The organism is Paenarthrobacter sp. PPS72, assembly GCF_048537125.1.
Lineage (GTDB): Bacteria > Actinomycetota > Actinomycetes > Actinomycetales > Micrococcaceae > Arthrobacter > Arthrobacter nitroguajacolicus_E.
The window spans coordinates 1-57,671 of record NZ_JBLYIE010000006.1 but is presented as its reverse complement, the minus strand read 5'-3'; the positions used below and the strand labels follow the sequence as shown (position 1 = coordinate 57,671).

Genomic DNA, 57,671 nt, shown 5'->3' with positions numbered 1-57,671 from the left:
ACCCATCCGGCTCATGGATGCCGTACGCCGCGCATGGACCGAGCGTGAGCTCGATCCCACGAACCTGCGCTACGAAACCTTCGGCAACAGCGGCTGGTACGAGGCAGAACCGTTCACCGTCCGCATCCCTCGACTGGGGGTTGAGACAATTGTCGGCTCCGACGAGTCCGTGCTCGAGGCCCTCCAGCGCGAGGGCGTGGACATGATGTCAGATTGCCGCAAGGGCGAGTGCGGCCTGTGCCAGGTCAAGATCCTTGAACTCGCCGGGCATGTCGACCACCGCGACGTCTTTTACTCGGATCGGCAGAAGGAACCCAACACCAAGATGTGCTGCTGCGTCTCGCGCGTGGTCGCTGCAGAGCCGGGCACAGTCCCGGCACCTCGTCCCGCCGTCCTCACCATCGACGTTCCCTGAGAGGCATCACTCCAATGGATATCCGACACCAGATCGACGCGTCCAAGATGTCGTCGTACCAGTGGCTCATCATCGCGGTGACCACCTTCCTCAACGCCCTTGACGGCTACGATGTCCTGGCTATGGCCTTCACTGCGACGTCCGTGTCCAAGGAGTTCGAACTCTCCGGCGCCCAGCTAGGCTGGCTGCTCAGCGCGGGCCTGATCGGCATGGCCGTGGGCTCGCTCGTCCTCGGACCCTTCGCGGACCGCTACGGCCGACGCAAGATCCTCATCGTGGCACTGGCGATCAACGCCGTCGGCCTGTTCCTGTCCACAACAGCGAACTCGGCCTTCGAGCTTGGGCTGTGGCGGGTCGTCACCGGGCTGGGCGTAGGGGGGATTCTTGCCTCCGCTACCGTGATCACGAGCGAGTACGCCAGCGCCGGCCGCCGCGGTATGGCCGTCAGCATCTTCACCGCGGGCTACGGTGTGGGCGCCACACTCGGCGGCATGGGCGCGACCCAGCTCATCCCCGCCTTCGGGTGGCGCTCCGTATTCCTCACCGGCGGCCTGTTGACCCTCGTGGCGATCGCCCTCGTCGTCGCCCTCATGCCCGAGTCCGTCGACTACCTCCGCACCCGACGGCCAGAGAAGGCAGCCGAGAAGCTCCAGCGCATAGCCCAGCGCCTGCGCCTCGAAGGCGATGTCGACCTCGGTCCCGCCCACCTCAGCACCGGCAAGCAGCAGGGCAGCGTGGCCACGCTCCTGAGCCCCCGGTACCGCACAGCCAGCATCCTGCTGTGGATCTCTTTCTTCGTCATCATGTTCGGCTTCTACTTCGCCAACTCCTGGACTCCCCGCCTGCTCGTGGAATCAGGGATGACCGAGCAGCAGGGCATCATCGGCGGGCTCATGCTCACCATGGGCGGCACCTTTGGCTCGCTGCTCTACGGCGGGCTCACCACCCGGTGGGACGAGCGGCGGACCTTGATGGCCTTCACTGTGCTCTCCGCCGTGACCCTCGTCCTGTTCATTACCACCACTTCGTTGCCGCTGCTGGCGTTCTCCTCCGGCGTAGTCGTCGGGATGCTCGTCAACGGTTGCATCGCCGGTCTTTACACCGTGGCTCCCATGATCTATGAGCCCGGTGTCCGCACCACGGGTGTGGGTTGGGGCATCGGCGTCGGCCGGGCCGGTGCGATCCTCGCTCCCATCGTGGTCGGCGCCCTGCTCGACAACGGGTGGAACCCCACGCAACTCTACTTCGGCGTAGCTGCGGTGGTTCTGCTCGCGGCCGTGGCCTTGCTCCGGCTGCCCCCCTACGAAGAGGCTGAGTCCGCTGCAAACCAGGACACTGCGTCTACAGCGACCACTGCATGAAGTCACCGCCGGGTCTCTTTCCTAGGCGGAACGGGCAAGGAAGACACCAGAGGTGGCGAGCCGCAAGCTGCCTGACTAAGGCCAAGGTCGGAACGCCATCCGCGTCTCAACAGTTTTTCGATCTAACTGATCTTCAAGCCATGCCCGTCAGACCATCATCCGGCCTTGTTGCAACGACGGCACTGTCTCGTAACTCCGACAAAAGCCATGCATACGCAATCATCACCGAGACATAGCGGTAAGACAGAAGATGAGCCGAGGAGCGCTTTAGGACGCCCCCTCAACCCTCGGCTTACGCGACCTGCACCAGACGGGAAACAGGCCAAGTGCGCGGGCTCCGCGTATCAGACTCAAGCACACCCCAGCCTGATGTCAGACAGGTGGCCAAGAGTCGTCAGAATAGAGTCCGAATTCTCATTCACGGGCAGTTGCTCAAGGAACTCTTTGAACACAACCTGACACCCTGCCTGCTCCTGACGGCAGCGTGACATACGGGTGCTTATCGGCGTACAGCTGTTCGGGAAACGCCTGTCAAACTGTGGCGAGCTGCGGCTACTGGAGGAGTTCGGGAGGGCTCACAAGACTCACAAGGACTCACAAGCCTACTGCCGATGAGTTCTAGTCGTTGACCATCGCTGTCGGCGTCGTTCAGTCTTCGGATTCTGTGGTTGCTTCTGCCCATTCGAGTGCGGCGACAACGTGTCCTTCGTTAGGCAGGGCGATTTTTTCGTCTGCGGGCAGTTTGTCGTAGGTGTAGGCGGCGACTGCCATGGGTGAGGTCGAGCGGCCGAGGCTGTACCGGACGCTGCGGTCGTTCTTGGTGCCACAGATAAGGATGCCGATGGTTTCGTTGTGGTGCTCGCGGCGGAGCATGTCATCGACCAGGGCGACGTAGAAGTTCAACTTGCCGGCATACTCTGGCTGGAACTTTCCTGTCTTGAGCTCGATGACCACATACCGGTTCTGGTCCATGTGGAAGAACAGCATGTCGACGTAGTAGTCATCGCCGTCAACATCGAAGTGCACCTGCCGGCCAACGAACGAGAACCCCGGGCCGAGCTCTCGGAGGGTTTCGGCGATGCGGCTGGTCAGCGCATTTTCCAGGTCCCGTTCGGCGACTTCGCCCGACAGCCCGAGGAATTCGAAGTTGTAGGGGTCCTTGGACATCTGCTGGGCCAGTTCAGAAGATTGCGCAGCAAGCTGCTGCGCAAAGTTCGATGGGGCGTTCCCTGTGCGTTCCAGAGTCTTATTCATGATCATGTTCAGCAGGACGTTGCGTGACCACCCGTACTCCACGGCTGCTGCAGCGTAGGCGTCGGTGAGTTGTGGCTCGAGCTTCTTGTCGAGCAGGACCATGATGTGTCCCCACGGCAATTGCGCAGCAGCTTGCTGCGCAATTGCCCCCTCGGGCCACATTGCGGCGAAAGTTGTCATGTACTGGATGTTGCGGGGTGAGAGGCCCTTCATGTCAGGGAACTCCCGGCGTAGATCCTCCGAGAGGCGTTTGATCACCCCGCTCCCCCAGCCCTGCTGTTCCTGCTGCTGCCGGACCCCTTGGCCGATAGCCCAATACAACTCGATGAGCTGGGTATTAATCGTACGTAGTGCCTTGGTCCTGGCCGCTTTGACAGTTTCCTTCAGATCATCGAGAAGGGCCAGATAACCGAGGGGCAGGTCCAAGTCACGCGAGTCCGTCATGCCTCAACCCTATCGGGGGCCGCTGACAGCCCCGCTCCAAATTGTCCAGACACTGTCTGGACAATTAACGCCACGGACTGTGGCACTATTGGGCGTTTCATATCACTTGCCCTTTCGGGGGCCGACCGCAGCCTTCTGTCAGGAAGTAACCAAATTCTGAGTAGCAGCGCCCCTGCCCGCTGGTTCTATCTGTCATGGTGCCCAGCCGTTGGGTACCGCTTCCGTGACCAAACGTGGCGTGTACGTGTCATGGCGGTTGAAGAAGCGGTGCCCTTCCCTGCACAGCTCGAACGGGCCGGTGGCTGAGAACAGCGTTCTGGCGTGGGCGTCCCAGTGGTAGACGAACCAGCCGGAGAGGGTGTTTTCGTCCTCGGCCCGGACGTACTCCTCGTACAGGGCGCGGAGCCTTGTGACGGCTTCGGGGTGGTTCCACCACTGCGGGCACCAGTACCGGGTGTTCTCATCGTCCGTAACGGCCTCCACATGGTGAATGAAGGCTTCAACCCAGTCCACGAAGTTATCGATGAGTTCCTGTTCGCTCAGCTCAGGGGTTTCGCCAGTTGTGTCGCTCATGCTGCGACCTGCTTTTCAGGAACGGGATCCGTGGCCGGTTGGGGTTCGCCTTTGGCTATGCCGGCCGCGGCCGCCATGCCGGCCTCGATGGTCTTGCTCAGTTCCTTGTTCTTGTGCCAGGGGGTGAGCCGGAGCAAGGTGGCCGGGGCGGCGCTGCTGCTGAGGATTCCGGAGAACTTTGGTAGGTCGGCGAAATCCTGCACACTGACCTTGGGCAGGCGTTCCTTCCTGTCGGAGCCTGGCTCCTTGCGTTGGTAGGTGCCGATGGCCTTGGACAGGCCTTCAGTCCAATCGGTTTCCTCGTTGCTGCCCACGAAGCGGGTACCGGACATTTGCCATAGCGTCTGCATGCCTTTGGTGCCCCATTCGCCGCAGCCTTGGGACCAGCCCTGCAGGTAAAGGGTGAAGCAGAGGCCGCGGGAGCCGTAGTGGCTGAAGTCCTGCGGCAGCGTTGGCCAGGGAACGATGTTGGCTACTTCGTCCAGCTCGCCGACCAGGGGGATGGTCAACCGTGCTTCGCCGGGGGTTTCGCGGACGGCGGCGTTACAGATGGCTTTGATCATCGCTGTGAGTACGGCACCGGCACCGCCGGGGCCACGTTCGGACAGCAGGATCATGGTCTGCCGGCCCTCCATGAACTTGGCTGGGTCGAAGTTCCTGATGCCCGGTGTGGGAGTGGTCCACGCCAGAATGGCGTCGTGCACCAGGTCGCGGCACATGCGTTGCGTGGTGGCCACCAAGGATCCGCGTGTACGGTCGGGCCACTTGTCGAAGCCCCTCATTTCCGCAGCGGGGCGGGGGTATTGGTCGGCGAGGATGTTGCTGACTTTCTCGAACGATCCTTTGGAGATCCATTCATGGACATCTCCCAGGGCTTTCCCGGCCAGGGCTGCTGCCAGCAGCGTCCAGGCCAGGCAGGATTCACCGGCGGGGCCGAACTGGGTGTCCTCGGCCGCTTCGCTCTCGGTACGTGGGTTGTTCTTCACAGAAGCTGTGATGATCCACGATGCCAGACGCATGGCATCCTCGGTGCCTTTCACTTCCCACAGAGGGTTGAAGACGAAGTCCGGTGTGTCGGATTGCCGGTAAATCTTGCCGGTATCCCAGCACCAGACCGTTCCCAGCTGGTGGCGGGCAGCGATGACCTGTGCAACGCCGTCAACCTTATTCGAGGTCATCAGTGCAGCGCCGGGAGCTGCTGCCAGACGAGGAACCACGAAGCAGGAGGTCTTACCGGATCCAGGGCCCATGATGCAAACACCCAGATCCCGCCAGCCCTGATAGAGGACGGCAGCTTTCCCGGCAGCAGTCCGGCCCAACACTTGTCCAGGAGGCAGAGCCACGGCTTTCGGGTGCAACTGTGCGGCATCCTCCTTCCGCTCTTTCTCCATCAGGGGGGCGAGCTTGGCGCCGGTTGCGAGTCGGCTACCCAGCTCACGTTGCGCTGCACTGCCGGTGCCACCGCGGCCGGCGGACAGGAGCGCTACACCGAAGAGAGCCATGAGCGCCAGGACGATCGCAATCCATGTCGCAGCTCCGGGCCAGGCGAAGGTTCCTTCCTTGAACCGGGCCACCAACTCCGTGAAGTTCGTCCACGGCATCCCTGTCGGGGTCAGGAACTCACCAAGGTAAGCGGCGACCCAGGCGATGGCCACCAGGCCGACAAGGACGCCGGCGAGGCCGAGCTTCATCAGGGTGTCTGTTGAGGTTTGCTTGCTCATGCCGGGATGACCTCCATGACTTTGTCGGTGCTGGATTCTTCGGTGAACGCGATGGTGGAGGTGGACTTCATGGCCCCGTCCGTGTCGGTCAGTTCGACTTCGAGGGGGCTGCGGACGTGGATGGCTTCGAAGGGATCGTATTGGTCGATTTTGAACAGGCAGGTGCCCTTGACCAGTTTCGTGATGACCTCGGCCGTCCCGAGAGGGAGGGTGAACATCTCTTCGCAGGCCAGCGCGTCCGCGCTCTTTTGCTGCTTGTACAAAAGCACTGTGCCGCATTCCTTGAGCATGGAGATCGCAGGACTGTCTGGCGGGATGTCGGAGATGTGGTGGAACGCGAACTGGCAGGACAGGGACAGGGCGCGGGAGAGCTTGGTGTTGCGGCGGGTCACCGTGGCCACCGAGCCTTGGACGGTGTGCCAGGCCTCTTCAATCAGCAGAATCGTGGGGACTGCTTCTTCCTGACGGTAGAGGGTGTTCGCCAACCAGGTGTTGATGATCGTCATGACGATCGGCAGCGCCGGACCGTCCTCGGGCAGCAGCGACACGTCAAAGACCGTCAAACCGGCGTTGAGCTGGATATCAGCGCTGGTCTCCCCGTCGATCAGGCCGGCCAGGTCGTCCTCGATCATGCGTTCAAGCTCGAAGGCCGGGTCCTGGCCCCATTCGCGCAGCTCTTCCAAGGTCAGGTTCGTAGCCTTCGCGGCGGCCTCATTGGGCGCATAAAGGGCTCTGAGGACATGGCCGATGTGCGCGACTTCCCCAGCCTTCTTCGCATCCGTCAACGCCTGCCGGTGTGCCATGCGCACGGCTTTGCCTTCCTTGGGCGTCATCGGCCGGCGGAGTGCTTCTTCCATGACCGCGCGGACCAGCATGGACTGTCCGGCCGGGGTGCGGAACGCTTCGGCGCTGTCGTGGGTTTCCTCGTTCAGGCGGGCAGCAATACGAGGATCGAGAATGTTGATCCGGGATCCGCCCCCACCGATGCTGAACCGGACCGGAGCCACGCCGAGCTTCCGTGCAAGCGGTGTGTACTCGCCGCCGCCAACGTCCTTCTGGTACTTCTTATCGATCACCACGACGCGGCGGCCGAGGATCAGCTGACGGAGCACGCCCCAGGTCTTCATGGCCGAGGACTTTCCCTGCCCGAGGTCACCGATGTAACAGACGTTCGGGGATTCGAGGGTGTCACCGTAAGCGGTGAACGGGTCGTGGACGATCATCCACCCGGACCCGGCGTCGACGCCGAACACCAGGCCACGGTGCGACGTCGGCGGGGACGCAATCGCCATATGCGAGAACTCCATCTGCCGCGTGGAAGACGCCACACCCGGGGCGGCCGGGTCGTAGAACCCCAGCTTCGACGCGAACGCCCACTTACGTTCGTGGTGCCACCGTGTCTGGGCGTTCGCTTTGGCCTCAACCAGCTCACGCTCCCTGGCTTCCTTCTTCTCAGCCCTCTTCACAACCTTCTTCGTCAGCGGCTTCCTGCGGCTCAAACCTTCGGCGGGCGTATCTGCCGCAGCTGCTTCCAGCTCAAGTTTCCCGGCGCGGGCCTGGGCCCTGATGGTCCGCTTGGATTTGCTGGCGGCAGCCCACGGCAGGCTCAAACGCTTGGTCTCGTTCGTGGTGCTCATCGGATTCCCCTCGTGAACGGCATGGTGGTGATCAGGGCAAGGTCGTTGCGGTGGTCCAGCCAGTCAATGAACTCGATACCGGCATCGGAGGCTGCGGCCTCAACAATGTCGGTGGTGGACAGGATCTCGTTCGCGTCTTCCACGGCGAAGGAGATGTACAGCCCGTAGGCCGCGCCGTGGTGGCCGGAACCGGGCTTCAGATCCAGGAGGCGCTGGGTGGAGGCACCCATCAACACTTCTTCGGTGCCGTCGGTGACGACACCGGACTTGGCCACCTCGTTCCCCTTTGCCCGGTCCATCGCGGCATCCGAGCGGGCCTTGGACCGGGCACTGCGCGCATCTTCAAGCTCCATGACCATTGACACTGAGTGCACGACGGCGGGTTGGATGCCGCTGATGATGGCCTCGAGTGCTTCAACCGGGATCGGTGCGGGACTGAACGCCGAGGCTGGCACGTAGCCGGTACGGATGTGCCAGTGATCATTGACCACCAGAGAGATGGGAGAGGCTGCGCCGTCCAGGTGCTGCCAGCAGTCCATCAAGTCCGCGCCGTCGTAGTCGTCAATGTCGAAGTCCGGGTCCTGCAGGTGACGCAGCAGCGCGGCCATGGCCTGGGGACCCAGGGGCCGGGAGTTCGTGATCGAACCCATCATCGAGGCCTGGGCCATGGCGGAGCGGATTTCCTGATAGATCGCCTGACCAATCCCTTCGTCCCCTGACCCGTGGGCTTCCGCTCGGCGGTACAGGGCAGCGGAGCCGGGGATCCGGAACGTCTCATAGGTGCGGTGCTGTTCGGAGCGTGAACGTGTCGTCTCGCACAGGTCACCGTAGGACTCCAACAGGATCAGCGGAACGTTCTGCGCGACCCGCCTTTTGACCCACAACAGGTGGTCTGCCGAATCCATCGGCACTGCCCGGGCCAACGTCTGGACATGGGTGACGAGGGATTGACGGCGTGCCAACCGGGCGAGGTACTGGCCACGGGCGACATGGCCGGATTCCTTCCGGTACTCCTCCCGGATACCGGAGGACGACCCCATGACCTCCATCGTGGCCGTGTAGTAGGACTTCTTGACCTTGCCCTGATGCCGGAAGATGACCAGCGGCCCTTCCGGGGTGTCGATGGCGAAGTGCCGGACGGTGCCCACCATGAGAGGTGCGTTGTCCTCGTGCCGGATGGGCACTTCGATCATGCCGTTCTCGTCGGCGCGGTCACGGTCCTTCTTCCCGGCCTTGATCATCCGCGTCTGCGGGCGGTCCTTGACCGGAACGTAGACCAGGGACTTGTTTTTGGCGCGGACCTTCTTGTGCCGGACCTCCACGAAGAGAGCGCCCAGGGAGCGGTGGCCGGAGAACTTGTTGGGTGTGGTCAGGATGACCCCTGCCAGGACCAATACTGCTGCGAGAATCAGGGCGAGGATCTGGCTGCCGCCGACCAGGACGATCAGCAGTGCCGCACCGATGGATGCGGACAGGCCGATCCATTCCGGTGCCGTGCGGTTTCCTCCGAACAGCCCACGGCTCTGGACCTCACCGCCGACAACAACCATTCTTCCCATGACTACCTACTCCTTGTACTTCTCTTACCGGCCACTGATGTGGTCGGTATCCGGTGCCATCGAACGGGCAGAGCGCTGGCCGCGCATGGAGGCCTGGCGTGCAGCTTCCCGGCCCGCGAGCAGGAACGCCGTCGCGCCGCCGGCTGCGACCTTCACCGATCCCCTCCCCACTGCCCCGGCCCCGGCCTTCAAAGCCTGTGCTGCCTTCGCGCCGCCGGTTCCGGCGCGATCGGCTTTCTGCAGCTCACCGATCGTGCGGGTTTCCGGCTGGCCCTGCGTCTGGCCGCCTTGGCGGTCCTGTACGGAGAGAGAATCCTGCTCGTTGGGAACCCTGGAAGCTGCACTGCGGCGGCCGGAGATACCGGGACCGTTCGATCCCAGTCCTGAGCTGCCCTGGCCCTCTGATTGCGCTGTCATCGAAGAGGGGCCGTTCGTGGCAGGCGCACCGCCGTTAGGGCGCCCGCTCCGCCCGCCGGTGGTGCCGGCCTGTACCTGCGCGGTCCGTTTCTGTCGGATGGCCGAGGAGATTGCCGCGCCTGCACCGGCGACCAGGGCTGGTCCGGCGATGGACTGACGGCCCTCACCAAGGCTGCTTGAGGATGAGGGCAGGATCGGGACGTACTTGTAAAGCATCGGCAGAGCGAAAGCCAGAACACACATCGCGGCCGCGGCCAGGAACACTGACGTCGCGTTCACCATGCCATCGTCTACGCCCTCGCCGACGAACGCAGGACGCGAGGCGATGTAGCTGAACACTGCACCCATGAGCAGGAGCAGCAATGGCTTCGACAGGGAGATCCCGAGCCACAGCGCGCCGACCTTGCCCACGCGTTCGCGGTACTTGGGGTGGATCAAGAAGCCGATCATGATCGCAATGGCCAACCCAAGCAGGTACAGGGCGAGCGGCTGCAAAGCGAGCAACCCGAGCATGGCCCAGGCAGCAATGAACAGCAGCCCGAACAGCAGGACCGCAGCCAAAGGCCCGAACGCGCCGCTGGATTCATAGGAAGCGAACCGGGAAATAGCGACCCCGAAGTCCGTGACCCGGCTGGAAGTCCAGAACGTGATCCCTTCAGTGACACCGCTCATCCACCCGTTGATCACATAACCGATCGGAGGACCGAACAGCACCAAGACCATGGACAACGGCCCGTACCAGAGCAGCGACGTCCGGGCGGAATCCATATCGATCTCTTCGTTCGCGACGTCTTTCCAGAGCTTGAAATACACAAACCCCATAACCAAGATCCCGATCCCGGCGAACACTGCCCACGTGGCACGAAAGCCGTCATCAATCTCGAACACCGAGACCTTCAACAGGTTGTTCAGTACCTCGTTGGTGGACTTCACACCCTCGGCCTTGACCGAGTTCGCGAACTTCTCAAACCCGTCCTTCGCGTTAGCGATGAACGCCACGGTATCGACCGTGCCCAGGACGACCTGGCCGCCCGGCATCGCCGAGATGGCCGTCCGCATCACCACGCCAGCAATCGGAGCGAACTTATTGAATACAGCCCCTTGGGCGCACCAGGTGGTACCCGAGGCAGGCGCACCAGCAGTTGGAAGCGCGGCGCAGAAGGGGACGGTGTTCTTGCCGTCGTAGTCCAGCACCTTTTCGGGCGTAGTCAGGAAAGAGCCGAACGCTTTGGCCGCAACGTTTTCACAGTTGCTGCCACCCATGGCTCCGAAGAACAACGGATCACCACAGACTGACTTACCCAGTTCCTGGTTTAACCGGTTCGTAATTTTGACCCGTTGGTCCTCCGGCAGACCAGCTAGGCGCTTGAGTTGGTCTGCGTTCAATCTCTCGGACTTGCTCACGTCATCCGCCGCCTGTGCAGGACCGGCGTCGATTACCCCAAAGCTGAGGAACAACGACAAAAACACTGCGGCCAGTCGGATCGTCCTGCTAACGCTTAGCGTTTGCATACTCGACCCACCCCTCGCGGCTGATGTCCTTGAAGAAGGCGTTGACCAGATTGTCCCGAAGAACCGGTGTGGCCTCGTCCTCCATGTTGGTCCCCACGCTCATCGGGCCGCCGTCCTTGACTCGCCCCCCGAAATCTTGTCCGTCAGCGACAATTGCAGCATCCGAAATTTTCCAGTCGCCGTCCCAGACGAGCTCAAAAGTGGCCGTTTGGAAGAAGGCACTTGGGGCAGTCTTTACATTTGCGCCGACAGCCCCGAAGAAAACCTGAACTACTGCCTTCTTTTTCGCTGCGCAGCTAGCAGACCGGTACAGGCCACCGGATGCTACGTCCGTCCGATAAAACCAGCCACCGTCAAAAGGCGCGCTGGGAAGTTCTCTCGAGGTGGTCAGCAGATCGCCCTGGAAGGTGACTTTCTCCGTCCAAGCGCCGGCCTTGCCAACTTCAGCCAGAATTTTCTTTTGCTGCGCCCAGGTTGCAACGTTTACGTCCTCAATGAGGTGGGTGTAGTTGGCGGCTGCTTGGGCGGCTGAGTCGCAGCTGCCGTTGTAGCCGGTGATGGTTTTGCCGTCGCTGGCGGTCTTAGTTCCGCCTTCGTTGATCTTGATCCCGGAGACAGGGAACCCGAACTTCCCGGACGCCTGCAGGGAGCTGGGATCATCCTGTTTGGCCGCCGGTGCCGGTGGATTCAGCAAGACGACGGCAACAGCGATAACCAGGATCACCGCTCCCAAGGCAGTGAGGAGTCTCCAGTGTTTCCGCATGGGTTAGGCTCCTGCTGCGGTGGCAAGTGCCAGGATGCCCCCGAGGATCACACTGGCGCCAGCTGCGGCACCGAAGGCCATGCCGGTCTTCTTGGCCCCTGCTGCGCCTTCTTCGATGTCGTCCGAGTGGCCGCGGTTGCGGGCGATGCCCCACTTCATGAGGTTCCAGATGAAGTATCCAGCCAGGATGAGCAGGGCAAGAGCCCAGAGGCCGCCGAGGATCAGTTGGACAGCTCCTTCGAACTTCACGCCGAAAACGCTGATGCTGGGTGTTACGCCGTCAAGGGGATTGTCGATGGTGGGCGCGGCGGTCTGGATAATGATTCCGTTGCTGATGGTGCTGAACATGATTCTTGATTCCTTATCGGTTGGTGGTTTTGGTGGACGTGGCGCGGTCAACGGCCAGGAGGCCTTCAGCGATTTCCGCTGACGCCCGTTCGAAGGCGCGGCGGGCCGGGTCACCGACGAGCTGCCAGTCGATGATGGAGCCGGTATCCAGCGCACCGTCGTACGGGATGTCGATCAGGACCCGCACCGCGGAGGCAAGGTTCTCGCGTAGCTCTGCCTGCTCGGCTGCGGAGACTTTCGCTCCGCCGCCCTGGGTGACCAGGACGACGGCGTTGCTCACCAGGTCCTTGTAGTGAGGGTTGCCGGTGCGCTCGGACATGGATTCGAGCTGTTCGATCATCCGCAGGGCCGAGACGACGGCGTTGCGCTTCAACGTCGTGGGGATCACCAGCTGGTCGGTGACCTCGATCGAGGCGAGCCAGTTCGCCGAGCGGGTGTTGTTCCCGGTGTCCACGATGATGGTGTCGTAGAAACGGCTCACAACCGTGTGGATGCGGTTGAACTCATCGGCACCAATGGACTTCATCCGGTCCGCGTCCTCGTCCGCGACCAGGACGGAGAACTGGTTATTGCCCTGATGGCGCGTGTAGTAGGACAGCTCACCCTTGCGGGCGGTGACAGTCTCGAAGGACTCCAGGACGTTCAACAGATCCCAGACAGTGCGGGTGGAGTCGTTCGCGTTGGTCCGCACGCCGGCGGTGCCCATCATCTCGTTGTTGTCCCATACCAGCGTCTGCTGGCCTGAGTGGATCCCGAACGTGGAGCCCAAGCCGACGCTGCACATCGTCTTGCCCACCCCGCCCAGGGGCTGGGCGACCATGAGCTGCATCGGACGGGAGTACACCCGCTGGATCGCGGACAGATCCGCCCGGCGCGCAAGCTCGGCCGCGCCCACTTTGGGGCTGATCAGACCGAAGCTGACCGCCCGCAGGAAGGCCTGCCAACCGGTGGCCGGCGGCAGCTGGTCGTTCACGTTCTCCTTACGGAGCACAGTGGCGCTGCGGCGGCCACTGACCAAAGGTGCTTCGCGGTGATCCACCACCGTCTCAGGCTTCGTTTCCTCTGCGGCCGGTTCGGCATCTGGTACGGCGTGGATGATCGCGGCCGGGTCCGTTGCGATTGCTTCGGGTTCGGCATCGGTCAGGCTGATGGGTGCGCGGCTCTTCCGTTCGCTCCCTTGCCAGTTCGTGCTCATCGGATGATTCCTCTCGCTCGTTACAGGTTCTGTCTAAAGGTTCATGACGTCGGGTCTTGCGGGGAGATAGCTGTTACCAGCCAGGGCTGCTGCTGTCCGGAACGGTGGAGCAGCATCTTCCAGCGGCCCGCATCGGTGGAGAACATCGCGGTGACAGTCAGCGGGTTGCCGGCTTCCCTGCTGATAGCAGGTCCGTCCGTGACTTTCCGGATTGGCACCCGGGCCGGGTCGATGTACTTCGCGTCCTCGGCGTATTCCGGTGCAAGATGCGGGGCGAGGTCAGCGAACCAGGTTGTTTCCGGGACATCGGGCCGGGCGAACAGGCCCATGACCTTGGCCGCGGTCTCCTTGACCGAGTTCCCCGCAGCTGCATCCCACGTAACTTCAGGGACGCCATAGTGCTCATCGGCCCCGTGATCGTGGCCGTCTTCGGCATGCTGGCTCTCCTGGCCGGCCTGTCCGGTGTTCACCATGGGGGTGGAATCTGGTGCTGGTTCGGTGCCCGCGTTTCCGGCGCAGGCACTCAGGGAGAGCGCAGCGGCGACAAGTATGGCTGTGAGTGCGAGTGGCTTGCGCATCAGAGCATGCCTTTCTCTTTCAGGATCGGAGTCGGGTCGATGGTGGGATTGATCGGGACCATGGGGTTGGGCAGGGCACCGGCGAAAAACTCCATGTGCAGGTGGCGGCCGGTGACGTTGCCCGTCGCGCCCTCTGTGCCGATAGGTGTCCCGGCGGCCACGGTGTCACCTGCTTTGACCTTCACCGACCCGGCTTCCATGTGGTACATGCCAATGGTGAGCCTCCCGTCCACGGTCTGGCCGGTCACCCCGGTGCCGAACAGGCCGTCGAGGTTGCGGACCTTGACGATCTTCATGTCCGTGATGGCCACGATCGTTCCCGGCCCTCCGGGGTGAACAAAGTCGATGCCGTAGTGGAAGTTGGCCAGCACTCCCCCGGCAGTACCCGGCGGGGCAGGACGGGGACCGTAGCCGCTGCTGTTGATCGCCCCGTCCATGGGAGCGACCCACTTACCGGCCAACTCCCCCACAACCTGGTTGCCCTCTGCCGGGCACACGCCGGACGGGTCCACAGTTGCGGCGGAATCCCCACCCAAGGCTTTGAAGACTTCCGTGGCTTGGGCGCGGAACTTTGTGTAGTGGTTCGGGTCCGCGTTCCGCTGCGTCCGGTGGATGGCGATTGTCGGTTCGAGGGTTTCCCAACCCTCCACTTTCTCGAGTGCCTTGAAGAAGTTCGTCGCCGAAATGGTGGGGTCCATCCGGTCCCCGTACGATCCCCATGCGCCATTGGCGCGCTGCTGGAACAACCCACGCGAATCCGGACCGGCCCCGTCGCCATAGCCAACGACGCGGAGCGTGGACTCACCAATGGCCGCCTGAATGCCGATCAGCTGCGCCGCGACCGGCAACTTCAGTGGCTTGGCCGCGTTCATAATCGCCTGGGCGTTCTTCATCTGCTCGGCGTCAAACCCGGGCACTCCCCCGGCAGGGGCAAGACCAGCGGCTGCACCGGCACGTGAGGCGCACGATGACGCCGCCTGCGCCGGATCACTGTCGTCCAGGACAACAGTGACAAGGCCAACGGTCAGTAGCGCCACGATAGAGGCGCCCGTAATGACTTTGCGGGCGGTCATCGATTCACCACCGAAGGGTGCCTGCGGCGGGTAGGCAGTGACGTGTTCACTGGCCGTTGTTTGCCGAACGGCAGCATATTCTTCAAAACCTGTCCCTCCCCCATGGGCATCGCTTCTTGTCTACTGCCACCTACTGACCATCAAGTTGCTGGTCGACGGGCCATTCTTCTCTGGCTGTAACCAAGCTGCTTGTCGCATCGTCAGCATTAGACGCATCTAGTCCTTCGACAGGATCCCCTCCCGAAGGACGCCGCGCGTCCATTTTTCGAATAAGGCCTACAATTTGACTGTAGCTCAAAGTGCATCATTTAGCGATACACTTTGGTCTGCGAGTCAGAGCCATCCAAAAAATCGGGCAAGATAGACGCATGCCGCGCCTCATCCAGCCCAATCATCCGCAGGAGGTTGAGGCAGCTATCGAAGTTCTCGGAAACCGAGCCCACGCGGCCATCCTGCGTTACCTGCATCAGAACGGCCCCTGCACCACCGGCGAAATCCTCAAGGGACTTGTCCTGGACGATAACAAGAAGCTGACCCGCCCCAGCCTTCAACACCATCTGGAAGCCCTCGAAGCTGCCGGCGCCGTCACGGCCGACTTCCCTGCGGGTCAGCGGCATGGCAAACGCGTAAAATACGAGGCCAACATTGACGCCGTGGAGTTCAAGATGCTTCCGGCCTATCTCAACTACCTCCGCGGTAGATGAGTTTCCACAGTTCATAACAAGCCTTGTCAAAGAGCGTTACCATTTTTGTTTCACTAAGCACGTTACATCCCTGTAGTGAACATGTGCAACGTGTGTAGGGAGCATGATCTACGTCTCATCAGCCAGTAAGGGACGTTACGATGTCTGGGTTCCACTTCCCTTGATCGGCCCTGGAGGACGAAGACCTAATGCTGACGACACGGCGCATCCTGACCTGGACGGCGTTCCTTTTGCCGGCTGCAGGGCTATCCGGGTTCGCTGTCGTCATGGCTCGCAAAATCGTAAAGCGAGGGCCAAAGGACTACCGCCGCGCCGAGGTGCTGGACGGCGGCCGCCGCATTCGAATTGATCTGGACGACTACACCAAGGCACCAGGCGACTTCGGCGTCTTCGACCCCGCGACAGCCAAATACACGCGCGTCGGTGAGGTCACCCTGATCGACGAGGATCAAAAATTCGTAGAAAGGCTGCTTGATCCGTCGGGCTCTACGCCGCTAGATCTGGGTCCAATCGTCGATTGGACCCCGGATGTGTTCTTCGAACCCGCTGCTGTCCGCGGAAACTATCAAGAGGTGCACGTGCCCACCGATTACGGTGCTGCGCCGGCATGGCTATTTGAGGCCGCAAATACGGACGTATGGGTGATCCATATCCATGGCAGCTGGACCGACCGCGCAATTATGTTCCGAGATGTCCATGCGTTCAGCTCCTTAGGATTTACCTCCCTAGTACCCACATTTCGCAGTGACGCCGAGGTCAGTCCACCACAGGCGGAATCGAGTCACCTTGGGCAAACGGAATGGCGTGACGTGGAAAGCGCTGTTTCCTATGCGGTCGCTCATGGAGCCAAGCGCATCGTTCTCTCCGGCTGGTCAATGGGTGGGACCATGGCCCTGCTCACGGCAGAGCGCAGTGCCCACCGGGACAAGATCGTAGGGCTCGTTCTGGTAGGTCCCGTCACCAGCTGGCGAAAGGCAATCACAGCGGGGGCGGTTCGGGCGAGGGTGCCGGCGGTTGGTGCAGCCCTTGTTATACGCCTGTTGGAGGCCCCCTTGTTTGCGAGGATGCTCGGGCTGGAGGAGCCGATCGATTTCGATGCGCTGGATTGGGTGGACGTAGCCAACAGAGTGGAAGTACCGACGCTGGTCTTGCACTCGACCGCGGACCAAGAGGTTCCTTGGGAGATCTCGGACGCCTTCCAACGCGCGAATCCGGTCGCCGTCACCTTGATATCACTACCTGAGTCTCACCACACGCAGGAGTGGAACGCTTCGCCTTCTGCTTTTAGCAGCGCACTGACCAGGTGGGTCAGCAACACGATCTTGACCAAACAGAGCTAGGTCCGCACGTCCAGCTTGGCTTCGATCTGGCTGATCCTGCCTTGAACAGAGTCCGGGAAGTCCATCAAGTTCACCCGCTCGTAGTTGTGCAGGATGATGAGGCTTTTATAGACGCCGTTTTCGAGCGTTTCATTGAAGAGATCCCAGGCCGGACTGACTCGTGACCGATCGGCACGGACGCGCGTCCTCAACGCGGTCAGCCACAGAGCATCGATCATCCAGAGACGCAATCTGGGCAGCTGCTTCGACAGGAAGAGAATCAACCATCCCGCGGCGGTCACTGAAAGGCCTACGTAGAAAAGGCGGTCAAACCAGGCGCCGATATCGCGGGCGAGGGCGTCCCAGGGCGTGAAATGGAACAGCACCACGTATGTGATGTGGCATGAAACGGAGATCGCCACCACAAGCAGGCCCGCTGAGAATGTGGCATACAAGCCTCTGGCTTTGTGCCGGAGCATGTAGATGATCCTGAGCACGGTGAACAACAGCGCGACCATGTAGATGCCGCTATACACGGCGGTAGCGAGCTGGTCCATGCGGGTATCGATGAAGTCTGCGGCCGTTGGAGCTTTGTCTTGGATCAGGGCGAAGCTGGAAATCATGATGGGAATGCTCAGCAGTGGCGCGTAGTAGGTCCATCTGACTATGGGTACGTTCGCCAAACGCCGCACGCTGTCGTTGAAGAAGAAAATCGCCAGGAGCGCGAAGATGGCTTGAAGAAGGTTCGTTACATTGATGCCACCGAGGTAGCGGTCAATGTCCTCCAACGGTGTGACCGTTCCCAAAACATAGAGTGCCGCGAGCCCGAAGATCGACGCCACCCATGAGGCCCGGGATTCTGCGATCTTGACCACCGAGGGGATCCGAAGCAGGCAAAGTGCGGCCAGCAGCGCAAAGAGCAACAGTTTCATGGTCTGTTAGATGAACGGATCAGGATCGGAGGAGCTGCGTGAACGCGTCTTCTTCGACATCTCGAAAGCGAAATCCTCCACCCATCGCTCGACAGGGTGATTCGGAACCGACCGGCAGGTGATACTAATCGCGTCCGCGGTTTCCCTCAGCATCTCTCCGGAGAGATCCGGCAGGGCAAGGGCAACCTGAAGGCTCTCCAGGTAAATGTGTCCGAGCTCGTGATAGATGCAGTGAAGCTTGTATTGCTGGGACTTCTGCGGGGGGAAATAAACGTTGATGCGATCTTCAAATTCGGCCTTGAATGCAGTCAGTGAACCCCAGGACTCGTTGTACTCGATCAGGTTGATTGGCTTCTCGCAGATCATGGTCAAGCGCTCGACGACTTCCTTCATCGACGTTGTGCCGTCACCGCACAACTCCCGAACCTTGTCCTGTACGGGTGGGAGAGTCATTCATCCTCACCGTTCATCGACGAGTCGATAATTCTCGTGATCATCCTCAGTGTTTCCGGCGACGTCGCGCCCAGGTTTCTCGCGGCGAAGTTCTTCACCTTGAGCTTGCGCATCTGCACAAGGAACTCCATCCGTGCTTCCACCTCGGGAGGAGTTTCACTGTTGAGATCAACGAGATAGCTGGCCGGCACACCAAAAACGAACTCTGCTATGCCCTTCAGAAGGTCCTGGTCGGTCACCAGGCTGCCAGTGCCATTGATCAAATATGACCACCGTGTCCGCGACAGATGGATCCCGTTGGCAGAAAGTGCTTCCTCAACGTGATTGTAAGTGAGTGCCGCGTTGTTGTCGGATTCCCAGATATCTACCAGGATGCCCATACGATCCGCTAGGCGCTCCTTTTTCTGCTGTTGCGTAAGAAACACGCTGCGGCCCCCATTTGCCATCGTTCAAGCTCCTTCAGCCAAGGTCAACTGCTCAGATATCACCGCTACACAGAGCAGGCTGACAGCCGTCACTTGATTTTACCTGATGACATTCATAGCGTATAGGCCATGGGTTGTACATGTGCGGAGCATGTCTGTAGGCTGTGGCGTACTTGATTTCTTGGGGGGATCAAGTACGCCACATCAGCAGGGGCACGTATTCCTGCTACTCATCTAGGCCAGGTTGAGGTGATGCGAACGGGGTGATTATGGGCTTCGCAACCAACCCCACTACCGGGAAATCTCAACGCACTCTCAGTGCAGGGGTAGGGCTGAATGCCAAGGGAGCGTGGATTCGCTACTGTGCGCACGGCGTCGGAATGCCCAATGTGGGCCCACATTACATGTTGGCCCACATGAGGCACCGACGCTGGGCGTCATGGCAAGCACGCGCAGATGGTCACGCCATCAGGCCCTGTTTCTGTTTCAACACGCCGAAAGGTGTTTCTGTTTCAATGCCACTGCCGGAAGACGCACGGTGGTAGTTTCAGTTTCAGAGAAGGCCGGTTGTATAGCAGCCGCCGACTTAGGGCCGGGTGGCACTTGGTTCGACCAATCTATTGAAGTAGCGGCGGCTTCCGCAGCCGAGTTCAAAGGACAGGGATGATGGCTCCAGTTACACGTACAGGCAGACGCTCCAAAGGCGACCGCAAATTCGTCGGATTCCGCATCGCAACACCTAAAGCGGATGCAATGGACCAAATTGCAAAGGCAGAGGGCTACCAGTACGTAAGCGACTGGCTGTCGGATTTGGTTGAGGAACGCCTGGCCAAAACTAAGCTGCACGCAGTTCCCCAGCAGGAGGAGTTCCCGCTTGGGCGCCTAGCCTCATAACGAGGAAGGCCCGCACTAGGCGGGCCTTCGAAGCTAGTGATTTACATTCTGGATTGCTTCCCGGCGCTCAGACTGTAAATCGTGAAGGTTGATCTTTTCAGATTCACCTTTGTCTTGCTATAAAACCGGTCTTGGCGGGCCGGCCCTTTGTTGTCCCTCTGACAGGACCTCCTCGAAAGGATTGTTCTCATCGTACAACAGCACGCGCGCGTGCTGCCAGCAGTCGTACCCGCTGGCGTGTCCCGCGACGATTTCCCGGCTTCCGACGCCGCGCAGGCGTGGGCCGCGCTTGCGCCTCTTCTCGCAGGTCAACCCCGAATCCGCCTGTCCCGTGACGGCGGTAAGACCTACCCCCAAAAGTACGAACGCGCTCTGACTGAGACGCTACCCACTTTTCCTGCGGCGGTTCGGATCTTTGGGAAAGACGGTAGCTGCTCGGCCATCTTCCTTGACTTCGACTCCTCCATTGCAGGTATCGACTGGGTGGAAGCTGACGTGAAGTCTCTCCAATCGTGGCTGCACAGCTGTGGCGCTCGGTGGATTGAAGATCACTCGCCCAATGGTGGCCGGCACGTTTACATACCTCTGGAGAAAAGGGTTTCCTTTTCAGAGGCACGCGACGTTGTCGAGGCACTCGGCATTCGATACCGGACATTGGATAAATCGCCACACCAGAACCTTCTTCACGGTTGCATGCGCACACCAGGATCACCCCACAAGCGTGGCGGCCACCAGGAACTCTCCATGAGCCTCGGCATGGCGTACGACGTTGCAAGACGGCCAAACAAAGGTCGGGTCTGGGAAGCAATACGCCAGGACTTGAGCGATGAAATCGCCAGCGTACGAGCGCTGAGGCTGGAACTGCCGCTTTCCCTAGAAAGCAGTAACCCGGAAGCACCGCAGGTGATCGGGCGGATGTCCAGGCCAATGCAGCAGATGGCGCTGTCCGGCCTGTACGACGCCAATCGGTACGCCTCGGACTCAGAAGCCCGTCAGGCTGTCCTGACAGCGGCGGCTGCCGCCGGAATAAAACTTGTCGAGGTACAACGACGGGTCCTCCAGGGTGTCTGGCCCGGACTTGCATCGTTCTACGCCCGCTACGCCCCTCATCACAGGCTCCGCTCCCTGAAACGGGACTGGAACAACGCGGTCGACTACCTACGAAAAAACCAAGGCACAAGGACCGGGAATAACAATGCCCGTAAGTCCCCCACAAGCCAGCCAAATACACAGCCCCCACTAGGAATACCCTCAAACCCAGATTCGAGCAGCGAGCACCGCTACCTGCGATCCTGGAGAAACGCCCTGTCGTTGAGGGAGCCTGCATACGCCAGCTCCCGAAATGGTCTAGCACGTCGGATGGTTCTACGAGCGTTGGGCGCGGCTGCCCATATGACAGCATCCCGATTTGTTGAGTTTGGTGATCGATCAATCGCCGTGGCGACAGGGCTGGATCACACAACTGTGGGCGCTCACCTGCGGGCTTTGCGTGCTGAGCATGATCCGTTGGTGACGTTGGTAGAACGTGGCCGGGGAACCAAAGGTGACCTCTACATGCTGACGGTACCGGAAGGACTCCGCGCAGTAGCTGAGGATCTGACTTGGCGAAAGGGAAAGATTCACGCGCTCAGGCCGGTTTTCAGGGAGTTGGGTTTGCCGGCAGCGTTTGTTTACGAAGCTTTGGAGAGCACACCAGGGCTCACAACGGCGGAATTAGTCGCTCAGACGAAGCTGTCGAGAACCGCCGTGAGCGAAAGCCTTGAGGTCCTGGCAGCCTGGAACATGGTCTCAAGGAATGGCGCACGATCTTGGATGATCGTTGCTACGACGTCTCTCCAAGAGCTTGCAGAATGCTTTGGTGTACTGGAGGCTGTAGCAGCTCAGCTCCAGAGATATCGCGTCGAACGGATTGTGTGGCGGGAGTGGCTTTCAAAGAACGTGAACACAGTAGCGGAGCTCCTGTCCCCCACAGATGATTACCCATGGGAATCCTTTGAAGGACCACCTGACGAGTGGACCCTAGCTGACGTGGCCTTTGCCAGAGTGATATGAGTCGGGCATGGGATTCTGGTTTTCAGGAAAACGAGACTTCCTAGGCGCTCGATGTCGTTAGTTCCATGCCATAAGTGGTGCCATAAATCCCATTGGAATGCATGCCATTAGTCGAGCTGGATACAAGGGAGGGCCGGCGGATGGGAGTGTTGCATGGTCCCTGCCCGACCGGCCCAAAAGCTAGTCGTTGAGATGGAGCCTGTAGACCGTGGAAACGAGTGCACTCCTGGACGGTGCATTGAACTCGACGACTTTCTCATCAAGCCACGCAGTCTGATGCCCGTCGAGTCGCACTTGAATCTGAATGCCGGCCTCCCCGCGTCGGCGCGGCACTCGCCGGGGCATGCCCGACAGTGACGGAGTAGATTCAGGTCTGAACTCTTTAGCGATGCTCGCCTCTGATACAGAGTCGAAGGCGTCCAAAAGAAGATCTGCGTAGGTTGTTCGCTGTGAGTGCAGAGCTTCTTTCACAGTGGCTAAGAGATCCGGGGCCAGATAAACGCCCACATTGCGCAGGGCGCCCAGAACGGTTTCAGAGGCCTTTGTATCTGAACTTGACGAGACCTTCTTGCGTTCTCTGGCCTGGGCTTTGTTCACCTTGTTCGCCCTGGAGACTGGTTCTTGGAGCTGGTTCAATCCCCCAGCCGCACCGATAGGATCCGTTGGCGTCGAATCGGAGGGAGGAGCGGTTGACTCGGACTCCTGCGCTAGTTCAGGAACGACCGATATGCGCGTCGATTCCGAAGAACGGTCAAGAATTTCTGGCGCATCTGGTGCTTTCCTCCGCTTTGGAGCGAGCATTCCTTCGAGCTTTGCGCCACGAGGTGCTGAGGGCGCGAATGCGTTTGCGAGGTTTGGCCGGTTGCTGCTCATGCGAGCTCCTCACTTTCGATCGTGTTCAATCGTGCCAGGATTTCGCCTGTCAACTGCTCGAACTCTTCAGCCAGTCCCCCAGCATTGCGGGAAAAGAAACCATCTGTGGGCTTCTCCCCCGCACGAAGTGCCTTTAAGCGCTTCTTTTGAGCATCTGTAACTGCTCCTTCAAGTTCGTGGAAGAGCAACCCTTTGCGCCGTGCGTCTGCACTTGCACTCTCAAGACTCCGGATCCTTGTTTCGAACACCGGGGCTACTTCTCCGAGCATCTCAGTGAGGGTGTCTCTTACACTGCGCTCAAGTCTCATCGACCGTGGCCCGACCCCAAAGAGCACAATGCCGGCTAGCTGGAGCGAGGGATTCCGGTCCCGCACGGCCATAAATCTCCGCGCGATCCGCTCTACCCCGTCAATGCTGGCGTCATCAGACTTCGTTGGAATCACGACAGCACTTGAGATGGCGAATGCTCCCTCGACCAACACCCTCTCCCCCGGTGGCGTATCGATCAGGATAAGGTCGTAGTCGTCGGCCAACGGCGCCAACACTGCGTAGAGCATGTCACCGAAGTCGGCTGCGTCTGAGCGGCTGGAACGGGAAACCATCAGCCCCTGGATGTCTTCCAGTTCTTGTCCACCGGGTATAACGTCGAGGTTCTCTCGCACGTTGTGAAGGATGAGCGGAGCGGTTCCTGCGATCAGCGCTTGGAACAGCTCGCGCCCGTTTTGTCTCTCATATCCAAGATCTCGGGCCAGATCCCCCTGAGGGTCTAAGTCCACCATTAGGACTCTTGAGCCTGCAAGTGCCACGTAGCCACCGACGTTGGCAGCAGTAGTTGTTTTGCCCACTCCCCCCTTTCCGTTGGCGAAAGAGATTACACGTTCGATTGCACGTGCTCGATTCTGTGTGAGGTTTGCCGGTGCTTGCAGCGACGCTCGTGGCATTTGTTCCAACTCTCCTACTGGTCTGGCACTCTACCTTCCACTCTATGGGTGCCGTCCTGTTGAGCATCGCAGTGACACACGCGTGTTTCATTATCTTTCGTCATATAGCCCGTCATGCGATACCTCCTGCATGTGTTCGTACGGCAGGGTAAGTGGGAGACAGGATTGTGTGACACATGGTCCGGTTTATTGATGCGCCAATGCGTTTTTACACTGATGCACCGACAAGGCAAATCACTGGTTTCTTTGCTGTTTATACCGTTGGTTGACACGCTTTGCTCCTCATGTTGGGGTTAGTGAGGGCAAAAGTTGTTCCTAAGGTTGACGGTGTTACTAGAGGTCCTCTTTGGACAACCATAAAGATTGAGGTTGGGGACAAGGCTAGTGTTCTCATAGTAGTTATGGCGTTAGTTATGGCATGAAGTGCCGTTTTCACCCGAATGGCCAATCAAGCAACGCCTGGGGAGTGCGTCATGGTTGGTTGTCCGGGAGAGTTCCGACTGGGACTGGCGGGCAAGATCTGTGCCATCTGGAATCAGCGACTTGACAGAACGGGCCCATGCGAAGCTAGCCATCTCATTAGGCGACAGGCATGCATTCCCATAGTTGTTATGGCAAGTGCTATGGCACCGTCAGGTCGTCGGCAGTGCTTCCTTAACTCATAGGTGTGAAACAAGCACTTCTTTGCCGTGGGCGGAATCCCGTTGGGATCAGGGGTCTATCTTTCTCCATCTGGCGTGAGCGGACTGCCGCGTGATCCCCAGAGTGGAAGCAATTGTTGACCAAGGAAGTCCTAGCATGCGGCTCCTGCTCACGGCGTTGTCCAGCCTTGCTTTGGCAGCCCGAAGGGTCTTTTGGGCAGCCAGCAATTCATCGATCGCCGATGACGCTTCAGCGTGAGTCCGCCACTCGACTTTCATGGCATCTTCGGCCGAGACCGGGGGAGTGGCGAATCCCAAAAAGGGGACGTATGCACTGTGGTCATCGTGATTAGCTTCCAACCTGGTCGCAACCCTCGTCCAGAACCTGCCCTTCCACCCACAACTACATGAAGCGCGCCATCCAACGACCTCGTCGTCATTGACAACTTCATGGTCGCGCTTCTGGGTATCTCTTGGAAACGTTCCCGTTATGCCTGGAACGAGAACGCCAAGCCCTCCCACTTCATTGGACAGACGTCCGTCTGGAATGACCATACAGGCCTTACCCTCGTGGCGGCCATCGCCTAAGTCCCACTGCACTGCTAGTTCCCTACTGTTGTTTGCCGTCAGAATATCCTGACAGCGACCCTAGACTTCCCGTCCAGATTCCAGTAGAAAAAGATCCCAGCAGGGATTCTTTGACGAGAAATAACGCCCGCGGCTGGTGACGATCAGGGTTCGAATGCTTCCGGTCTCTTTCCCATGGTTGATGTCCGTAGATCGGCGTGGACCACTGCTCCTCCTAGCTAGGCTTCACCCGATGCCAGAAGATGGCTCTGAGAACATCTGGCAGAATCCCTGGCTTGCCGTGTCTTTCGCCGGCGAGACGGGGCTAGGTCAAGCCCTCTGGCCTATGCTGTGGCATGTAGAGGCCATTCCTATGGTCTATTTTCAGGACCGGATGACTCTGATGGTGCCGCTTCAGCGGTGGCTGTATCAAGAGACTGACAGGCTATTCAAGTACCTCACTTCTGGAACGTGGCCTGAAGCAGGGACTTTTGTGGAACCCGAATGGATTGTGCCGCCTTCGGCTGCTTAAGGACCCCGGAGCGTCCAGATGGGAGCACGTTAGTCGCGCAGCAATTATGGTGAAGTGTGACCATTGATCTACGCGGTGTTTTAGACCCCGCGCCCACTAAGCACATTGGCACTTCCGGATATATCGAGGTTGCGCTCACCGAAATGACACATGAAGTGGATGTAGGCGGACACGCCGTCCATCTATCTATCGCCAGTGGCAATACGGCCATGTCATCTACCGAAGGTGGAACGTTTGTCGGACTCATCACCGTCCTGGCGACAGCCGATGACGATACACAAATAGACGAAGTGGCCCAAGCGATGATGACGGCGGCAACACGTCTGTCCGATGCGATCAGATCAAGACAACCAAATGTCGGACTGGTAGGTCAACCGCCCGAATTTGTCTCGTTCGCGGTTCGAAAAGAGGGCGGCACATGGGGCTCGTACAACTACTGGCCGCCCACCCGGCCTTGGTATGTCAACGATGTACTAGAGACCGACTACGTAGTCTCGGCGCTCAAGGATGATCTGGGCCTAACTGATCGGCTTCTGGCTCAGGCTGCTTTCTGGTCGTTTCACGCCGAAGGCAGTGATCCCCAAACCGCCGTCCTCCTTGCCGCAATTGCATGCGAATCTCATGCAAAATCGACGTTTCATGCGATATTCGAAAGTCGGAACGACGGGCTCTTGGGAGATGTCCTTTTTGGAAAGATTCCGCCATCCACATTCTCGTCTTCAGACCTTTACCATCGAGTAGCCATAGCAATTGTTGGTCACAGTCTGAAGGACATTGAGCCAGCCACGTACAAGGGCTTGGTAAGACTTTTCGAACTTCGCAACAAGGTTGCGCACACTGGCCGACTCGAGCCAGGGCTGGACGCCGCAGAATCACTGAGGCTCGCGCAAGCATCCGTGAGGGACGCATACGCGGCCGTGGCGTGGTTGCGCGCAATTACCGTCTAGGGCGGTGCCCCTCAGCCGCTGCTGGACAAGGTTGGAGCCGCCGATGGCCCGTCCACCGGTGGGCCGCACGTACCATCGGCGAGCATAACGGGGATTGAAGCATTGGAGTATCGCTGTTCAAGAAGCCCGGCCAAACTAGGTTTCCCAGTTCCTTGAAACTGCCGTGCCCTGAGGTGGGTACCAATCAAGCCGTCCTGGCGGGCTCCAATCAAGTTGACACAATCACATGAATATTCGCGCTTTTGGGGTCCATCTGTCGTGTGTTTGGGGGCCGGCGGGCACAGCGTGCGGTAGCGGTCTTGGGCGCCGGTAGTGGCGTGTTTGGGGGCCACCCCGGCTTAGGCTCCTTCCGTCGTGTGTATAGGGCGCACGGCGGAAGGAGTAATCATCAATGGTACGGAAGATCAGAGCGAAGCTCGTGTTGCAGTTGCGCGCCGAGGGCCTGTCCGGGCGGGCAATCGCGGCATCGCAGGGAATGTCCCGGAAGAGCATCACGGCGGTGCTGGAGGCTGCTGATGCGGCCGGTGTGGTGTGGGATGATATCGCCGACAGCACGGACCGCGAGGTGTATGCCCGGTTGTTCCCCGGCCGCGGTGAGCATCAAAGCGTGTTCGCGCAGCCTGACTGGGACCAGGTCCACCGGGAGATGGCCCGGGTCGGTGTGACGCTGAAGTTGCTGCATGGCGAGTACGCCGATTCATGCGCCGCTGCCGGGGAGCCGTTGATGGGTTATGACCGGTTCTGCAGGACGTACCAGCGGCATGTGTTGGTAACGGGTGCGGCGTCGCGGGTCGGGCACAAGGCCGGTCAGACGGTGGAGGTCGACTGGTCGGGGCCGACGATGCAATTGGCAGATCCGGTCATGGGCAAGCCCAGGACCGGATCTGTTTGTGGGATGCCTGCCTTTCAGCCGGTATGCGTTCGTTGAACCTGCCCTGGACATGAAGCAGGACACTTGGTTGCGGGCACATGTGGCGATGTTCGAGGCCTTCACCGGTTCGGTGCCGCGGATCGTGCCGGACAATCTGAAGACCGGTGTCATCAAGCATCCCCGCGAGGGCGAGGTCGTGCTCAATGATGCTTACCGTGAGATGGCGGCGCACTATTCGGCGGCGGTGCTGCCAGGGCGTGTCAGGGCACCGAAGGATAAGGCGAGCGTGGAAAACACAGTCGCCCACGTCGCTACGTGGGTCATCGCCGGGCTGCGCCAGCGACAATTCACCTCATTGCCGGAGCTGCGGGCCGCCATCATCGAGCGGGTCGCGGCCTACAATGCGGAGCCGTTCCAGAAGCGGCCCGGCTCCAGGGCCAGCGTGTTCGCGGCCGAGGAGCAGCCGCTGCTGACGGGGTTGCCGGCGGCGGCCTACGAGATCAGCAGGTGGGCATACGGGCGCCGGGTGGGCCGGAACGGGCACGTGGTCTGGGAGAGGAATTACTACTCGGTGCCCTTTGCCAATATCGGCACCACGGTGGACCTGCGGATCACCGATCGGGTGATTCAGGCCTACCGGGGCACCGAACGGCTGACCAGCCACCTGCTGCTGCCCGAGGGCGCGGCCAACGAGTACCGCACCAACGACGCTGACCTGCCCGCCGGCGAGAAATACCGGCAGTGGGATGCGCCCCGGGTGCTGGAGTGGGCCGAACGGGTCGGCCCGGCGGCAGTGACCGTGGTCAACCGGATCTTCGAGTCAGTTCCGGTCGACGAGCAGGGCCTGGACGCAGCACTGTCCGTGTTGCGGCTCTCCCGGCGCTACTCGGCCGAACGCCTCGAGGCGGCCTGCCGGCTTGCGTTGGCGGGCCGGGTGCGGTCCCCGCGGTATGCGCATCTGCAGCCGATCCTGGCCACAGGGCAGGACAAAGCCGCCGGGCTCAGGCCACCACGGGATGAACCGGTCGAACACGGCGGATACGTGCGCGGCGCCGAATACTACGCAGGTGGTGCCAAGTGAGCGGGATCGATATCGAAACCAAACGCAAGCTCCGTGAGATGGGCGCCGCCCCGATGTTAGAGGCGCTCGAGGCCCAGGACGAGACGCTCGTGCTCGGCATGGCCTTCGAGGAACGGCTCCGGCTGGTCGTCGATGAGGCCCACGCCGGGTTCAACCACGCCAAGGTCGAGGGGTTGATCCGGCGCGCCGGGCTACGCTACCCGGGCGCGGATCTGCGCCGGCTCGACCTCGTGGACGAGCGTGGTCTGGACCGGAACGTAATCGCCCAACTCGGCACCTGTTCGTTCATCGAACGGCAGCAGAACGTCGTGTTTCAGGGATTCACTGGATCCGGGAAATCCTACCTGGGGTGCGCCCTGGCCAAGCAGGCCTGCCAGCACCGGATCCGGGCTCACTACGTCCGTATGCCCGACCTTGAGGAATCCTGGGCGCTGGCGAAGGACAAACCACAGGGACAAACCAAATTCCTGAACAAGTACGCGGCCTTCACACTGCTCGTGATCGACGAATGGCTTCTCGACCACCCCGACGAGGGCATGCGCAGCATGCTCTTGGAACTGCTGGAACGCCGGTATGACACAGCCTCAACCGTGTTCTGCACCCAGTATGGCAGATAGCGTGAGTTGGTACGGGCGTTCCGGGTTGTTGGTACTGATGTTCCGGTGAGTTGGTACTGTCGTGGCTTGTGGGTGCTGCTGGTCCGGCGCCGTTCACAGATTGCCGCCGGAAGGGGCGGCGGGCACGCTTCCTGCCTTGAATGCGAAGGCTGACTCTTGAGAAAATGCCCGGAACCAGCGGTATCTTGGTCGTTTGGGGCCGGCACTGATGCGCTGGCCGCGATACACGCGGATCCAGTTACCTCTCAAGGCGTCCCTGGGCCATACTTGCGAGGTATACGTTGTAGGTGTCGAGCGCTGCATCATCGACGCGTTGTCGTTGCTTCGAGGTGCGCATCTCCCGAGTGCGCCAGCGGGAAAGGCAGACGATGAGTACCACGAATAGCGGCAGTTCTGCATAGGTCCATACCAGGGCCCCGGCGATCGCCTGGTCGAGGATCGGATCATGGTCGCCGGTGGGGTTGGCGTATGCACTGAAAAGCGGTGTCCCGGTTCGGAGCAGGATCAGGCCGAAGACGGCATGGATTTGGAGCTCGACGACGATGTCCACGAACCGCACAGCGAAGGATGGGACACGTGGCAAGGGGTCGGACGACCAAAGCGGTATCGCCGAGATGACGCCGAGGACGAGGAAGATGAACAACAGGGCGTCATGGCTCGACGGGATGCGCATGATGATGCTGATGACGTTTGTGAGATAGAGAGCCGGGTACAGCAGGATCGCGGCGACGATGGCTACCACGGGGTGTAGTGCGGCGCGGCAGAATCGTGATCGGAGTCCGGCGTGCGCGGCGCGGAGCACGAGTCGTCCGAGGCCGGTGTGCGGTGTACTGCGCAGGAGAAGACGCCCCGGCGAGCCAGCGATGAGAAGCGGCGGGACGACGGTCAGCAGGGTGATCTGTTGGAACACCAGGCCCGAGACGAACTCCTCGGCCAGGCGGTTCACGCCGAAAGTCGTGACGGCAAAGATCAGGGCGCATCCAATCAAGAACGATGCCGTACGGGCGATTGCCCAGCGACGGCGATGCCGCCACATCCAGATCGCCCCCCTCAGGTACAGCGCCGCAAGCAGCAGCGCGGCGACGGCGATTGGCGAGCCCGCGAGGGGTTCGAACGCGACCCACTGGTCAATCGGTGGCATGGCAGGTTCCCTTCACCGAAGCGATGATACATGGTTATTCGGCCGCCGCGGTGTGGGGAATGGGACAGGTGCCTCTGGAGCAGGAGTGCAGAACCCATCAGCGCGGCGCGGCTTGAGCTCTCCAACGGCCCGTTCTTGGTGGGGAAGGTCCATGACGTTGTGGGACTCTACCTGAACCCGCAGACCCCCGCAGGGAATCTCCACTCGGAGGTCTTCTCTTTGTCACCCAACCACGCCGAGCGTTCCTAACGTTCGTGGTCATTACACCTAGGACGCCGCCGCGGTGAAATCGGAGGCCACTGTTTCCTGGGCTTCCCGTCCCGGGCTGGTGCGCAGCCGCTGCGTAGGGGATGATTTCGGCGCTGGTCCTGGTGGGGGCGTGGAAGTCCGATTCGCCGTGCCGGGAGAGCGGGATCACCGGTCTTGCCGCCGTTGCTGGTTTTGATCAGATCAATTGTTCGTGCACCGGCGGTGAAGCCCATCAGCACGTGGCTGGTGGCCACCGAGTCCGTGGATGAGGATGGCGGGCAGCCCGCTTGCAGCCCAAGATGCCTCGGTCGAAGGGTGTCGGCGGGGTAAAGGCGTAAAGGCCGCCAAGGCCAAGACACCGGCCGCCAGGCTGTAGAGGATGAATGATTGGGGATTGGGAAGGGAGGGAAACTCCGGATGACTTAGATTCACCCAGCCTTGAAGGTCGAATCGTCGTAGATAACGGAATCATTACGGTTAGGTTTATCCGCTATAGTTGATCCGCAGCATCGATACCAAAGCGTTACCCGATCCGGAGCCGAACTCTGCCAACGGGTCGGTGCACGAGTCACCATCTGGCAGAGGTGGAGGAACCACAACCGACGGTCACAGGACTGTCTTGGGGTGAAGTCCGTCAGCAGCAAGCCCTGTCCTAGCTATAGATCCTTCCGTGGAAGGTCGCTGGGCAAAGTGCTGGTTAGGACGTGCCGGGTCTTTGAACTCTCTGATCCGAATCCGACAGCTAACTTCGCAGGCGCTTCAGAGAGGAAAAAGTCTTGGCCATGCACTCCTCCAGGGGTCGCAGACGTGCGACAGTCCCGGCTTCACCGCCCCAGTCGGCCGGGGCCTATCTGGAGGAAAGGCCCCGTGCTGGCCGCGGCCACAGACGTCGTCGCCGGGGAGCGTTCCGCCAGATCACAGATTTCGCTGCGGCCAGTGGCGTTGGCCAGAAGGCTGCCATAGCGTTGGCAGCCTCGGGTCTTGTACTCACGCTGAGTGTTCCGGTGACCGGGCCGACGATGGCAGCGCAGGAACAGGGTCAGCCCTTGTCTGCCATTGCCGCCGCCGCGCAGCCTGAAATTTCCGCCGCGGCCGGAGCCCGGATTGAGTTCAGCCGGTCCGCCGTTGGCACCCGGGCGGACCCGGACGGCAAGCTGAAACAGCTACTCGGCACCCAGTCGGCCGGTACCATAGCCCGCGCAGCTTCCGCTGGAACTCTTGGCGCTCCGCTCGCTGCAATGACCATGGTTTCGCCGTTCGGGTACCGGGTCAGTCCCCTTACTGGCGGTTCAGGGGATTTCCACCGGGGACAGGACCTCGTGGCCCAGTGCGGCACCTCCGTCCGGGGCGCTGCCGCAGGCACCGTTACCTTCGCAAGTTGGGACCCGTACGGCGGAGGGAACCGCGTTGTCGTGGATCACGGCAATGGCCTGAAAACCACATACAACCACCTGTCTTCCTTCAACGTGCTCAAAGGGCAGAAACTGTCCAGGGGGGACGTTGTCGCCCTCAGCGGAACCACTGGTGCCTCCACCGGCTGCCACCTCCACTTCGAAGTTGAAGTCAACGGTCAAGTCGTTGACCCCAGCGGGTGGCTCTAAATCAACTAATGCCAAGCTCCTAAAGCGGTAGTGACTTCTGTTTGGACCCCTCTACTTCAGGCTGGTTGTGAGTCAGGTAGTGAGTGAAGAGAGCCGGAGCAGCCACGAAGCCGTAATCGAGGTCTCCGTAGGCCCGGCCCTGCTTCCGTCCAACAGCGACAGCTACCATTTGGCGCTCCGCGACTACGGCCTTGACATGTCCGTATGACCGGCATGTGCGAGATAATGGGCCAATGGCCAAGACTCCAGCTCAGCGCATCAAAAAACACGGCGCGAAGGCCGTAGTCCCGGAGCACCAACTGCCCCCGGCAATCAATCCGACCACTTCGGGGAAGCCGCAGAGGGCCCGGAGCAACAGCAATGCCATTGTGATCGCCAGTGTCGTGGCCAGCGCCTTCCTGTTCTGGTACTTGCATCTGCTGACGCTGAACCAGATGACGCAATTGTCCAATGGGATGGCTATGCCTGACTCGTTGATCGGCGGGTTCTCTGCTGACTATGTCGCCCAGTTGCGCGCCGTCATGGACGACGACGCCCGTGGTCAGTTGAACTACGTCCACAAGACTGCCGGCACCTTGTTCCCCCTGATCTTCGGCCTCAGCTGGCTCCTGCTGATCGGCGCCAATGTGGCGAAGAAAGGACTCCGCTGCGCCTTGTGGGTGTTGCCGCTGCTGTTTGCCGCGGTGCGGTTGTGGGGCAACGTGGCCATCGATGCGGCGCTGGACTCCGCGGTCCCCGTCGCCGGCGCCGTTGCCCTTGCCTCGGCGCTCACGATTGCGGGGTGGATGCTGCTCCTGCTGAGCCTGCTGGCCGGCGGGGCCGCCTTTTTACTGAGCCGCGTGGCCCGTGCGTCGAGGTAGCCTGCGACCAGCCAACCCGCATCACGAGGTCCAAACTTCCATGATTTTCAGCCCCGGGAGCGGCCCCAGGCTTCCTTTTCCTCAAGGCCTACGATGTCAAGACCGCCCCGATCGACGCTGAGGCCAAGAAGATCGTCCAAGGTCCGTGAGCTATCACGTGTCGTTTGGGCGCGAGGGAGTGAGCGAACTTCGCGACGGCATTGAGTACTAACTGGAAATGCTAGGGAACCGGACTCTTTCCTTGGCCAGAGATCTTGGAGCGGTATCCTCTGTTGCTGGTCCCTGATCAGTGAAGCGAATTCAGGCGCGGGAGACTAGCTGCGGTGGACTTTGTAGCTGACGACGTCTCTTAGTGGAGGGCCCCGTGCTGGGGAGCCTATTTTCTGTGGGGCCGGGTCTCCAGCGGGAATTGTCGCTGACGGTCCATGTAGTCAGCGGACACCCACGGCCGGGCCGGATTCCACTCTGCCTGCCGGTGCTCGGCCCGCCCGCAACCATTCGAGATTTCACCTTTTCTCAGGTCCCTACGTTGTCCCGGTGCTGCTCGAAGGCATGTCGGTTGCGATTCGGGGCACGGAGATCGCGAGGCCCATGCCTACCCGGAAGGCCGCGCGACCGTCGGGCGATGAGGGGTACCAGCCGGGTGGCCTGACGGGCCGTGTTTATGCGCTGGTGGCGTCCTGCACTTCACCTACGAGCTCTTCGATGATGTCCTCGAGGAACAGGACGCCGGTGGTGTTCCCTTCCGCGTCGAAGACCCGGGCCACGTGGGCCCCGGTTCGGCGCATGGTGGCCAGTGCGTCCTCGAGTTCGCTGCCGCTGTAGGCAGATGCAAGTTTGCGGATCCGCTTGGCCGGAACCGGTTGGGCAAACCTTTCCTGGGTGGTCAGGTCTATGACGTCCTTCAGGTGCAGGTAACCGGACGGCACACCGTCGTCGTTGGTGAGGATGTAACGGGAGTAGCCGTGTTTCGCCACCGCTCTCTGGATGTCTCCCGGGGTCGAGGAGGCCGGGAGGAGTACCATCTGGCCGATGGGTACCTCCACGTCCGCGACGGTCTTGGACGTGAATTCGAACGCTGCCGTCAGGGTGCCGCTGGCGTCGGTCAGCGTCCCGTCCCGGGTGGACTGCTCCACGATGTTCGCCACCTCATCCAGAGTGTAGGCGCTGGTGGCCTCGTCCTTGGGTTCGACCTTAAACAGGCGCAGGATGGAGTTGGCGATCCCATTGAGGGTCCGGATCACCGGCTTCAGGATCCGGGCGACCATCACCAGGGGCGGGGCGAGGAGCAGCGCGGCACGGGTCGGCAAGGAGAATGCAATGTTCTTCGGGACCATCTCGCCAAGGACCACGTGTAGGAAGGTCACAAGCAGCAGGGCGGTGACAAAGGCGATGATTCCGATCGCTTCGCCGGACAGCGACATGAGACCGAGGGGTATCTCGAGCAGGTGTTTAATCGCCGGTTCGGAGACGTTCAGGATCACCAGCGAACTCACGGTGATGCCCAGCTGGCTGGTGGCCAGCATCAACGTCGCATGTTCCATCGCCCACAGCGTGGTCTTCGCGGCTTTGCTGCCGGCCTCGGCCCTGGGCTCGATCTGCGAACGCCGGGCGGAGATGACAGCGAACTCGGCCCCCACGAAGAAGGCGTTGACCACCAGGAGCACCACCAGCCAGATGATGCCGGGAAGATACTCATTCATGGGTCAGCTCCGCGGTGAAATTGTCGATGATCCGGTCATGGGCACTTGTGGGGGGTTCCTGCGAGTCGTCGGGGGTGTAGCGGAGCCGCTCCACGTGGGTGCCCACCACGCGCTCCACGCGCAGGAGTCCACCGTTCAGCGCGACTTCGTCCCCGAGCTCGGGGATGCGGTCCAGTTCGTCCGTGACGAAACCTGCGATGGTGTCGTACTCCTCACCGTCCGGGACTTCTATGCCTGTCCGGTCCAACAGCTCGTCGGGGCGCAGGGAGGCGTCGAAGGTTACGGAGCGGCCGGTCCTGACAACACCTACACGGGCACGGTCGTGCTCGTCTTCAAGTTCGCCAACGAGCTCTTCGACGAGGTCTTCGAGGGTGACGATGCCGGCCGTACCGCCGTGCTCATCGGAAACGATGGCCACCTGCAGGCCTTGTTTGCGGAGCAGGCCCAGCAACGAATCAACGCCCATGGATTCGGGAACCCTCAGGGGCTCGATCATCAACTCGGAGGCATGCATCTGGTCGCGTTGGTCCAGGGCAACGGCGAAGGCCTGCTTGACGTGCAGGACTCCCAGGACGTCGTCCCGGTCCCGGCCGATGACCGGAAAACGCGAGTAGCCGGTCGAGGCAGCGAGGGCGAGGATATGTTCCGCTGCGTCACCGGCGCTGACCGCCGTCATCCGCACGCGGGGCGTCATGACGTCCGCGGCGGAGTGCTCCGAGAAGCGCAGTGTCCGGCGCAGCAGGACGGCGTGGTCCGGGTCCAGGACGCCCTCCAAGGCAGAGCGGCGCACCAGCGAGCTCAGTTCTTCCGCGCTACGGGCACCGGAAAGTTCTTCCTTCGGCTCGATGCCGAAGGACCTGATGATGGCATTGGCGGTGTTGTTGAACAGCAGGATCACGGGTTTGAACACAGTTGTGAACAGGGCCTGGAAGGGGACCGCCACCTTGGCGGTGGCGAGCGGCAGCGCCAGTGCGAAGTTCTTGGGGACAAGCTCGCCAATCACCATCGAGAAGATGGTGGCGATGAAAATGCCGATGACGGCGCCGATCCCGGGCACCACAGCCTCGGGCAGGCCAGCCGAGAGCAACGGCCCGCCGAGCATCCTGCTGATGGCCGGTTCAAACGTGTAACCGGTGAGGAGCGTCGTCAGCGTGATGCCGAGCTGCGCCCCGGAAAGATGCGTCGAGGTGATCTTGAGGGCCTTGATCGTCGGGCCGAGCCGCTTCTCGCCGCGGGCCTGGCGGGCTTCAAGATCGTTGCGGTCAAGGTTGACCAGCGCGAACTCGGAGGCAACAAAGAATCCAGTACCGACTGTGAGGAGAAGGCCGATACCGAGCATGATCCATTCATACATTCGGGCGCCCCTCTCCCGTGACGGCCGGCGAACCGGTCAGGAGGTCGAGGGGCTTGGGCATACCTGAAGGAGGGTCATCCATAATGCCTGCAATTCTACGCTGTACGGACTCGCCCGCAGCGCGATGCACCGCAGGCCAAAAGCGGGCAGCGTGCGGTGGCGCCATCCGCGAAAGCTGCGGAACCTCCGTTGTGTGAGAACAGGCAGCTACAGCACTTCCGCGCCCCCTCCTTTCCAGGTGTTGAAGTTCAACGGCAGTCCCCGGCTGAAGCTCGCCATGATCGCTGGCGAACTTGTCAGTGGATACGCAGCCTGTTTCCGGAACCGGAACGGCGGGAGCAACAGAATCATTGTTGGCGGGTACGCGAATGAGCCGTGCTACTACATTTCTGATAGCACTGCCAGGCGAGGATGACTTCGTGGTCGGGAGCCCCGAGGTGCGTTTCTCGTCCAGCCGGGCCATGTGTTTGTCGTTGCGGTGGTCGGGAACCGATCTGCGGTGCAGCGGGAAATCCGGGTGTGCCTGCCGGCGTCACAGTCCTGAGTATGAGTGTAAACCGTTGAAGAACTGGTTCACGATGGTGAAGTTGAAGACTACGCAGAGGTAACCCGTGATTGACAGCCACGCGGCACGGGTGCCGGTCCAGCCGCGGGTGGCCCGTGCGTGGAGGTAGCCTGCGTAAACGACCCAGATCACGAAGGTCCACACTTCCTTGGTGTCCCAGCCCCAGTATCGGCCCCAGGCTTTCTCGGCCCAGATGGCCCCGAACATGAGGGTGAACGTCCATCCGATGAAGGCCACGGTGTTGATCCGGTAGGACAGGTTTTCCAGGCTTAGGGCGTTGGGGACCAGACGCATGAAGCCCAGCTTGTCTGTCCGGCCGGCGGCGAGGCTCTTTTGCCGGTGGGATTGGAGCAGTTGCAGGGCGGACATGGCGAACGTCAGGGTGAACAGGGCCGAGGACAGCACAGCGATGGAGACGTGGATGATGAGCCAGTAGCTTTGCAGTGCCGGTACGAGGTGGCCTACGGGGGTCCAGTAAGCTACGGAAGCGGCTACCAGCATAATGACCACCAAGCCGATGACGAAGGTTCCGAGGAAGCGGAGGTCGCGTCTGATCAGCACGAGCAGGAAGACCGCTGCGACGACGAACGCACCGGTGGTGAGGAATTCGTACATGTTGCCCCATGGCACCCGGCCAGCTCCGATCGCACGGGTGATCACCCCGGCCGCGTGGATGGCCGCGCCCAAAATGGTCAATGCCACGGCAACGCGGGCAGGGACGCGGGGTCTGGCACCGTAGCGCATGCCTGGGTCGGCCGTCAGCCCCACGGCTGAACCGCTTCCCTGCGATGCGCCGCCCGATGCCGAGGACGGCCGCTCGGCACGCCCTGCGGGACCGCTGACGTCCGTGCCGGACCGATCAGGTGGCCCGTCAACTGCTCGAGTACCCAGTCCGGCCGCCACCGGGATCCTGGCCGGTGCCGCTGCCGCGGCGGCTTGCAGCTCCACCGTGCGCAGGAGCTTGCTGCTTTTGGCGAGGTCCCAGGCGAATGCGATGAACGCTACCGTGTAGGTGCCGGCCGCCAGCAGCATAAAAAGTTCGCTGTATTGGCCCATTGTTTCGTTCAGGGTAGGCATTACTGTTCCTTCGTTTGCTCATGCGGGCTGGGTTGCTGACTCGAGGAGGTCTGCTGTGCGCTGTCCCCGGCATCGGTCACGTCAATATCGCCCTGACTGCTGGGAGCAGCCCGGGGGTCGAGTGGCCATTGTCCGGCCAGCAACGGCCGGAGAGCCGCGGCCTCCGCGGCCAAGCGGTGGTCCTCGCCGCGGGCCAGGAGGCCGTACTCGACCATGGTGCGTCCGTCCTCGTGGTTGCCTGCGCGGACCCAGACGCGGCGTCGGTTCATGTAAAGGGAGGTCACTAGCCCGGCGGTTGCCAGCAGTGAGAACGCCAGCACGCCGCCCTGGCCCGGCACGGTCCGGATGTCCACGCCGATGTAGCGTTTAAGTCCATCGAAGCTGATCGAGCCCTTGCCCTCGGGCAGGGTGTAGGACTGTCCGGCGTTCAGCACGATCCCGCCGGCCGGAAGGTCCCGGCCGTTGAGCTGTGTGAGCTTCTGCACATCCAAGCTGTAGACGTTTTGCGGCTTTCCCGCGTCCAGTCCGAGATCGCCGTAGTAGGAGTTCAGGTTCAGCTGCGGGTTCAGCGGGTCCGGATCGAAGCTGTAGGAGACTCCATCCTGGTTTTTGACCGAGGAGGGCAGGAAGAACCCGGCAAAGCCCAGCTGGGACGGTGCGGCATCCGGAGCCTTGATCACTATGGTCGAGGTATACACGCTGTCGGTGGGGATGGAGACGACGGGTCCGCTGAACGCGGTATTGCCGTTTCCGTCTTTCACCGTGACCACCGGGGCGTAGCCGTTGCCGACCAGAAACATCCCGGTCTCACCGAAGTACACCGGTTCATTGACTTTCAGGATCTGCTGCCGGGGCTGCCCGTTCAGCCCGTCCCGGGTGGTCAGGGCGGCCGTAAAGTCGATCGGCTGGCCGAACTGCTTGGTTGATTCGCGGTCGAAACGGACCTCGAATTTGTCCAGGGTGACGATGAAGGGGTCAAGTTCGCTGCTCTGGAAGTTGGTCCCCGGCGTGAAATTGTCGTACCCGACAAGCGTGTTCACGAACGTGCCGCCTTCAATAAGGATCTTCTGCCCCCGGTAACCGAACATGCCGCCAACCGCCACACACACGAGCACGCCGATCAACGAGGTGTGGAAGAGAAGATTGCCGACTTCCTTGACGAACCCCCGCTCGGCCCCGACAGAGGGCATCGGACCCTCGATGTCCCGGATCTCCACCCGGTAGCCACGCTTCTTCAAGACCGCCGCAGCGTCCTCGATCGCGTCCCGGGGCCGGATCCCGGTTCCGGCCGGAAGGACAAATGTGCCATATTCCGGCAGGCGGGAAAGCCGTGCGGGCGTGCGCGGCGGGGCGGACCGCAGGGCTTTCCAATGCGCCCGGGCCCGGGGCAGAACACAGCCGATCAGGGAAACGAACAGCAGGATATAGATCGCGGAGAACCACACCGAGGAATACACATCATAGAACTGCAGCGCGTCAAGGATTTCCCCGTAACCGGGGTTGTTCTTGATATGCCGGGCCACGACGGCAGCATTCGCCGGGCGCTGCGGAAAAAGCGACCCGGGAACCGCGGCGATGGCCAACAGCAGCAGCAGAAACAGCGCTGTGCGCATGCTCGTCAGCTGGGTCCAGGCCCAGCGCAGCATCCCGGCGGGCCCCAACGGGGGAAGCACCGCGGCCGTAGTGTCCACAGTAGGTTTTCCGGTTTCCGGAGAGTTGTATACAGGCATTGCTACTTTCCGGTCGCGGCGGTGCGGTGTGGTTTCCTTGACCCTTACTTCTACAATACGTAGAAGCAACGTCTGTGTATATCTTCATACGATCAAGGAAGGCGGTCAATGCCGCTTGTTCCACAGCTGAGAGCTGCCCGCCTGGGTGCCCTTAGGAACAAGGTACTTCTCAGCTGCATCCTGGCCGTAGATATTCACGCACTGACACCGATTCGATCCCAGAAAATAATAAAGAAAGCGAACCAACGTGGCGACCGACTACGACGAAGCCAGACCCGATGTTGCGGAATCGCGCCAGGCCACACTTCAGGCACTGCATTCCGCGAACGCCCCCGATGCGCGAAGCGTGGTCAGCGAACTGGATGAGGCTGACATGACGGAGGGTGTGGAACTGCCCGGCGCTGATCTCTCCGATGAGGTACTGACGGTCGAGGTGATCCCGCAGCAGGACGACGAGTTCACCTGCTGCTCCTGTTTCCTGGTCCGGCACCGTTCACAGATCGTCATCCGAAGGGACGGGCAGGCTTTCTGCCTTGACTGCGAAGACTGACCCTTCGCTTCGCGGCGGGAACAGAGGTTGCCGCTGCTGACATCCGCTCGCAAGCAGTGTGGGCAGCCCATTCGTTCCCGGTCATCCGGACAAGCCTGCCGTTTGGTTCTCCCTTGCCGGAAGGCGGACAAGCAGCACGTGATTGACCCGGGTCAGATTCAGCACGAGAGCGGCGATCTTGCCCTAATGGAGGCTGGCACATGGGTTCTACATTCCCCGTTGTGCAAGAAGCTTTAAACGAACCCCTAAACACAGTGCCATAATCACAGCGTCACGACTAGCGGCGGAAATGACAGGATCGAACTCTATCTGGCTGCCGCCAGTTGATAGGCGTAGAGCAAAGGCGCATCGATACTGGATGCACTTAGTTCCAGCGTGCCGGGTTCGGTAACGGCGACCTTGGTTACCTCCTTCGCGCCGTTGCAGGCGGCCCCCAGCTCCGCCAGGTCTTTGCCTGCCGAGCGCACCGTCAGGAAGGCCTTGCCGCCGCCTTCGCATACCAGTGTCAACATGTAAGTCCCGGCCTACACGTCCTTGGCCTGGACCACCGGCTCCCTATCGAGAATTTTGCTGGCGTCCGCCGCTATGACTCCCGAACCAGCGGGAAGCGCGGCGGCCTTCCACGCCTGTACATCCGCATCGGCCGCAGAGACCTGCCCGGCACAGCCGGACGTGGCAATCAGGGCAGCGGCGGCGACCATACAGGAAAGGCCACGCAGGACCTGAGGATGAAGCTGCAACATCCCCCAAACTTACCCGGTGACTGGCTCCGGCCCCCACCAAGCCGTTCATGAGGCCGGCGCTTCGGGCCCCGCAAAGCTGGCCACGTTGGTGCTCGCCGGGGTAGACGGGCATCACAGTAACTGGCCCCCGGTAAGGCCGCGATCCTGAAGCGTTGGGCAGGCACCCCGCGAACTGGGACTCGCGAACTTGGATTCCAGGAATCCCCAAGGCCTCCCAAAGGTAAGCTGGCGTGATGTTGAATGAGTTTTGGGCCACCGCTTCCGCCTCCTACAAAGCAGTCGTTTTTGGTGCAATGGGAGCGATCGCCATCGGAATCGGCCTCACTATCTGGGGGCAAGTTAGCAAGAATGAATTCGTGACTTTCGCGTCGCTGGCGGTGATCGGGGTGGGGCTGGTGCTTCACAGCGCAGGCGTTGTCATCCGCGGCCACAAGGTACAAAAGAGCCTTCGGAAGTAGCCACCCGCCTGGTACTGCAGTTCCGTCCATTTTCGGTGCCGCCATTTCCTCCAGCCAGGGCTCTGCAGCTGCAACCGATCCATCGCAGCTTCGCCGATACTGGAGCAATCCAGTGGCTGTGGCTCAGGACTTCCCAAGCGAAGAGCGATACATTCATGGTGGGATCATGACCCCCGGTCACCAACGGGGCGGAAACAGCAACGAGAGGAAGGGGATGTCATGGGGCACCACGGCAGATTCAAAGGACACGGCAGAGGGCACGGCAGGGGACACGGAGGACATGGGCGTGACGAACGTGGGTACGGTGGGCGTGATGACCGCGGGTACGGCGGCCACGGGTATGACCGGTATGACGACGGTCACGGACGAGGACACGGGGGAAATCGTGGGGGCGGTTTCATCAGGTGGCTGATGCGGTTACTCAGAGGGCGGCACCACTGACCAGGTTGTGCACGGGAAGGGATGGCTGGTCTTCGCCATTGCCGGCCGTGCGCCGCTGAAGTAGCGGAACGTGGCCGGGCCGGAGCCCGCTGCCGACACAGGACAACAGGACTGGCGGAAACCGGGCCTGCGGTGAGGGCCGCTTGGCGTCCGGGAGGGGAGTGGTTGTGGTGGATGATCCCGGCGCGGCAGCCGTCTTGGGCGGCTGGGTGGACCCGGAAGTGGTTTACGCGCACGGGCGTGCTCTGTGTGAGGTTGCCGGGCACCGGACACACCGGGACGTTGTTCTGGCCGCCGCCCGGCCCACGGTGCGGGAATTTGTGGAGGCAAGCAATCGGGGCCGGCTGCCGGAGCTGATCCCCTTGCGGGTTGGCCGGATGCTTTCCTCACCGTTCGCTTTCTTCCGCGGAAGTGCCGGCCTGATGGCCGGTGACCTGGCCGCGGGGCCGCGCAGCGGTTTGAACGCACAGTTGTGCGGTGACGCGCACGCTGGGAACTTCGGGCTGTACGGTACCCGCGATAACCGGATTGTGATGGATATCAATGACTTCGATGAGACGGCGCCGGGCCCCTGGGAATGGGATCTGAAGCGCCTGTCGACCAGCCTCATCCTCGCCGGGCGGGTCGGCGGCGTCTCCGAGGCGGGCTGCCGTGACGCGGCGGAGGACTCGGTGCGGGCCTATCGCCGCACCATCGGGCATTTGGCCGGGTTGCCGTTCCTGGACTCATGGACCGCCCTGGGAGACGAGTCCGTGCTGGACAGGGTGAAAGCCGACGATCTGATGGACGACTTCGCCCTGGCCGCCCGCAAGGCCAGGAAAAACACCAGTGCAAGGATCGCAGCGAAGTGGACCCGTCAGGACGAACGGCACTGGCGTTTTGTCCCCGACCCGCCGGTGCTCAGCGCCGTGACAGCGACGACGGCCGACGCCGTGATCGGCGCGCTGCCACACTACGCGGACAGCCTGCACGAGTCCCGCGGGCATCTGCTCGCCCGGTACGCCGTGTCCGATGTGGCCTTCCGCGTGGTGGGGACCGGCAGTGTCGGGCTGCGCAACTACCTCATTCTACTGCGGGGCAACGGGGATGAAGCACTCGTTCTGCAGGCCAAGCAGGCACAACCCAGTGTCCTGCACGGTCATCTGGGCCACCCGCTGGCGAAACACGAGGGCAAGCGGATCGTGCACGGCGCGCGGCTGGTGCAGGCCGAAACCGATCTTTTCCTTGGCTGGACAACGATCCAGGGGCGTCCGTTCATCGTCCGCCAATTCCGCAACCGGAAAGGCGAGATCGACGCGACAACGCTCAACCGGGACCACCTGGATGACTACGGGCGCCTGGCCGGTGCTCTGCTGGCGCGCGCCCATTCCCGCTCGATCGATCCCAGGCTGCTGGCCGGATACTGCGCAGACGGGGAGCAGATGGATGCCGCGTTCGCCAAGTACGCCGTCGGCTACGCCAACCAGACCGAAACCGATTATTTCGAACTGGTGAAAGCGGTGAGCGACGGAAAGCTGGCCGCCGAAATCGAGGACTAACCCATTGCTCCGGTAACTCTCCGCCCGGTCCGAAACACTGCTGCCAGAGCTATGGCGGTGGCCCGGGGCGGGCCTGCGCTGGCCATGGATATTATGTGGGCATGAATATCGGCAGCCCTCCATCCCCTCCCGACGAACCGGAGGATCCCGAGCTGGACGCGGGACGGCCCCGGTGGATGCTTCTGTGCATCGTTTTCGCTACCGTCGTGGTCCTTACGGCGGCGGCGTTTTTCGCCATCGGACGGCTGACCGCAGTCCCTGCACCGGTGCAGGTAAATGATGCCGGTGCAGACGCCGGATTCGCCAGGGACATGCAGGCCCATCATGCCCAGGCGGTGGAAATGGCTCTGCTGATCCGGGACAAGTCCTCAAACCCGGAGATCCGAGCCATCGCCTACGATATCGCCACCTCCCAGCAGCAACAGAACGGGCAGCTGTTCGCCTGGCTGCAGGACTGGGGCCTGCCCCAGACAGGCACGGCACCGCCCAGAGCCTGGATGGGGGCCGGCGCTCAGTCCGGTGCCGGTCACACCATGAGACCGGAGGCCGGGGGCGAGATGGAGGACGCCGGCGGGATGGGGGGCATGGCCACCGCCGATCAGATGCAGGCCCTGCGCGAGGCCTCCGGCGCCGAAGGCGACCGGCTCTTCACCGACATGATGATCCGCCACCACCAGGCCGGCGTCGAGATGGCGAATGCCGCCGTCCGGCTGGCCGAGACCTCCAAAGTCCGGGACTTTGCCGCCCGCATCGTGGACGCCCAAACCGCGGAAATCACTGCCCTGCAGGAACTGCGCGACAGACTCTGACCCTTTTTCGAAGAAAGCGAGACACCACATGCCGGCAGCACGGAAGAGCGCCGAGGAACGAAAAGCCATCCTGAAGGCCATTCAGGCCAAGCAGCGCGCGGCGGACAGGCGGAGGGCGTGGCTGATCTATGGCACGGGCGCGGTCCTGGTCGTTTCGATCATCGGTGCCGTGACGTTCGTGCTCGTCGGTGAGGTTCAGCAGCGTGAGCAGGTCAAGGTGGCCGCGGCAAGGCCTGTCGAAGGTGAGCAGGATTACCCCGACCAGTCCCGGAACCACACCCGTGAGCCTGTCAGTTACCCTCGGACCCCCGCCACCGGCGGGGACCACGCACCAGTGTGGACGAACTGCGGGACCTACACCGTCCCGGTGGAGCAGACCCGTGCCGTGCATTCCCTCGAACACGGCGCGGTCTGGCTCTCCTACCGGCCGGACCTTTCCAAGGAACAGATCGCCGAACTGACTTCCCTGGCGGGCAATCAGGACTACCTTCTGCTCAGCCCCGTCTCGGGCCAGTCTTCTCCGGTGACCGTGACCGCCTGGGGCAAGCAACTCTCGCTGGAGAACAGCAGCGATGAGCGTCTGGCGGCGTTCATTCAAAAATACCGGCAGGGCCCGCAAACCCCCGAGCCGGGGGCCGTCTGCAGCGGCGGTGCCGCAGGCTGACCGCGCGGCGACACGCCCCCAGTGCAACCCGCGCTGCGGGGGCAGGACATCAGCAGGCGCTACGCCTGCACGGGCGCAAGGGAAACGTCCCGACCAGGAACGACTGGCCCACTGCCATGAAGGCAAAAGACAACGAGAGCCACCAGGTTCCCTGCTCCTTCGGAACCGGACGCGATCTCCCGGGCCTTCCGGTGTCCGGCGGCTCTGGCTGCGGGTACTCTCAGCTAGTTCCGACGCGGATCCGCTTCGCGCCCACGTACCGATTTGCAGGAAACGCTCAGGCTCTCGTAAACCTGCCGTTACCTGGCCGTTATAGCTTGAGGTGTCCCTGATGCCGCTTTGAAGGAAACCATGACCCGACCTGGTTCTAGCCCCACCGTTCCCAGCCCGCCCCGGCCGTCCGGATTCAACCCAGCCCCCGGCCTGCCGTTCCTGGCCGGGTTGAGGGCCGATGCGCCGGCTTCCCTTGTGGTGTTCCTGGTCGCGCTGCCACTGTCCCTGGGTATCGCGGCGGCCTCGGGCGCGCCCGTGATGGCCGGTCTCATCGCGGCCGCGGTCGGCGGGGTCGTGGCCGGTAGCCTGGGCGGATCGGCCCTTCAGGTCAGCGGGCCGGCGGCCGGTCTGACGGTGGTCGTCGCCGGGCTGGTGCAGGAGTTCGGCTGGGCAGTGACCTGCGCGATCACCGCAGCAGCCGGTGTCGTGCAGCTCCTGCTGGGGATCAGCAGGGCCGGTCGGGCGGCGCTGGCCGTTTCGCCGGTGGTGGTCCGGGCGATGCTCGCCGGCATCGGGATCACCATTATCCTGCAGCAGGTGCAGGTGCTGCTCGGCGGCAAGCCGGCGGGGTCCGCAGTGGAGAACATGGTCCGGCTTCCCGCGGCGCTGGCCGGGGTGGAGCTCCGTTCGGCGCTGCTGGGTCTGCTGGTCATTGGCCTGCTGCTGGTGTGGAAGTACCTGCCATCCGCGGTCCGTAGGGTGCCGGGGCCGTTGGGCGCTGTCGCCGCCGGCACCGCCCTTTCCGTGGCGGTCGCGCCGGGGGTTGAGCGGATCGCCCTGGACGGTTCCATTCTTGATGCCGTGGCCCTGCCTAGCCTGCCCGCGGGCAACTGGGGAGCTGCGGGGCTTGCGGTCATCTCGGTTGCTCTGATCGCCAGCATCGAATCGTTGCTCTCAGCGGTGGCGGTGGACAAAATGCATACCGGGCCCCGCACCGACCTCAATCGGGAGCTCATGGGGCAGGGATCAGCGAACGTCATCTCCGGGATGCTGGGTGGGCTGCCCGTGACCGGAGTGATCGTGCGCAGCGCCACGAACGTGGAAGCCGGGGCGCGGACGCGGAAATCCGCGGTGCTGCACGGGCTCTGGATCCTGCTGTTTTCGGTGCTGTTCGCCGGGCTGATCGAACTGATTCCCCTGGCGGTCCTGGCCGGGCTCCTGATCATGATCGGCATGCGCCTGATCAAGGTCGCGGAGATAAGGACGGCTGCCCGGACCGGGGATCTGGTCGTGTATGCCCTCACGCTGTTGTCGGTGGTGTTCCTGAACCTTCTGGAAGGGGTGCTCATCGGGCTGGCAGTTGCCACCCTCTTTGTGCTGTGGCGGGTCCTGCGGGTCTCCATCCATGCCCACCCCGCACCGGCGGCACAGGGCGGTTGGCGTGTAACGATCGGCGGGTCCTGCAGTTTTTTCGCGCTCCCGCGGCTGAACCGGGTGCTGCAGATGGTCCCCGGGGGCGCAGACGTGCTCGTGGAACTGAACCCCGACTACGTCGACCACGCCTTCCAGGAGGCGGTCCTGGCCTGGCAGCAGCAGCACACCGCCGCCGGCGGAACCGTTCTGCTCGAAGAACACGGCAACACTGCATTCCAGGACGCGGCCCACAATACCCCCCGGCGCCAGGAAACCCGGGAGTTCCCCCTGCCGCCCCGCGCCAACTGGCTCGCAGGTCGCTCTCCAGCGGAACGCGTCCAGAGACCGGAGGCTGGAAACGGCGCGGGAGCGCCTCTGGTACCTTCCATTCTGCGGGGCATTGACAGGTACCACCGCCGGCACGCCGACAAAGTCCTTCCGCACGTGCAGGACCTTGCCGACGGGCAGAGTCCGGACACCCTCTTCATCGCCTGCGTGGATTCGCGCGTGAACCCCAACCTGATCACCAGCAGCGGCCCCGGGGATATGCTCTCCCTCCGTAACATCGGCAACGTCTTGTGCCAGGAGGGCCAGGATCCCTCCACCGAGTCGGCGCTGTCGTTCGCGCTCAACGCCCTGGCGGTGCAGTCCATCGTGGTCTGCGGACACTCAAACTGCGGAGCCATGAAAGCCGTGATCGAGGACGCCGCAGGTGCAGCCCCGGGGCTCGGTCACTCCTTCGATACCTGGCTAGGCCACGCCCGGCCCAGCTACCGGGAACTTTTGGGCGGGCACCCGGTGGCAGCTGCCGCGGCGGCAGCAGGCTACAACACCCTTGACCAGCTGGGTATGGTTAACGTTGCCGTCCAGCTGGACAGACTCAGGCAGCACCCCATCATCGGGCCAGCACTGGCCGAGGGCCGGGTGCAGGCCGCCGGGCTGTTCTACGACATCTCCACTGCCCGGGTCATCCGCGTCCACACAGATGGTATTGACGCCCTTGGCCCCACGCCTGCGGCAGCGCCCGTATCTCAAGCTGCCACGTAATACGGGGGGCCTGCGGCTACCGTTTCGGAGTCCGGGCAGGCGGGCCGGTAGGTGGAACTTGAACTGATCCTGCCGCGCGGTGGCTGGGTGCTTTCCTCTCCGTCCAAGGATGCACACCAGCGGACGCGTCGGCGGTGAAGGTGTAACGACTCATATCAAGATGCTCGAGAATCTATGGTGCGATAGTGTACCTCGGGTGCCGCGGCTACGATGGGGGCATGAACCGTCGTGTTGCCGCTCTGATCGGTGTGTCCTTCCTTCTCGCTGTGACCGGCTGCGGCCAGGTGCAGGAGGCTGCAAAGGGAGTCGCCAGCGATGCCGTTTCCCAAGCGGCCACGGCTGCAGCCGACGCGGTTCGGGGCCAGATCTGCTCGCCGCTGCAGGACGGACAGCTCAGCGCGCAGGACCAGCAGGTCGTCTCAGGCCTGCTCTCGACAGCGAAGGCCGCAGGCGTCCCCTCTGAATTCACCACCCCGCTTGAGCAAATCGCGAAGGCCGGTGACCAGGTCCCGTCCGCCTCGGTCACGGCATTGCTCCAGGCATGCCGCATCACTCCGGCCCCTACCCCCACCGGCAAGTAGTGCCCCACACGCCGTGCGGGGAGTTGGCCTGTAACGCGGTCGCCAAGCCTGCCCTTGGGAGCTGTTCGGCGGGGGCAGCATCGCTGAAAGTCCTGGTACGCTTCTGCCCTCCCAGCGAACTGCAAGCTTAGTGTGGGCATAATGCGATCGGAGCTTCGGTCAACCGCTATTTGACCGGGGCTTCGCTAATTTACGGAGCGAGGTGCAGGCTCAGTTGCGGACATCTCGTGAGTGCAGGGCCTCGTCCTACGGGGTGTCCGGACATCGGGGGCGGCTGGAGGGTGTATCTTTTGTGGGGCCGCGGGCGTTCGCTGGGTTCTTCGAGCGGTGACCGCTGTGGGTCCGGATTGTTCCCGGGAGTTCTTCCCCTTGATTGTGTCAACTCGATCGGGGCCCACCAGGAAGGCTTGATGGGCACCCGCCTTCTCGGCCGTCATGGTCTGGGACATCTTGGAAGAATTGATGTGATCTTGAGCGATCCTTAGTAAATTTCGGAAGAAGCCATCCCCGCCGGTTGGCCGGTTCGGCTCCTTCACGGCGCTGATACGAGGGCCAATGGAGAGTATCGATGACAGTCACCAAAGACCTTGCCTCGCCTGGGAGCCCCAAGCGCCTTCCGGTTGAGGAGGGAGGACCGGGCTTCCGTCCGGAAATCCAGGGACTGCGTTCGCTGGCAGTGCTGATGGTCGTCACCTACCACGTCTGGTTCGGCAGGGTCTCCGGTGGTGTTGACGTCTTCTTACTGATCTCTGCGTTCCTGATGACCCTGCAGTTCGTTGGGCGTTTCGAGCACGGCCGATCCGTGCCGCTGGTGCGGCACTGGCTGCATTTGTTTTGGCGTCTGCTACCGGCGGTGGTTGTGGTCCTGTGCGCCATCTTGGCCATGACCTTCCTCGTGGTTCCGCGCACACGCTGGCTCGAGGTCGTCAACCAGGGGTGGGCTTCCCTCTTCTATTACGAAAATTGGCTGCTCCAGCGGCAGGTGGTCAACTATTACGCCGCGGACCAAAGCCTGGCGAGCCCTTTCCAGCACTTCTGGTCCCTGTCCATCCAGGGCCAGGTCTTCATCCTCTGGCCGGCGATCTTTGTCGCGACCGCCGTCGCGTGCCGGCGCTTCGGACTGTCCTACCGGGCCGTGCTGCTGGGGATTTTCGGGGTCATGTTCCTTGCCTCCCTGGCGTACTCGGTCTACTTCACCGCAGCTGATCAGGAACTCGCGTACTTCGATACCTTCGCCCGTCTGTGGGAATTTTCCCTGGGCACCCTGGTGGCGCTGGTCCTCCCGTACCTGAAACCCGGAAGGAGGGTTCGGGTCATTCTGGGATGGGCTGGAGTTGCGGCCATGTTGAGCTGCGGCATGATCCTGCAGGTCAAAACAGCATTTCCCGGTTTCGTAGCCCTGTGGCCAACCCTTGCCGCGGTCGCCGTCATCACCGCCGGGCGGTCGGGGAGTCGTTTCGGCGTTGACCGTTTCCTGGCATCAAAGCTGCTGGTGGGGTTAGGAGCACATTCCTATGCCCTCTACCTGTGGCACTGGCCGCTGCTGGTTCTTACTCTCATCTTGCTCGGCGAGGACCACGCCGACGGTGCCACCGGCGCACTGATCATTGGTCTGGCGCTGCTTCTGGCGTATCTGACCACCCGTCTCGTTGAGCGGCCGCTGCGCTCCTGGCGGTGGCCGGAAGTCAGCCAACGCCGTTTGGCCATCGTCGTCGCTGTTTGTCTCGCGGTCGGATCGACGCCGATGGTGTTGTTCGCCTACCAGCAACAAATGGAAAAGAACGCCGCCGAATCCCAGAGCCCGGAGGACAACCCTGGAGCGGCCGCGTTACTCCCGGGATACGAGAACCACGTGGGAGAGAACGCCAAAACGTTGCCACGACCGGAGCAACTGCCAGAGGACTGGGCCTCTCTTGGTGGCCCCTGCGCGGGGGACCTGCGACCAACAACCCGGTTGCTCCTGGAGAACTGCCAACAGAACGACATAGGGCAGACTGCGGAGAAGACCGTGCTTGTGGTCGGACATTCCCATGCCCAGCAATGGCTTGGCGCGATCGGGCCATTGGCACAACAAAACAACTGGCGTGTCCAAGCCCTCACGTTCGGTGCTTGTCCCTTCATGACGGAAAATCCGGAGTATGGGGACGAATGCAACACCTTCAACAATGAAGTCCGCGCACACATCCGCCTTAACAAACCCGACACCGTCTTCCTCGTAGGCACCGCAGCCGTCCCGGACTCCCCAGACGAAGACCTCACCTGGGGACTTGATGAACTAGTCGGTGAAATGACCGGCCAAGGCATTAAAGTGATCGCCATGCGGGATAACCCCCGATTTTCCTTCAGCCCCAGTGAATGCGCAATGGCCTCCACCGTGGAGAACCCCGACTGCCGTCCACCCCAGTCCTCGGTACTCGCCCAAAACAATCCGCTAGAACAACTGGAAGGGACCTACACCGGGCTGACGATCGTGGACATGACAGACCTGATCTGCGACGGGCAAACATGCCCGGGAATCGTCGGGAACGTCTACGTTTACCTCGACGACAACCACCTCACCAAAACATACGTCCGGACCATGACAGACATGTTGGCCCAAAAATGGAACACGGCCCCGCGCCCGTAACCATAGCTGTCCCTTCTCCCGGAAATCATCGGAGCCTTTTCACGGCTTCGGACCATGATAAGCAGACGTACCGCTGCCTGTGGACCAGGGGGCACATGCCTCCGGCCAGTCCCTCGGGTTGATGGGGGAGGGTGCATGGTTTGGTCCGGTTCTTCGTGATGGGACAGCCGGCTCCACACCAGGACGGCGATCGCCGCAACGCCGCCCAGCGCTACAAGGGGCAAAACCCATTTCGTCCGTGTCGGACGATGCCCCTTAATGAGCGGAATGGCGCGATGATCGGAGAGGTAGTCGAACGCTTCCTCCTGCGTGCAGCGAATTACGACTGAGTTGCGGATGACCGTCATCGTGGCCCCTTCCAGCGCAACGTCATCGAGGTCCCACGCTCAACCCTCGTCATCGGAATCAGCTAGAACCGCCAAACTGGGCTGTGAAAAATCACCAATCCTAGCTAACAGTTACAACTTACGGGACAGAGCCAGGAGAAGTTCGTATCCCTAGGGTTTTGAGGCGCGGAGGTTTCGAGGCAACTTGATCAGGAGTAGGAGGGTTCCGACTGCCCACAAAACGTCAAGTGTGCCGGGGCATGCTGAAGGTCGGTGATTCATTGCCCCCAAGGCTTTGAATCACCGACCTTCAGTGGTTTTATTTGCCTGCGCGGACGAAGGTGACGGCGCCTTTGGAGGTCATCCAGGTCAGGGGGTGAACGGCGGTTTCGTTTTTTCCGTTCAGGCCGGAGCTGAGGACTTGGCCGTTTCCGACGTAGATGCCTACGTGACCGGGCTGCATGACCATGTCCCCAGGCTGGGGGTCGGTGACGACGGTGCCGTAGTTCATGAACTGCATCGGGCCGAGGTCACCGACGGGGATGCCGGCGGCGTTGAGGGCGTTTTCGACCAGCCGGGTGCAGTCCTGGATCATGCCGATCTGGGCATAGGCGGAGGACACCATGGTGGCGTTGATCCCACCGGCCGCCGGGGCAGCCACGGGCGGCGCAGCAGGAGCTGGGGTGAGGGTGATCTGGGCCTTGGCCGGGCCAGCAGCAGCTGCCTTCGCAACAATAGGCGCGGCGGCACGTTCCTTCGCAGGTGCTTTCACTACAGGCGCCGGAGTTGTCTTCACGGCGGGACGCTCGAAGGCGATCTGGACGGTAGCGTCGGCTCTGAGTGGGGTCTGGACCTGGCTGGTGACTTCCAGGTTCGATGCGGGCTCGGCTTCACGCTGGGTTGGGGCGTCTGCTGCCTGGGCGGCGATACCACTGGTCAGGACAAGGCCGGAGGCTGCTGCGATGACGGCAGCTTGGCGGCCTACACCGCCGGCGTTATGGGCCATTGACTTGGACAGAGCAGCCAGGGGGCTGGTGCGGACAGGGACTGCGCGGCGGCGGCCGTGAGCTTTGCCATTGGGCACGAAAGAGCCTCTCCCACTGCCTGCGAGGTTAGCTGTCGGATTCGGATGGGAGACACCCGGCCGTGGTGATGCACGAAATGCACCAAGCACGGCTTCACCCCGAGGCCTGCCTTAAGCAAGCCATCTTTGGGTTCCCCGTCTCTGCCGGACGAATTTTGCGAACGGATCCTGGGCAGCGGCAGAGTTAGGCAAGTCTGCTCAGGAGTGCCGCATTCGGCGAAACCGGCACGGCTCAAACTCTACGTCACAAGAGCCACATTGTCACATTTGCATAACGGGGCGGCACATCTGATTGTGGCTTGCTGAATATACCCCTGGGGTATATTGGATGTGTTGTCAGTCCAATGGGATGTCCCCGCCGGCGTCCCGGACCCCTGAAATTCGCCTCAGAGCACCTTTTCGCCTTTAAGCACTCGGGGCTGAACTGTGGACGGGAATCCGATTCCGAGAGCGGGTTGACCCACTGCAGTGTGCTCACGAACTTCAGGGTCTGCACCATGGCTTTGGCCGTACGGACAACGGCATCACGCTGCGCCGGTTCGTACTGCAGCTGCGCCAGGGATGACGGGTTGTCCCCCGGACTACCCCCATTGCCCCGGGCCGCTCCCATTCGTCCGGTAAGCGCGGGTCGACACCAGTATCGGTGAGTGCCGCTTGCATGCGGACAGCCTGCAGGCTCACCGCCGACCTGTCCGGTCTGCGTCGGGTGTGGCGTCGTGGCGGGCGAGGTGGTTGTGCCACCGGCGCAGGAGGTGGTCGATGATGACGCCGAGCACGATGGCGAACGCCACGGCGATGCCGGCGCTGAGCAGAGGGTTGCTGTTTAGCCAGGGGAAGGAGCCGGCCAGCATGCCTATTCCAAGTGAATAGGCCACCCAGGTGAGGCACGCGAAGGCATCCAGGAGAACGAACCGGTGGCGCGGAAGGCGGTGCTGCCCGCGACGTAATTCACGGCCACGCGCCCCCATGGGATGTAACGGGCGGTAAAGATCAGCACTGCACCGCGCTTCTCCAGCTCATACCGCGCCCAGTCAAACACCTTCCGGACCTTCGGTTTACGCATCCACGCCCAGCGTTCGAGGCCGATTTTCCGGCCGAGCAGGTAGGCCATGTTATCTCCGGCGATGGCACCGGCAGCGCGGTGGCGCCCAGAATCCAGAGGTTGGGCTCGCCGCTTTGCCGGGCGAACGCGGCCAGCGCGACGATGAGGGTCTCGCTGGGGAGGACCATCGCGAAGCCGTCAACGAAGAAGAAGACGAGCAATAGCGGATAGATCCACCACTGCCCGGCCGCTTCGAGGACGGTTTGAGTCATAAAATCCACGCGTGCGGCTCCCGAGAACATATAGGCGAGGTCTTCAGTGTCCCATGCCGGGGTGCCGGTCGCAGGTCAGGCCGGTATGGCAACCTACCGCTGATCCAGGCCTGCCCGCGGCCGATTCTGGGCACTGGAAGGGCAGGAAGAACGTCAGGAAGGACAACGTATCGTGCGGCGGAGCCGAGAGCATGAGCCGGCTCCTCCCGTGGTTTTTCCATCTCCTCGCTCTAGGCCCCCGTCCGTGCCAACCAGCCAGGTAAGCCACGATCGACAGGCAGGCCGTGCGCGTGCGGTTCCTCTGAAAGGAGCAGGCATGCTGGTTCCGTTTCGATATGGCCGTACGAGTTTTGGCAGGAGCAGGTCCTCTGCGCCGTGGAAGTAGAGTCGGTAGAAGCCAGGGCGGCCGTACTACCTAGTTGTGGTAGGGAACCGGAACCTTTTTCCTAGTCTGGACGTTGGAACGGTATCCCCTGTGGTGTGGCCGGATCAGTGAAGCGGTCCTCAGGTACGGGAGAATGGCTGCTGTGGATTTTGTTGCTGACGTCTCTTTAGTGGAGGGCCCCGTGCTGTGGGGCGCCTGGGCAGCGGGGGTGGCCGGCGGGGTGTATCTTCTGTGGGGCCGCGGCGTCAAGTGGGTTCTGCAAGCGGTGGCCGCTGCGGTGGCCTCTGCGGTCTTGGTCGTAGCCGTTCACTGGCTATTGGTCTACGTCTTCTCCACGTTCCCGGGAGTGCTTCCTTGGGAGGTGCTGGGATGGTTCATGCCCGCCGCCGCTGCTTTGCTTTTATGGTTTGTCCGTTTTCGCGGCTCGACGTGGCGCGGCAGGACAGCCGGCGGTGTGGCCCTGCTGGGCGTCGTGCTCCTGAGCGCGGCGCAGGTCAACGCCTACTTCGGGCTCAACCGCACCGTCAGCGACCTTCTAGGCACAACCGTGGCACGGATCCAGCCCCTTGAAGCAGGGCTGACGCGACAGCCCGGCGGCCCCGCTCCGGCCCGTTTGGACAGGTGGAGGTCCCCGGGAGATCTTCCGGCAGCAGGCCTGCTGAGAAAAGCCGTGATACCGGGCTCGCGCTCGGGTCTTACGACCCGCGAGGCGTTCATCTATCTGCCTCCGGCGTATCAGGGCACCCCGCGCCCGGCATTGCCGGTGCTGGTGCTGTTTTCCGGCCAGCCCGGAGGCCCTGCCGACTGGCTCACAGGAGGGAACCTGCGTGCCACGTTGGACCGGTTCGCCGCAGCACGCAACGGCCTGGCTCCTGTTACGGTGGTCGTCGATCCCAACGGGACGGCCTCCGGGAACACCCTGTGCATGGACAGCCGCATCGCGCAGGCGGACACGTTCCTGTCCCAGGACGTACCCGACTGGATCAGCCGGACCCTGGACATCGACACGGACAAACGCCAATGGGCCGTCGGCGGGTTCTCCTTCGGCGCCACCTGCGCCGTTCAGATGGGAACCAGACATCCGGACCTCTACCCGTCCGTGCTGGCATTTGCCAGCGAGCAGGAACCCGCACTGGCCAAGGAACGGCAAAAAACGATCGACGCGGCCTTTGGCGGGGACACCGCCGCCTTCGAAGCCCAGACCCCCCTGGGTGTCATGACGCAAGGAAACTTCGCAGGGACGGGCACCTATTTCGCTGCGGGCACCCGGGATCCCGAGTTCATTGGCTACATGGAGGTGTTGTCAGCAGCGGCGCGGGAAGCGGGATTCACGGTCGAGTCCCGGCAGATCGCCAACACCGGGCACTCATGGGAGATGGCATCCGCCGCGCTGCCCGGAGCCTTGGACTTCCTCGCGCAGCGCTGGGGAATCCGCTAACCTCGGGATGCTCCAGAGCAAGAAAGGCACGCGGACCGGCTTGCGGGAGTAAGGCAGGCGCCCTGACACCATCCGGTACCGCCAATGATGTTCATGCCGCAGGATGGGTCCGGCGGTCCAATTCATGCAACGGGATACCGACTTCCCGGGGAATTGTCCCAGGAAATTGCCTTGGCCCGGAGCGGATAAGGGAGGGGCAGGCCGTTGGCCGGGGTCGTGCCTTGATGACCAGCCGGTCGCCCACGGCCCCCGTTGCGTTGCACTTATCATTGTTACTGGTCATACCTTCGCCATGGCGAAGGGAAGTTCCGCGGCTACGGGCCGCTCCGGCATGGAGCTGACCGGTACCGGTCGTCCGGGGCTATGGACTCGGTGAGAGGAACATTCGTGCCCAAGAACGCCCCGGGCTCGGCAGAGCCACAGCGTCAGTTCCGAAGTCCTTGGAGGGCCCTTGGGCTGGGTGCTCCGATCACGCCGGCGTTTATCGTTGTTTTCTGGGCCATGGGTGCAGTGTGGTCCGTTCCCGGATCTGGCCCAGCGCGGTTCCACCTGGCGGCAACAGCCGGTTCGCTTCCAGGGCAGTGGTGGGCGCTGCTGACCTCGGCGTTCTGGGCCCGGGATGTGACCGGTTACGTGCTGGGCAGCGTCCTGCTCCTGCTAGCCGGCATGGCGTTGGAACGGCGGATGGGTAGCCTGCGCTACGCCGCGGCAGCCCTTGGCACCCAACTGTTGGGGACCGCAGCGGCGATTGGCTTCACCGCCGTCACCAGAGACCTGACGGGGAACTGGGCCCGGGAGATGGACGGGCACCTGTTCATGGGACCAAGCGCGATGATCTGCGGAGCGGCCATGGCGGCCACCGCGGGCATGGGCACCCTCTGGCGACGCCGGATCAGGCTCATCGTCTTTGCGATGCTGATGCTGCTGGCCCTCTACACCGGGGGATTTGCGGACCTCGTCCGGCTTGGAGCCGCCGCGGCGGGCGCTATCGTGGGTCCGGTACTGCTGGGGCGGCGACCCCACCCCGGGGTACAGGCCGCTTCCCGGCACGAAGGCCGGGTCCTGCTGGCACTGCTGGTTGCTGTCTCGGCCATCGGGCCAGTCGTGGCAGGCCTGGTCCCGCACGCCGTCGGACCGCTGTCGCTCCTGCGGTTTCTGTTCACCAACATCCAGCCCGTGGACCCACAAACGCTCCAGAGTCTGTGTGCGGACCCCACCCAGGTCAAAGACTGCACGGCCGCTCAGCTTCAGCTCCGCGCCGGGGCCGGCGGGATCTTCATGGCCATCCTGCCCTCGTTCCTTCTGCTGCTGCTCGCTGACGGTCTTCGCCGCGGCCGGCGCTTCGCCTGGGCAGCGGTGCTGCTGATCCAGGCTGCCCTGTCGGTGCTGGCAGGGGCCACCATGGTCGGGGTCCTGATGCCGGCCGCACCCGACACAGCCGCGGCCGAAAGGATCGGGGCCCTGGATGCGGCCCTCTACGGGAACCCGCTCAGCCTGGCCCTGCCCCTGCTGCTTCCCATGCTAGTCTCCGCGGTTCTGCTCTCCGGGCGGAAGCTTTTCCCTGTCACGGCTCCACCCGGGACCTACCGCCGACTGGCCTTGGTTATTTTGGCCACCGCGGTTGTTCTGGGCGTGGTCTATTTGGGGGCGGGCCTGGCACTGGCCGGAGGTTTCAGCCCCGTTCCTGGCCTGGCGGAACTTCTGGCCGATGTCCCTGACAGGTTCATGCCGCTGGGCTACATGATTGACCTGCCCCCTGCCTTCGTCCCCCAAAGCACCGCGACGGTGGTGCTCTACGAGGGAACCGGCATCATTTTCTGGACGATCGCCGGAGCGCTGATACTCAAGACATTCCTGCGCCCGGCCCACAGCAGGCACAGGACCGACGAAGACCGCGCCCGGAGCATCCTCACCACGTCGGACAGCAGCACCCTGTCCTGGATGACCTCCTGGTCCGGGAATACCTACTGGTTCTCCCCGTCAGGGGAGAGTTTCATCGCCTACCGGGTCATCGCCGGGATCGCCCTCACACTCGGCGGTCCCGTGGGACCCAAATCCGCCACGAAAAGCTCCTTTACAGAGTTCAGCCGGTACTGCATCGCGAACGGGTGGACGGCGTGTTTCTACTCCGTGCCCCGGGAACTGAGCGATCAGGCTCTGGCGCTGGGCTGGAGCTGTGTGCAGATCGCTCAGGAAACTGTGCTGGAGCTGGAAGCGGTGTCCTTCAAAGGCAAGAAATTCCAAGACATCCGCACAGCGATGAACAACGCGGCCAGGGCAGGCGTCCGCGCAGAATGGACCAGCTACCCCGCCGCGGCGTTCACCGTCCAGGCCCAGATTCAGGCCATCGCCGAGGAATGGGTCGCCGACAGGAAGATGCCCGAGATGGGATTCACCCTGGGTGGCCTGGATGAACTCAATGACCCCGAAGTCCGCTGCCTGCTCGCGGTGGACAGCAACGACACCGTCCACGCCGTTACCTCCTGGCTGCCCGTGTACCGCAACGGGCACGTTGTGGGCTGGACCTTGGACTTCATGCGCAGCCGTGGCACAGCCTTCCGCGCCAGCATCGAATTCCTCATCGCTTCCGCCGCGCTGCACCTCAAGAACGAAGGCTATGAATTCATCAGCCTCTCCGGAGCGCCGCTGGCCCGCGCACCGCAGCACCACCAAACCCGCAGTCCGACCAGCCTGAAAGGCACCCCCGATGCCATTGACCGTCTGCTGGACTGGCTCGGCGCTTCCCTGGAACCCGTCTATGGATTCAGGTCGCTGCTGAGCTTCAAAGCAAAATTCCAGCCCCGCTTCGAGCCCCTGTACTTGCTCTATCCCGACGCCGCGGCCTTGCCCTCCATCGGCAACGCCATCGCCCGCGCCTACCTCCCGGACGTCAGGATCGGACAGGGACTCTCCCTGGCCCGGACTCTCCTCCGCCGGACCCTGTCAAGACCAGGCCCGCCCCCCCGTGAGCCCCGGCAGCCGCATAAATCCTGACCCGCCCACGCCGTTGCCCTGCTATTCGCCTACGTGTCAGGCTGGGACGGTACCAGGGGCTCATAGCA

The 57,671-nt window shown here is 62.2% G+C and carries 44 protein-coding genes, 3 pseudogenes and 2 riboswitches (1 of these 49 running past the window's edge); of the genes and pseudogenes, 22 read left to right on the top strand and 25 right to left on the bottom strand.

What is annotated here, in order from left to right; all coding sequences use genetic code 11:
* A protein-coding gene (locus tag ACLRGI_RS03775; RefSeq protein ID WP_419200374.1) for a PDR/VanB family oxidoreductase crosses the window boundary here: on the top strand, window positions 1–415 show its 3' portion. The gene continues 587 nt to the left of window position 1, outside the view; only the last 415 of its 1,002 coding nucleotides appear in the window; its start codon lies beyond the left edge, outside the window; the stop codon is at window positions 413–415.
* Between the two features lie 14 nt (window positions 416–429).
* On the top strand, window positions 430–1,776 hold the full coding sequence (locus tag ACLRGI_RS03770; protein WP_419200373.1) for an MFS transporter: 1,347 nt from the start codon (window positions 430–432) through the stop codon (window positions 1,774–1,776).
* 648 nt (window positions 1,777–2,424) lie between these two features.
* Here the strand turns inward: ACLRGI_RS03770 and ACLRGI_RS03765 are convergent.
* From ACLRGI_RS03765 to ACLRGI_RS03715, 11 genes are all read right to left on the bottom strand, one after another.
* Window positions 2,425–3,474, bottom strand: a complete 1,050-nt coding sequence (locus ACLRGI_RS03765) for a PDDEXK nuclease domain-containing protein (RefSeq protein ID WP_419200372.1) — start codon at window positions 3,472–3,474, stop codon at window positions 2,425–2,427.
* Between the two features lie 192 nt (window positions 3,475–3,666).
* Window positions 3,667–4,047 carry a DUF4913 domain-containing protein gene (locus ACLRGI_RS03760; protein WP_419200371.1) on the bottom strand — a complete coding sequence of 127 codons (381 nt, stop codon included), beginning with the start codon at window positions 4,045–4,047 and terminating at the stop codon, window positions 3,667–3,669.
* Window positions 4,044–5,768, bottom strand: coding sequence for a type IV secretory system conjugative DNA transfer family protein (locus ACLRGI_RS03755; protein WP_419200370.1), 1,725 nt, complete (start codon window positions 5,766–5,768; stop codon window positions 4,044–4,046). The genes ACLRGI_RS03760 and ACLRGI_RS03755 overlap by 4 nt, the downstream gene beginning before the upstream one ends.
* Window positions 5,765–7,405: a putative type IV secretion/conjugal transfer ATPase gene (locus ACLRGI_RS03750; RefSeq protein WP_419200369.1), complete on the bottom strand. Its 1,641-nt coding sequence runs from the start codon at window positions 7,403–7,405 to the stop codon at window positions 5,765–5,767. Before ACLRGI_RS03750 ends, ACLRGI_RS03755 begins: the two co-directional genes overlap by 4 nt.
* Window positions 7,402–8,964: a hypothetical protein gene (locus ACLRGI_RS03745; RefSeq protein WP_419200368.1), complete on the bottom strand. Its 1,563-nt coding sequence runs from the start codon at window positions 8,962–8,964 to the stop codon at window positions 7,402–7,404. The genes ACLRGI_RS03750 and ACLRGI_RS03745 overlap by 4 nt, the downstream gene beginning before the upstream one ends.
* 24 nt (window positions 8,965–8,988) lie before the next feature.
* A complete protein-coding gene (locus tag ACLRGI_RS03740) occupies window positions 8,989–10,851 on the bottom strand; it encodes a hypothetical protein (protein ID WP_419200367.1) in 1,863 nt (620 codons plus the stop codon).
* Between the two features lie 22 nt (window positions 10,852–10,873).
* Entirely contained in the window at window positions 10,874–11,656 is a 783-nt protein-coding gene (locus tag ACLRGI_RS03735) for a hypothetical protein (protein ID WP_419200366.1), read from the bottom strand.
* A 3-nt stretch (window positions 11,657–11,659) separates the two neighbouring features.
* Window positions 11,660–12,004 (bottom strand): hypothetical protein, encoded by a 345-nt coding sequence (locus ACLRGI_RS03730; RefSeq protein ID WP_419200365.1) that lies wholly within the window; start codon window positions 12,002–12,004, stop codon window positions 11,660–11,662.
* 13 nt (window positions 12,005–12,017) lie between these two features.
* The gene (locus ACLRGI_RS03725; protein WP_419200364.1) at window positions 12,018–13,199 is read right to left on the bottom strand and encodes a MinD/ParA family ATP-binding protein; all 1,182 of its coding nucleotides are present in this window, start codon (window positions 13,197–13,199) and stop codon (window positions 12,018–12,020) included.
* A 41-nt stretch (window positions 13,200–13,240) separates the two neighbouring features.
* On the bottom strand, window positions 13,241–13,777 hold the full coding sequence (locus ACLRGI_RS03720; protein ID WP_419200363.1) for a hypothetical protein: 537 nt from the start codon (window positions 13,775–13,777) through the stop codon (window positions 13,241–13,243).
* Window positions 13,777–14,850, bottom strand: coding sequence for a M23 family metallopeptidase (locus tag ACLRGI_RS03715; RefSeq protein WP_419200362.1), 1,074 nt, complete (start codon window positions 14,848–14,850; stop codon window positions 13,777–13,779). The genes ACLRGI_RS03720 and ACLRGI_RS03715 overlap by 1 nt, the downstream gene beginning before the upstream one ends.
* 368 nt (window positions 14,851–15,218) lie before the next feature.
* Between ACLRGI_RS03715 and ACLRGI_RS03710 the strand changes: the two genes are divergently transcribed.
* Window positions 15,219–15,554 (top strand): ArsR/SmtB family transcription factor, encoded by a 336-nt coding sequence (locus ACLRGI_RS03710; RefSeq protein ID WP_419200361.1) that lies wholly within the window; start codon window positions 15,219–15,221, stop codon window positions 15,552–15,554.
* A gap of 266 nt (window positions 15,555–15,820) precedes the next feature.
* Window positions 15,821–16,894, top strand: coding sequence for an alpha/beta hydrolase family protein (locus ACLRGI_RS03705; protein ID WP_419200360.1), 1,074 nt, complete (start codon window positions 15,821–15,823; stop codon window positions 16,892–16,894).
* On the opposite strand, the gene ACLRGI_RS03700 is transcribed toward ACLRGI_RS03705, so the two are convergent.
* Genes ACLRGI_RS03700 through ACLRGI_RS03690 form a run of 3 tightly spaced genes read right to left on the bottom strand, consistent with a single transcriptional unit; the run spans window position 16,891 to window position 18,704 of the window.
* A complete protein-coding gene (locus ACLRGI_RS03700) occupies window positions 16,891–17,805 on the bottom strand; it encodes a hypothetical protein (protein WP_419200359.1) in 915 nt (304 codons plus the stop codon). The genes ACLRGI_RS03705 and ACLRGI_RS03700 overlap by 4 nt on opposite strands.
* Window positions 17,806–17,811: 6 nt before the next feature.
* Entirely contained in the window at window positions 17,812–18,258 is a 447-nt protein-coding gene (locus ACLRGI_RS03695) for a hypothetical protein (RefSeq protein ID WP_419200358.1), read from the bottom strand.
* On the bottom strand, window positions 18,255–18,704 hold the full coding sequence (locus ACLRGI_RS03690) for a hypothetical protein (RefSeq protein WP_419200357.1): 450 nt from the start codon (window positions 18,702–18,704) through the stop codon (window positions 18,255–18,257). Before ACLRGI_RS03690 ends, ACLRGI_RS03695 begins: the two co-directional genes overlap by 4 nt.
* Before the next feature lie 1,083 nt (window positions 18,705–19,787).
* Between ACLRGI_RS03690 and ACLRGI_RS03685 the strand changes: the two genes are divergently transcribed.
* Complete coding sequence (locus tag ACLRGI_RS03685; protein WP_419200356.1) at window positions 19,788–21,629, top strand: MarR family transcriptional regulator; 1,842 nt, start codon at window positions 19,788–19,790, stop codon at window positions 21,627–21,629.
* A 180-nt stretch (window positions 21,630–21,809) separates the two neighbouring features.
* Here the strand turns inward: ACLRGI_RS03685 and ACLRGI_RS03680 are convergent, their stop codons facing one another.
* The gene (locus ACLRGI_RS03680) at window positions 21,810–22,502 is read right to left on the bottom strand and encodes a hypothetical protein (RefSeq protein WP_419200355.1); all 693 of its coding nucleotides are present in this window, start codon (window positions 22,500–22,502) and stop codon (window positions 21,810–21,812) included.
* Entirely contained in the window at window positions 22,499–23,443 is a 945-nt protein-coding gene (locus tag ACLRGI_RS03675) for a ParA family protein (protein ID WP_419200354.1), read from the bottom strand. The genes ACLRGI_RS03680 and ACLRGI_RS03675 overlap by 4 nt, the downstream gene beginning before the upstream one ends.
* Window positions 23,444–25,239: 1,796 nt before the next feature.
* Between ACLRGI_RS03675 and ACLRGI_RS03670 the strand changes: the two genes are divergently transcribed.
* The 3 genes and pseudogenes from ACLRGI_RS03670 to ACLRGI_RS03660 all read left to right on the top strand — a co-directional run.
* The gene (locus tag ACLRGI_RS03670) at window positions 25,240–26,130 is read left to right on the top strand and encodes a hypothetical protein (protein WP_419200353.1); all 891 of its coding nucleotides are present in this window, start codon (window positions 25,240–25,242) and stop codon (window positions 26,128–26,130) included.
* A gap of 391 nt (window positions 26,131–26,521) precedes the next feature.
* Window positions 26,522–28,082, top strand: a pseudogene (gene istA, locus ACLRGI_RS03665) (IS21 family transposase).
* A pseudogene (locus ACLRGI_RS03660) lies at window positions 28,079–28,696 on the top strand (ATP-binding protein); the annotation flags it as partial. The pseudogenes istA and ACLRGI_RS03660, both read left to right, overlap by 4 nt.
* Before the next feature lie 241 nt (window positions 28,697–28,937).
* Here ACLRGI_RS03660 and ACLRGI_RS03655 read toward each other — a convergent pair.
* A complete protein-coding gene (locus tag ACLRGI_RS03655) occupies window positions 28,938–29,840 on the bottom strand; it encodes a cytochrome c oxidase assembly protein (protein ID WP_419200351.1) in 903 nt (300 codons plus the stop codon).
* A gap of 775 nt (window positions 29,841–30,615) precedes the next feature.
* Window positions 30,616–30,861, top strand: a riboswitch (cyclic di-AMP (ydaO/yuaA leader).
* A gap of 10 nt (window positions 30,862–30,871) precedes the next feature.
* Between ACLRGI_RS03655 and ACLRGI_RS03650 the strand changes: the two genes are divergently transcribed.
* The 3 genes from ACLRGI_RS03650 to ACLRGI_RS03640 all read left to right on the top strand — a co-directional run bounded on the left by ACLRGI_RS03650 (window position 30,872) and on the right by ACLRGI_RS03640 (window position 32,550).
* A complete protein-coding gene (locus tag ACLRGI_RS03650) occupies window positions 30,872–31,690 on the top strand; it encodes a M23 family metallopeptidase (RefSeq protein ID WP_419200406.1) in 819 nt (272 codons plus the stop codon).
* A 79-nt stretch (window positions 31,691–31,769) separates the two neighbouring features.
* Window positions 31,770–31,898, top strand: a complete 129-nt coding sequence (locus ACLRGI_RS03645) for a hypothetical protein (RefSeq protein WP_419200350.1) — start codon at window positions 31,770–31,772, stop codon at window positions 31,896–31,898.
* 25 nt (window positions 31,899–31,923) lie between these two features.
* On the top strand, window positions 31,924–32,550 hold the full coding sequence (locus ACLRGI_RS03640) for a hypothetical protein (protein WP_419200349.1): 627 nt from the start codon (window positions 31,924–31,926) through the stop codon (window positions 32,548–32,550).
* Between the two features lie 662 nt (window positions 32,551–33,212).
* Here the strand turns inward: ACLRGI_RS03640 and ACLRGI_RS03635 are convergent.
* The 4 genes from ACLRGI_RS03635 to resB all read right to left on the bottom strand — a co-directional run bounded on the left by ACLRGI_RS03635 (window position 33,213) and on the right by resB (window position 38,979).
* Window positions 33,213–34,253: a hemolysin family protein gene (locus ACLRGI_RS03635; RefSeq protein ID WP_419200348.1), complete on the bottom strand. Its 1,041-nt coding sequence runs from the start codon at window positions 34,251–34,253 to the stop codon at window positions 33,213–33,215.
* Window positions 34,246–35,607, bottom strand: coding sequence for a hemolysin family protein (locus ACLRGI_RS03630; protein ID WP_419200347.1), 1,362 nt, complete (start codon window positions 35,605–35,607; stop codon window positions 34,246–34,248). The genes ACLRGI_RS03635 and ACLRGI_RS03630 overlap by 8 nt, the downstream gene beginning before the upstream one ends.
* Window positions 35,608–36,139: 532 nt before the next feature.
* On the bottom strand, window positions 36,140–37,249 hold the full coding sequence (gene ccsB / locus ACLRGI_RS03625; protein WP_419200346.1) for a c-type cytochrome biogenesis protein CcsB: 1,110 nt from the start codon (window positions 37,247–37,249) through the stop codon (window positions 36,140–36,142).
* A complete protein-coding gene (gene resB, locus ACLRGI_RS03620; protein WP_419200345.1) occupies window positions 37,249–38,979 on the bottom strand; it encodes a cytochrome c biogenesis protein ResB in 1,731 nt (576 codons plus the stop codon). Before resB ends, ccsB begins: the two co-directional genes overlap by 1 nt.
* A 247-nt stretch (window positions 38,980–39,226) precedes the next feature.
* On the opposite strand from resB, the gene ACLRGI_RS03615 reads away from it, so the two are divergent.
* Complete coding sequence (locus tag ACLRGI_RS03615; RefSeq protein WP_419200344.1) at window positions 39,227–39,529, top strand: DUF4193 domain-containing protein; 303 nt, start codon at window positions 39,227–39,229, stop codon at window positions 39,527–39,529.
* Between the two features lie 305 nt (window positions 39,530–39,834).
* On the opposite strand, the gene ACLRGI_RS03610 is transcribed toward ACLRGI_RS03615, so the two are convergent.
* Complete coding sequence (locus tag ACLRGI_RS03610) at window positions 39,835–40,041, bottom strand: DUF6023 family protein (RefSeq protein WP_419200343.1); 207 nt, start codon at window positions 40,039–40,041, stop codon at window positions 39,835–39,837.
* 12 nt (window positions 40,042–40,053) lie between these two features.
* A complete protein-coding gene (locus tag ACLRGI_RS03605) occupies window positions 40,054–40,272 on the bottom strand; it encodes a hypothetical protein (RefSeq protein WP_419200342.1) in 219 nt (72 codons plus the stop codon).
* Window positions 40,273–40,505: 233 nt separating this feature from the next.
* Here ACLRGI_RS03605 and ACLRGI_RS03600 point away from each other — a divergent pair, with 233 nt between their 5' ends.
* The 8 genes from ACLRGI_RS03600 to ACLRGI_RS03565 all read left to right on the top strand — a co-directional run bounded on the left by ACLRGI_RS03600 (window position 40,506) and on the right by ACLRGI_RS03565 (window position 50,062).
* A complete protein-coding gene (locus tag ACLRGI_RS03600) occupies window positions 40,506–40,730 on the top strand; it encodes a DUF3188 domain-containing protein (protein ID WP_419200341.1) in 225 nt (74 codons plus the stop codon).
* A gap of 214 nt (window positions 40,731–40,944) precedes the next feature.
* Window positions 40,945–41,142 carry a hypothetical protein gene (locus tag ACLRGI_RS03595; protein WP_419200340.1) on the top strand — a complete coding sequence of 66 codons (198 nt, stop codon included), beginning with the start codon at window positions 40,945–40,947 and terminating at the stop codon, window positions 41,140–41,142.
* A gap of 196 nt (window positions 41,143–41,338) precedes the next feature.
* Window positions 41,339–42,709, top strand: a complete 1,371-nt coding sequence (locus ACLRGI_RS03590; RefSeq protein WP_419200339.1) for a DUF2252 domain-containing protein — start codon at window positions 41,339–41,341, stop codon at window positions 42,707–42,709.
* Between the two features lie 101 nt (window positions 42,710–42,810).
* On the top strand, window positions 42,811–43,518 hold the full coding sequence (locus tag ACLRGI_RS03585; RefSeq protein WP_419200338.1) for a DUF305 domain-containing protein: 708 nt from the start codon (window positions 42,811–42,813) through the stop codon (window positions 43,516–43,518).
* Between the two features lie 28 nt (window positions 43,519–43,546).
* Window positions 43,547–44,182: a thioredoxin-like domain-containing protein gene (locus ACLRGI_RS03580; protein ID WP_419200337.1), complete on the top strand. Its 636-nt coding sequence runs from the start codon at window positions 43,547–43,549 to the stop codon at window positions 44,180–44,182.
* Between the two features lie 351 nt (window positions 44,183–44,533).
* Window positions 44,534–46,855: a SulP family inorganic anion transporter gene (locus ACLRGI_RS03575; RefSeq protein ID WP_419200336.1), complete on the top strand. Its 2,322-nt coding sequence runs from the start codon at window positions 44,534–44,536 to the stop codon at window positions 46,853–46,855.
* 218 nt (window positions 46,856–47,073) lie between these two features.
* Entirely contained in the window at window positions 47,074–47,436 is a 363-nt protein-coding gene (locus ACLRGI_RS03570; RefSeq protein WP_419200335.1) for a hypothetical protein, read from the top strand.
* Window positions 47,437–48,004: 568 nt separating this feature from the next.
* A complete protein-coding gene (locus ACLRGI_RS03565; protein ID WP_419200334.1) occupies window positions 48,005–50,062 on the top strand; it encodes an acyltransferase family protein in 2,058 nt (685 codons plus the stop codon).
* 645 nt (window positions 50,063–50,707) lie between these two features.
* Here the strand turns inward: ACLRGI_RS03565 and ACLRGI_RS03560 are convergent.
* Together ACLRGI_RS03560 and ACLRGI_RS03555 are read right to left on the bottom strand one after the other, a co-directional pair.
* Complete coding sequence (locus tag ACLRGI_RS03560; protein ID WP_419200333.1) at window positions 50,708–51,472, bottom strand: NlpC/P60 family protein; 765 nt, start codon at window positions 51,470–51,472, stop codon at window positions 50,708–50,710.
* Between the two features lie 3 nt (window positions 51,473–51,475).
* Window positions 51,476–51,642: riboswitch (cyclic di-AMP (ydaO/yuaA leader) on the bottom strand.
* A gap of 507 nt (window positions 51,643–52,149) precedes the next feature.
* Window positions 52,150–52,786: pseudogene (locus ACLRGI_RS03555) on the bottom strand (DedA family protein).
* 527 nt (window positions 52,787–53,313) lie between these two features.
* On the opposite strand from ACLRGI_RS03555, the gene ACLRGI_RS03550 reads away from it, so the two are divergent.
* The gene (locus ACLRGI_RS03550) at window positions 53,314–54,609 is read left to right on the top strand and encodes an alpha/beta hydrolase (protein ID WP_419200405.1); all 1,296 of its coding nucleotides are present in this window, start codon (window positions 53,314–53,316) and stop codon (window positions 54,607–54,609) included.
* Window positions 54,610–54,996: 387 nt separating this feature from the next.
* Window positions 54,997–57,603, top strand: a complete 2,607-nt coding sequence (locus ACLRGI_RS03545) for a bifunctional lysylphosphatidylglycerol flippase/synthetase MprF (RefSeq protein ID WP_419200332.1) — start codon at window positions 54,997–54,999, stop codon at window positions 57,601–57,603.
* The last annotated feature ends 68 nt before the right edge of the window (window positions 57,604–57,671 follow it).

Bases quoted from the DNA above. Each gene is read 5' to 3' on its own strand.
- ACLRGI_RS03770 (WP_419200373.1), top strand. From the start codon at position 430: ATGGATATCCGACACCAGATCGACGCGTCCAAGATGTCGTCGTACCAG.
- ACLRGI_RS03765 (WP_419200372.1), bottom strand. From the start codon at position 3,474: ATGACGGACTCGCGTGACTTGGACCTGCCCCTCGGTTATCTGGCCCTT.
- ACLRGI_RS03760 (WP_419200371.1), bottom strand. From the start codon at position 4,047: ATGAGCGACACAACTGGCGAAACCCCTGAGCTGAGCGAACAGGAACTC.
- ACLRGI_RS03755 (WP_419200370.1), bottom strand. From the start codon at position 5,768: ATGAGCAAGCAAACCTCAACAGACACCCTGATGAAGCTCGGCCTCGCC.
- ACLRGI_RS03750 (WP_419200369.1), bottom strand. From the start codon at position 7,405: ATGAGCACCACGAACGAGACCAAGCGTTTGAGCCTGCCGTGGGCTGCC.
- ACLRGI_RS03745 (WP_419200368.1), bottom strand. From the start codon at position 8,964: ATGGGAAGAATGGTTGTTGTCGGCGGTGAGGTCCAGAGCCGTGGGCTG.
- ACLRGI_RS03735 (WP_419200366.1), bottom strand. From the start codon at position 11,656: ATGCGGAAACACTGGAGACTCCTCACTGCCTTGGGAGCGGTGATCCTG.
- ACLRGI_RS03730 (WP_419200365.1), bottom strand. From the start codon at position 12,004: ATGTTCAGCACCATCAGCAACGGAATCATTATCCAGACCGCCGCGCCC.
- ACLRGI_RS03725 (WP_419200364.1), bottom strand. From the start codon at position 13,199: ATGAGCACGAACTGGCAAGGGAGCGAACGGAAGAGCCGCGCACCCATC.
- ACLRGI_RS03720 (WP_419200363.1), bottom strand. From the start codon at position 13,777: ATGCGCAAGCCACTCGCACTCACAGCCATACTTGTCGCCGCTGCGCTC.
- ACLRGI_RS03715 (WP_419200362.1), bottom strand. From the start codon at position 14,850: ATGACCGCCCGCAAAGTCATTACGGGCGCCTCTATCGTGGCGCTACTG.
- ACLRGI_RS03710 (WP_419200361.1), top strand. From the start codon at position 15,219: ATGCCGCGCCTCATCCAGCCCAATCATCCGCAGGAGGTTGAGGCAGCT.
- ACLRGI_RS03705 (WP_419200360.1), top strand. From the start codon at position 15,821: ATGGCTCGCAAAATCGTAAAGCGAGGGCCAAAGGACTACCGCCGCGCC.
- ACLRGI_RS03700 (WP_419200359.1), bottom strand. From the start codon at position 17,805: ATGAAACTGTTGCTCTTTGCGCTGCTGGCCGCACTTTGCCTGCTTCGG.
- ACLRGI_RS03695 (WP_419200358.1), bottom strand. From the start codon at position 18,258: ATGACTCTCCCACCCGTACAGGACAAGGTTCGGGAGTTGTGCGGTGAC.
- ACLRGI_RS03690 (WP_419200357.1), bottom strand. From the start codon at position 18,704: ATGGCAAATGGGGGCCGCAGCGTGTTTCTTACGCAACAGCAGAAAAAG.
- ACLRGI_RS03680 (WP_419200355.1), bottom strand. From the start codon at position 22,502: ATGAGCAGCAACCGGCCAAACCTCGCAAACGCATTCGCGCCCTCAGCA.
- ACLRGI_RS03675 (WP_419200354.1), bottom strand. From the start codon at position 23,443: ATGCCACGAGCGTCGCTGCAAGCACCGGCAAACCTCACACAGAATCGA.
- ACLRGI_RS03655 (WP_419200351.1), bottom strand. From the start codon at position 29,840: ATGCCACCGATTGACCAGTGGGTCGCGTTCGAACCCCTCGCGGGCTCG.
- ACLRGI_RS03650 (WP_419200406.1), top strand. From the start codon at position 30,872: ATGCACTCCTCCAGGGGTCGCAGACGTGCGACAGTCCCGGCTTCACCG.
- ACLRGI_RS03640 (WP_419200349.1), top strand. From the start codon at position 31,924: ATGGCCAAGACTCCAGCTCAGCGCATCAAAAAACACGGCGCGAAGGCC.
- ACLRGI_RS03635 (WP_419200348.1), bottom strand. From the start codon at position 34,253: ATGAATGAGTATCTTCCCGGCATCATCTGGCTGGTGGTGCTCCTGGTG.
- ACLRGI_RS03630 (WP_419200347.1), bottom strand. From the start codon at position 35,607: ATGTATGAATGGATCATGCTCGGTATCGGCCTTCTCCTCACAGTCGGT.
- ccsB (WP_419200346.1), bottom strand. From the start codon at position 37,249: ATGCCTACCCTGAACGAAACAATGGGCCAATACAGCGAACTTTTTATG.
- resB (WP_419200345.1), bottom strand. From the start codon at position 38,979: ATGCCTGTATACAACTCTCCGGAAACCGGAAAACCTACTGTGGACACT.
- ACLRGI_RS03610 (WP_419200343.1), bottom strand. From the start codon at position 40,041: ATGTTGACACTGGTATGCGAAGGCGGCGGCAAGGCCTTCCTGACGGTG.
- ACLRGI_RS03605 (WP_419200342.1), bottom strand. From the start codon at position 40,272: ATGTTGCAGCTTCATCCTCAGGTCCTGCGTGGCCTTTCCTGTATGGTC.
- ACLRGI_RS03600 (WP_419200341.1), top strand. From the start codon at position 40,506: ATGTTGAATGAGTTTTGGGCCACCGCTTCCGCCTCCTACAAAGCAGTC.
- ACLRGI_RS03595 (WP_419200340.1), top strand. From the start codon at position 40,945: ATGTCATGGGGCACCACGGCAGATTCAAAGGACACGGCAGAGGGCACG.
- ACLRGI_RS03585 (WP_419200338.1), top strand. From the start codon at position 42,811: ATGAATATCGGCAGCCCTCCATCCCCTCCCGACGAACCGGAGGATCCC.
- ACLRGI_RS03580 (WP_419200337.1), top strand. From the start codon at position 43,547: ATGCCGGCAGCACGGAAGAGCGCCGAGGAACGAAAAGCCATCCTGAAG.
- ACLRGI_RS03575 (WP_419200336.1), top strand. From the start codon at position 44,534: ATGACCCGACCTGGTTCTAGCCCCACCGTTCCCAGCCCGCCCCGGCCG.
- ACLRGI_RS03570 (WP_419200335.1), top strand. From the start codon at position 47,074: ATGAACCGTCGTGTTGCCGCTCTGATCGGTGTGTCCTTCCTTCTCGCT.
- ACLRGI_RS03565 (WP_419200334.1), top strand. From the start codon at position 48,005: ATGACAGTCACCAAAGACCTTGCCTCGCCTGGGAGCCCCAAGCGCCTT.